Origin of the sequence: Halomicrobium zhouii (assembly GCF_900114435.1) — an archaeon.
Classification (GTDB): domain Archaea; phylum Halobacteriota; class Halobacteria; order Halobacteriales; family Haloarculaceae; genus Halomicrobium; species Halomicrobium zhouii.
The window spans coordinates 1,242,454-1,296,388 of sequence record NZ_FOZK01000002.1; the positions used below are offsets into that span (position 1 = coordinate 1,242,454).

Genomic DNA, 53,935 nt, shown 5'->3' on the forward strand with positions numbered 1-53,935 from the left:
GTGCTGCCGCGAGGTCGGTCGTGCTGCCTTCATCCTCTCGACGCCCGAGACGCGCATCCTCATCGACTGCGGCGACAAGCCCGGCGCCGAGGGCGAGGTGCCGTACCTCCAGGCGCCCGAGGCGCTCGCCGCCGGCCCGCAGTCCATCGACGCGGTCGTGCTCACCCACGCCCACCTCGACCACTCCGCGCTGCTGCCCATCCTGTTCAAGTACGGCTACGACGGTCCCATCTACACGACCGAACCGACCCGGGACCTGATGGGCCTGCTCCAGCTCGACTACCTCGACGTCGCCTCGAAGGAGGGCCGCACTCCGCCCTACGAGAGCCAGATGGTCCGCGAGACGCTCAAACACACCATCCCGGTGGAGTACGGCAACGTCACCGACATCGCCCCGGACGTGAAGCTGACGATGCACAACGCCGGCCACATCCTCGGCTCCGCCGTCTGTCACTTCCACGTCGGCGAGGGCCACTACAACGTCGCCTTCTCCGGCGACATCCACTACGAGGACACCCGCCTCCTCGACGGTGCGGTCAACGACTTCCCGCGCGTCGAGACGCTCGTCCTCGAATCCACCTACGGCGGCCGCAACGACTACCAGACCGACCAGGCGGACTCCGAGCGGAACCTGGAGGCGGTCATCAACGAGGTCCACGAGCAGGACGGCAAGGTCCTCATTCCCGCCTTCGCCGTCGGTCGCTCCCAGGAACTCATGCTCGTGCTCGAAGAGGCGATGCGCGAGGGCCGCATCCCGACGATGCCGGTGTACCTCGACGGGATGATCCGCGAGGCGACCGCCATCCACGCGGCGTACCCGGAACACCTCCGAGAGCGCCTGCGCGACCGGATCCTCTACGAGGACGACAACCCGTTCCTCGCCGACCAGTTCCAGCAGGTCGACGGCGGCGACGAAATGCGCCGCGACGTCGTCGACGGCGAGCCCGCCATCATCCTGACGACGTCGGGGATGATCACCGGCGGCCCCATCATGTCCTGGCTCCGCCTCCTCGGTGGCGACCCGAACAGCACGCTGACGTTCGTCGGTTATCAGGCCGAGGGGACGCTCGGTCGTCAGATCCAGCAGGGCCGCGACGAAATCTCGATGAACGACACTGCCGGCAACGGTGCCGAGCGCGTCGCCCTGAACATGGGCGTCGAGACGGTCGACGGCTTCTCCGGCCACGCCGACCGCGCGGGCCTGGAGAGCTTCGTCGAGACGATGAACCCCCGTCCCGAGCGCATCCTCTGTGTCCACGGCGACGAGTCCTCGACCGACCAGCTCTCCTCCGCCCTCTACCAGAAGTTCAACATGCGCACCGTCGCGCCAAAGAACCTGGAGACGTTCCGCCTGGCCTGAACGGGGTCGCCCAGTCGAGGAAGGCGGTACTCTCGCTCGAACTCTCGTTCAGCCGGACTCCGCACCGGTCGACAGTTTCTCGTCGAGCACCTTCGCGACGCCCAGCACCGGGTCCCAGACCGGCCCGAACGGTGGCGCGTACCCGAAGTCGAGCATCCCCGCGTCGGTGACGGTCATACCGGCCGTGACGGCGGCGGCCACGGAGTTGATGCGGTGGGCGGCCCCTTCCTCGCCGACCATGTTGGCCCCGAGCAGCCGGCCGGACTCGGCGTCGGCGGTCGCGTGGACGACCATGCGCGACCATCCCGGGTAGTAGTGAGCGCGCGTGATCGTCGTAACGAGGGCCGAGACGGGGTCGTATCCTGCGCCACGGGCCTCTTCGTGGTCGACGATGCCGGTCCGGGCCACCTGGAGGCCCATCGCTTTCATCACGAGCGTACCGACGACGCCGCCGACGGGCGTCGGTCGACCGGCGATGGTGCGGCCGACGGCACGGCCGGCGCGGTTGGCCGCGAGCGCGAAGGGCCAGTGGACGGGGTCGCCGGTGAGCAGGTGGCGCTTCTCCGCGCAGTCGCCCGCGGCGTACACCCTGGAATCCTGCGTCCGTCCGTACTCGTCGGTCGCGATCGCCCCGGTCGGGCCCAGGTCGATCCCCGCGTCGGTGGCGAGTTCGACGGCCGGTTCGACGCCGACGTCGGCGACCACCGCGTCGACCGGAACCACGCCGTCGGCCGTCTCCACGCCGGCGACGCGCCCGTCCTCGCCCGGGAACCCCTGGACGGCGGTTTCGAGATGGAGTTCGAGACCCCCTTCCCGGAGGCGCTCTTCGACCGTGCCCGCGACGTCGGCCCCGAACGAGGGGAGGACGCGTGCGGACTCGTCGAAGAGGTGGACCTGCAGGCCGCGGCCGAGGAACGCCTCCGCGAGTTCGATACCGATCTTGTTCGCGCCGACGACGCCGACAGTTCGGGGGTCACGGTCCTCGAAGTGCTCGAGCAAGGCCGTTGCTTCGTCGGTCGGCGTCTGCCGCGGCGGCGGCGCGTCGTGCGGTGCGAGGTAGTGTTTGAGCGCGCGACCGGCCTCGAGGCTGCGGATCGAGAACACGCCGGCCAGGTCTGCGCCGGGGACGTCCGGGACCGTCGCGGTCCCACCGGTCGCGAGCAGTAGCACGTCGTAGGACTCCTCGTACTCGCCGTCGTCGCCGTCGACGGTGACGGTCCGGGCGTCCGGGTCGACGGCGGTCACCTCGTGGTGACGGCGGAGGTCGATCCCCCGGTCCTCGATTATCCGGCGCGGTTCGAGTACCTGCAGGTCAGACAGGGCCGCGATCCGCCCCTCGACGTAGTAGGGGAGGCCACAGGCGCCGTAGGACACCCAGTCTCCCCGCTCGAACACGACGACGTCGGTGTCCGGCGCGTCCCGTTTCGCCTTTCCCGCAGCGCTGAGCCCAGCGGCGTCGCCGCCGACGACGACGAACGTCGTTCCCATAGTTGATGTACCACTGACAGGTACTTAGGCAGCCACCACGCAGTTGCGGGGGTGCCCGCGGCGGGCGGCCTGGCCGCGCGCGAGCGCCGGACCGATGCGCAGATCAGTGCGGCGGTGATTCGTACCGCACGATCGTCGCCAGGCAGTCGAGTTCCTCCACCAGCAACAGCAACAGGTCGTCCGCGGAGACGAACCCGACGAGCGCGTCGTCGTCGACGACGGGAAGGCGCCGCACCCTGTGGCGCTTCATCTTCCGGCAGGCCTCGGCGACGCCCGCGTCGGCGTCGGCGGTGACGACGTCGTGTTCCATCACCTTCCTGACGGGCGTGTCCAAGGGCATATCGCGGTTGATGGCCGAGAGCGTCAGGTCCCGGTCGGTCACGATACCGACCGGTTCGTCCTCGTCGACGACGACCACGGACCCGACTGCCTGTTCCTCCATGTAGCGCGCGATCTCTCGTACCGGGGTGTCTCGCGACGCGGTGACGACCTGGTCGAGCGGCCGGGCGATAGATCTGAGTGTCATGGTGCTCTGGGGCGGCGAGTGCGTCCCGGTGTCCGTTCGTCACCGAGTCGCAAAACTGTTCAGTACGGTGACGATAACGTGGGGAGTATCCGGGAACGGGGGACCGAAACGCCGCGGCGTCAGACGATCGGGTCGCCTCAGAACGCTCGCTGACGACCCTTGGGAACCTGTGAGCGGAGTTCGCCGTAGAGGTAGAGACCGACGCCCATCGGCTCGGACTCGCCGACCAGGTCGTGGGTGACGATGAGGTACCCCCAGTCGCCGTCCCAGTCGGCTATCTCCTGGTCCTCGCCGTCGACGAACGTCGCCGCCTGGTCTTCGTCGAGGTGGACGACGCACTGGTCGGCGTGGTCGCCGAACCGCTGGACCGCCTCCGTGGTGGGCTTCCAGTGTTCCTGGCGCGTCCGGAGGAACGTCATCCCCAGCCCTTCGACGTCGACCGGCGACGGCGCGTCCCCGCGGAAGATCCAGATCTTGCCGGCGCCGCGCTCCCAGAAGGTGTGGTCGTCGAAGACGGTGGGCGAGACGCCGTAGCGGTCCTCCCAGAAGTCGAGTATCTCCTCGCGCGTGACCTGCTCCGGGTCGTCGTCGTCGCGCTCGGCCTCTGTGGCCGGTACTCGATCGAATCTGGTGCTCTCGCGGCTCATCCCTCTACCTCCAGTTTCGCACAGAAGAACCCGCCAGTGTCGTTGTGGTGGGGGTAGATGCGCTTTGCCTTCTCGACGCTGGGGTCGAACTCGCGGGAGCGGTCGTCGGAGTCGTCTGACCCAGCCACGTCCGCATCGCCAGCCCCGTCCTCGCCGCCGGGCCACTCCGTGATCCCCGGCACGGAGTCGAGCGGTATCTCGAAGTCGATGAGACGGCAGGGCTCCTCCTCGAGTACGTAGTCGAGGACGGCCTCGTTCTCCTCGGGCGCGAACGTACACGTCGAGTAGACGACGGTGCCGCCCGCGCGGGTGGCCTGCATGGCCCGCCGGAGGACGCCCTTCTGGACGCCCGAGATGCCCTTCACGTGGTCGTACTCCCAGTCGTCCAGCGCGTCGGGGTTCTTCCTGATCGTCCCCTCGCAGGAACAGGGGACGTCGACGAGTGCGCGGTCGTACTCGTCGAAGCCGAAGGGCTTGAGCGAGTGGTTGCGCGCGTCTTCGTGCGTGACGGCGACGTTCGTGACGCCGAGGCGCTCGGCGTTGGACCGGAGCGCGGAGAGCCGGCCGAGGTTCGAGTCCGTCGCCACGACGACCCCCTCGTCGTCCATCAGCGCGGCGAGTTGCGAAGTCTTGGACCCCGGCGCGGCGCAGGCGTCCCAGACGCGCTCGCCTGGCTCCGGATCCAGCACCTCTGCCGGGACGGCGGAGACCTCCTCCTGGCCGTAGATCCAGCCGTGGAAGTACGGCCAGTTGGTCCCGGGCTGGTCGTCGGGAAGTTTCAGCAGTCCGGGATACCAGTCGACGGGGTCGTACGCGATGCCCTCGGCGTCGAGCGCGGCGCGGGCCCGTTCGACAGTCGTCTTGATCGTGTTGACGCGGACGGCGGCGGGGAGCGGGCGCTCACACGCCGCGGTGAACGCCTCGAAGTCGTCCACGATGGACTCGTAGCGGTCCAGGACTTCCATTGGCGTTCACTCTCTCCGGGACTCGCTTGTGGGTTTCGAACTTCCCGCTGGTTGGTTTCCGCGACGTGCGTGCGTGCGCGTGCTACCGAGTGGTCCCCGAAGATTAACCCCGCCAGGCGTCAAAACCACCGCCATGGCACACGTAACGGTCCACCGAGACGACGTCGCGCTCGAGGAGCCGATGCTGGTCGAGGGGCTGCCGGGCATCGGCCTCGTCGGCAAGATAGCCGCGGACCACCTGGTATCGGCTTTCGAGATGACGCACTACGCGTCGGTGCACTGCGACGGGTTGCCCCGCGTCGCCGTGTACCAGAAAGGGGAGACCGGCGTCCGGTCACCGGTCCGGATCTACGCCGACGAGGACCGGGACCTGCTCGTCCTCAGCAGCGACGTCCCCGTCTCTCCGAAGAGTGCGGAACACTTCGTCGACTGCGTTACGGAGTGGTTCCAGGACCACGACGTGACGCCCATCTACCTGAGCGGTCTCCCCGCGGAGAAGGGTGACGTTCCCGACCTCGCCGGGATCGCGACGGGCGGTGCAGCGGACTTGCTGGCCGAGGCGGGGATCGAGGCGCCCGGCCAGGACGGCGCGGTGACGGGACCGACCGGCGCGCTCATCTACGAGGCGGAACGACGCGACCTCGACTCGGTGGGCCTGGTCGTCGAGTCGAACAGGCAGTTCCCCGACCCCGAGGCGGCGCGGATCATCCTCCTGAACGGCGTCGAACCGCTGACCGGCGTCGAGGTCGAGACCGACAGCCTGGTCGAACAGGCCGAGGAGATCAGCGAGGCCAAGTCACAACTCGCCCAGCAGATGCAGCAGGCCAGCGACGAGAGCACGAGCGCCGAACCGCTCGGGATGTACCAATGAGCGACGCCCAGCGGCGGGCGGCACAGCTCGTGATCGTCGCGCTGGCCGCCCTGCTCGCCGCCATCGTCGGCTGGATCGTGTTCGTCGTCGTCCCCCAGAACCTGGCGCAACTGCTCGGCGTCCTCCTCCTGATCGGGCTCGTCGTGGTCGCGGTCCGCGTGGGTGGCAACATCGCGAATTCCATCTTCCCCTCGCACAACGCGGCCGAGGTCGCCGTCGAGGGGCCGATCACCCGCGACGGCGGCGGAAGCCTGACCAGCCCGCCGGTCGGAGCTGAGGCCGACGAGGTCGTCGACCAGATCGAACGCGCCGACGAGGACGACGGCGTCCAGGCGCTCCTGGTGAAGCTCAACACGCCCGGCGGCGAGATCGTCCCGAGCGAGGACATCCGCATCGCCGCCGAGCGATTCGACGGCCCCACTATCGCGTACGCTACGGACGTCTGCGCCAGCGGCGGCTACGACATCGCCGCCGGCTGTGACGAACTCTGGGCCCGCGAGGGGAGCATCGTCGGCTCCATCGGCGTCATCGGTTCGCGAGTCAACGCCGCCGACCTGGCCGACCGCCTCGGCCTCTCCTACGAGCGCCTGGCCGCCGGCGAGTACAAGGACGCGGGGACGCCGCTGAAGGAGTTCGAACCCGACGAGCGGGCCTACCTCCAGGGGCTCATCGACGACTACTACGACCAGTTCGTCGAGACCGTCGCCGATGGTCGCGAACTCGACGAAGAGACCGTCCGCGATACCGAAGCAAGGGTCTACCTCGGCGACCAGGCGGCCGAACTCGGCCTCGTGGACGAGCTCGGGACGCGCGAGGACGTCGAGGCCCACGTCGAGGAACTGATCGACGAGCCAGTGGCCGTCGAGGAGTTCGAACCGAGCCGCGGCATCATGCGACGGCTCCGCGGCGGCGCCCAGTCGGTGGCGTTCGCCCTGGGTGCCGGCGTCGCGAGCGTCTTCAGCGGCGACGTCGACGGACTGACCTTCCGCCGGTAGTCGCCGTCGGCCACTCCACAGCGCCCCTCCAGTGGGTGCGAACCCGGACCACGGTAGTGGGGATTTTTATTCTCTGATACACTCTCACTCACCGTGACAACGCTGGTGGTCTGTATCGACCGGGGCGGGGAGTTTCCCGCCGACGCCTCCCTGCCGATCGACGGTCGGGATGCCGTCGAATCCCTCGTCACCGAGGTCGGCGTCGACGACCCGGAAGACAGTCGCGTCAACACGATGCTCGAGGGGCTTCGTGTGGCCCGCGACCTCGAAGCCGACGGCGACGACCCGGTGGTCGCGGTGCTCGGCGACCGCGGCGACGGCGTCAGCGCCGACCGGAGCGTCGCTCGCCAGGCCGACGAGCTCATCGAGCAGTACGAGCCGGATTCGGCCGTCGTCGTCGTCGACAGCGCCGAGGACGAGCGACTCGTCCCTATCATCGAGAGCCGCCTCCGCGTCGACGCCGTCGACCGCGTCGTCGTCCGCCAGGCCCGGGACCTCGAATCGACGTACTACCTGCTCAAGCAGTTCCTCGCCGACGAGGAGCTCCGAAAGACGGTGCTGGTCCCCCTCGGCGTCGCCCTCATCGCGTTCCCCATCCTGTTGCTCATCGGTGACAACCCCGCTTTCGCCATCGGCGCCATCACGGCCGCCGTCGGCGGCTTCCTCATCTACAAGGGGCTCGGTATCGACGAGTACCTCTCGCGGCTCCCCGGCGAAATCCAGGAGGCGCTGTACTCCGGCCAGGTGTCGCTGGTCACCTACGTCGTCGCGGTGGGGCTCACCCTCGTCGGCGCCTTCGTCGGCTTCCTCGCCGTCTCGGACGTCGACCACGCGAACACGTTCCTGCTCGTCAACCACTTCGTGTTCAGCGCCGTCCCGTGGCTCACCGCGGCCGCGCTGGCCGCCTCGACCGGTCGACTGCTCGACGAACTCATCCAGCGCGAGGGTGTCCGGTCGGCCTACGTCAACCTCCCCTTCGGTGCGGTCGCTGTCGGCCTGCTGGCCCGTGGCTTCTCGGCGTACTTCCTCGAACGCGGCGGCGTCTTCGAGCGGTTCCGCGTCGGCCGCATCGACTACGCGATGGTGGAGATCGAGCCCTTCGCGCTGGAACCGGGGACCCGCCTCGCGCTGTTCATCCTAGCGAGCATCCTCATCAGCCTCGTCGGCGTCCGCTTCTCGACGTACTTCAACCAGACGACCATCGAGGAAGAACTGGTAGATTGAACTCCGAATCCACATCGATTTATCCGTCGAAGCGGAAGCACTCCTCATGACCGGCGCGTGGGTGAGCCTGTTCTCCGGCGGCAAGGACTCCTCGTGGGCGCTCTACCGCGCTCTCGAACGTGACCTCCCCGTCGAGCGACTCGTCACCGTCCATCCAGAGGGCGACTCGTACATGTATCACGTCCCCGCCACGGACCTGGCGACGCTCGCCGCGGAGAGCATCGGAATCCCGCTCCTCGAGGTCGAACCGGACGACTTCGGCGCCGACGACGTCCCCGACTCCGGCGTGCAGGGCGACAGCGAACTCGAACCCCTAGAGGCGGCGCTCGAAGCCCTCGACGACGAACTGGACGGCGGCGTCGCCGGCCTCACCGCCGGCGCCGTCGAGAGCGAGTACCAGACCTCCCGCATCGAGGGGATGGCCGACCGCCTCGACGCCGAACTGTTCGCCCCGCTCTGGCAGCGCGACCCGCGCGAACTCGCCGACGAGATGCTCGACGCCGGCTTCGAGATCAAGATAATCCAGGTCGCGGCCCACGGACTGGACGAGTCCTGGCTCGGCCGTACGCTCGACGCCGACGCGCTGGACGAACTGGAGACCCTCAACGACGACTACGGGGTCCACATTCTGGGCGAAGGCGGCGAGTTCGAGACGCTCGTGACCGACGGGCCGCACATGGACCGACCGATCCGGCTGGAGTACGAGACGGAGTGGGACGGCACTCGAGGATCTATCCGAATCGAGGACGCCTGGCTGGACTGACGCAACAGCCTACCGATTACTCTCCCGTTCGGCTATCCAGTCGAGCACCGGCCGGAGTCGCTCGCCCAGTTCGCGCCCGTCGTCGGTGAGTTCGTACTCGACGCGTGGCGGAATCTCGTCGTACCGTTCGCGAGTCAGCAGTCCCTCCGTCTCGAGTTCGTCGAGCCTGGTCGACAGCGTCGAGGTGCTGGCGTCCGGGAGATGCTCTTCCAGCAGTCCGAACCGGACCGGTTCGTGGTGCGCGACGACGCAGACGAGGTCCAGAGCGTACTTCCGCCCGAGGACGTCGATCAGGTCAGTCGCGAGGCAGTGGCAGGGCGGTTCGTCGGCGTCACAGCAGATCTGGCTCATGAGTTCGTCTCCGTGGAGTTCCTTCGGTACTTCGGAGTTCACAGCTTAATAACTTCGCATTTCAAAGTAAAGGCGCATGTCGACAGAACGCTTCGACGGCGATAGCATCGGACCGCGACTGGATCTGGCGACCCTGACCATCCCGGCTCACGTCGGCGACCGCCTCGCCGCGCTCCACGACGCCGACGGCCGTATCGACACCGGTGCCGAGTGGGTCGAGGCCATCCGGGCCGCGAGCGAGCGGACGCGCGGCGAACCGCCCACGGAAGACGACCTCTGCTACGTCGACGACGGCGACCACAGCGTCGAGATTGCGGACGAGACCGAATCGTTCGTCTGCGTCCTCGACCCGCTCGCCGTCCCGTTCCTTCGTGGGGAGCCGGGGACCATCCGGTCGAAGACGCCCGAAGACGGCGAATCGATCACCATCGACGTCGAGAACGACGGCGTGACCGTCGATACGGCGGCCGCCGTCCTCTCGATCGGCGTCTCACGCGACGCCAGTGGAGAGGGGGCATCGCGCCAGGAGGATATATACACGGAGACGTGCCCGTACATCCACGCGTTCGCGTCGGTCGAGGAGTACGAGCGGTGGGCGGACGGCGTCGATGCCGCCACGACGAGCGTCCCGGTGGAGACGGGCGTCGCTATCGCTCGCGAGCTTTCGAGAGAACTGTTCGAGTCCAACTAGTCGACGAGAGAAGACCGGGGGCTACGCTCCGTTCGTGATCTGCGTGTGTGCCCCGATGAGCGCGCCCGAGAGGTCGAGACTCTCGACGCGCGTCTCGCGGTCGATGATGGACTCGCGGATGTCGCAGTCGCGGATGGTCGTCTCGGGGAAGATGACTGCCCGGTCGAGGTTCGAGTTGACGACTTCGGCGCCGTCCAGGACGTGGACGTTGTCGCCGAGCGTGGTATCCTCGATGGTCGCCGAGTCGGCGACGAAGTTGTCGCCCTGGAGCTGCCACGAGACGGCCTCGAGGTAGCTGTCCGGTGTGCCGATGTCGAACCAGGCCTCGTCGAAGGTGAAGGCGTCGACCTCGCCGTCGTCGACGAGCCACTGGATGAACCAGCCGGGTTCGTCCGGGTTGTTGCCCCCCTGGAGGTACTCGTCGAACCGGACTTCCTCGGCGGGGAAGGCGTAGCAGGCGATGGAGACCAGCGTGCTGTTGGGCTCGTCGGGCTTCTCCTGGAAGTCGACCACCTCGTCGCCGTCGAGTTCGACCAGTCCGTAGGACTTGGCTTTCTCGCGCGATCCGACGTCGTAGGCGGCCAGCGTGGTCGCGCCCTTCTCCTCGAAGAAGTCCAGAAAGTCCGTGACGTCGAAGCTGATGAGGTTGTCGCCGGCGATGACGAGGAGGTCCTCGTCCTCGATGCCCTCGCGCTCGACGAGCTGGGCGAGCGCGCCGACGACGCCGAACTTCTCGTCTTCCTCGGTCGTGTCCTCGACGCTGATGGTCGGTTTCTCGAACGCCGACTCGGCGAGGTGGGTCTCGAAGTCCTCGGCGAAGCGCTCGTTCGTGCTCAGGTACACCTCGTCGATACGCTCGTCCGCTTCCAGCTCCCCGAGGATCCGGTCGATGACCGTCGATTCGCCGACCGGAAGCAACATCTTCGGTCGGTTCTTCGTGACGGGCCACAGCCGCGTCGCGTACCCCCCGGCGAGGACGACAGCTTCCATATCTACACCGACTAGCGTCGGATGTAAGTCCTTTTCCGTTGCAGGTGCGGCTTTCCGGTGCTCGCGGGCGGTCAGTCCAGATTGCGAGCGGAATTTCGGTGGCTAAAACTCCTCGACGTGTGGCCGCAGGTCCAGTTCCAGCGTCCACGCCGAGCGGTCCTGCTCGACGAGGTGCCAGTACTCCTCGGCGATCGCGTCCGGGTCGAGGAAGGCCTCCTCGGGCCGGTCGCCCGCCCGTTCCGCCGCGCCGGGCGTCAGAATCTGGCCGTCGACGACGACGTGTGCGACGTGAATCCCGTCGGGGCCCAGTTCGCGAGCCATGGACTCGGCCATCCCGCGGACGGCGAACTTCGCCGCGGAGAAGCCGATGGCGCCGTCCTTTCCGCGAACCGACGACGTGGCGCCGGTGAAGATAATCGTCCCGCCCTCCGCCGCGAGCATGTCCTCGACGGCTTCCTGGGAGCAGTGGAGAGCGCCGCGTGGCCCGACGTCGAGCGCCGTCTCGAACTCCGCGTCGCCGACCGCCCGGAGCCCCTTCCAGGGCGCGGCGCTGGCGTTGTAAACGAGCACGTCGACGGCGCCGAACGCGTCCCTGACGCGGTCGAAGCCCGCGGCGATCTGGTTCGGGTCGGCGAGGTCGGTCGGGACCGCGAGGCCGTCCCCCGCAGTCTCACCGAGTTCGTCCGCGAGACCCTCGATGTACTCCGATGAGCGGGCGAACAGCCCGACCTCGCACCCCTCCGCCGCGAACGTTCGCGCGACCGACTCACCGAGTCCCGGACCGACGCCGGCGACGACAGCAGTACGTACCATGGGGCGTACTCCGCGTTCGGGTCCGAAAAACCTGCGTAGTCGGTCACGCTGTCCCGGATGGTCCCGACGGGGACGGCGCGGACGGCGTCAGTGCTCGACGTACTCGACGAGGACGCCGCCGGTCGAAGAGGGGTGGAGGAAGGCGACGTCGTGGCCCCAGGCGCCCTGGCGCGGTTCATCGTCGATGCGGTCGACGCCGGCCTCGCGAGCGACGTCCAGTGCCGCCTCGATATCGTCCGTCTCCAGGGCCACGTGGTGGATGCCGGGGCCGCTCCGTTCGAGGTACGCTGAGACTGGGCCGTCGGCGTCCGCGACTGGTTCCAGCAACTCGAAGTAGCCGTTCCCGAGGTCGAGGAATGTCACCGATAGCTCGCCGAACGTCTCCTCGTGGGCGACCGGCGCGTCGAACAGGCCGCCGTACAGGTCGACGAGGGCGGCCGCGTCGTCCGTCGCGATGCCCGCGTGGTCGAATCTCATAGGGCCGACCCCGGCTGGTACTCGCCGAACACGTCGCGGAGGACGTCACAGCACTCGCCCGTCGTCGCGTACACCTTGACGGCATCGACGAGGTACGGCATGAGGTTCTCGTCGCTCTCTGCCGCTTCCCGGAGCGCGTCGAGTTTCGCCTCCACGGCCTCGTCGTCCCGTTCCTCGCGTATCGACGCGAGCCGCTCGCGCTGGCGTTCCTCCTGGCTCTGGTCGACCTCGTCGATGTCGACGGCTTCCTCCTCGTCGACGGTGTACTCGTTGACGCCGACGATGATGCGCTCGCCCTCCTCCTGTTCGCGCTGGCGCTCGAAGGCGACGTCCTGGATCTGGCGCTGGACCCACTGGTCCTGGATGGCCTGGGTCATCCCGCCGCGCTCGTCCACCTCGGCCATTATCTCTCTGGCCTCGGCCTCCACGTCGTCGGTGAGCGACTCGACGTAGTAGCTCCCGCCGAGCGGGTCGACGGTGTCGGCGACGCCGGACTCGTGGGCGAGGATCTGCTGGGTGCGGAGGGCCGTCCGGACACTCTGCTCGGTGGGGAGCCCCACGGCCTCGTCCTTCCCGTTGGTGTGGAGGCTCTGGGTCCCCCCGAGGACCGCCGCCAGCGCCTGGTAAGCCACGCGAACGACGTTGTTCTCGACCTGCTGGGCGGTCAGCGTCGACCCGGCGGTCTGTGTGTGAAACTTGAGTTGCTTGCTCTTGGGGTCCTCGGCGTCGAAGCGCTCGTCCATCAGGTCGGCCCACAGGCGGCGGGCGGCCCGGAACTTCGCCACTTCCTCCAGGATGTTGTTGTACGACGCGAAGAAGAAGGAGAGCTGTGGCGCGAACTCGTCGACGTCGAGGCCCGCGTCGATGGCCGCCTCGACGTACTCGATGCCGTCGGCGAGGGTGAACGCTATCTCCTGGGCTGCCGTCGACCCGGCCTCGCGGATGTGGTAGCCCGAGATGGAGATAGTGTTGAAGTTCGGCACCTCCGCGGCGCAGAACTCGAAGATGTCCGTGATGATCCGCATCGACGGCTCCGGCGGGTAGATGTACGTGTTCCGGGCGATGTACTCCTTGAGCACGTCGTTCTGGATGGTGCCCCGGAGTTCCTCGCGGGGGACGCCCTGCTGGTCGCCGATGGCGACGTACATCGCCAGCAGGACGCTCGCCGGCGCGTTGATCGTCATCGACGTCGAGACGTCGTCGAGCGGGATGCCCTCGAACACGGTCTCCATGTCCCGCAGCGAGTCGATGGCGACCCCCGTTTTCCCCACCTCGCCGACCGCCAGCGCGTCGTCGGAGTCGTGTCCCATCTGCGTCGGCAGGTCGAACGCCATCGAGAGCCCGGTCTGGCCCTCGTCGAGCAGGTAGTTGAATCGCTCGTTGGTCTCCCCGGCGGTCCCCATCCCGGCGTACTGGCGCATCGTCCAGAGGCGCCCGCGGTACCCCGTCGGGTAGACGCCACGCGTGTACGGTTCCTCGCCGGGGAAGCCCAGGTCGTCCTCGTAGTCCACGTTTGCAACGTCTTTGGGCGTATACAGCCGATCGACCTCCCGGCCTCTCGTGTCCGTCTCGAACGTCTCGCGGCGCTCCCCGAACCGGTCTACCGTCGGCTGGACCTGCTCGGCCTCCCACTCCTCCCTGGCAGAGCGAATCTCGTCCAGCTCCTCCGGGTCGAACATACCGTGAGGTGCGTACGCAGTCCTTTAACCGTTACCGAAACTTGACGATTATTCACTAGCGTTTTGCTCGTCGGTCGCCGGCCGGGTCGTCCAGCAGGTACCTGAACGCCCGGAGCGTATTCTCGCCCGCGTCGGTCAACTCGACGAGCTTCGACCGGCCGCGCTCCCGGACGGTGACGTAGCCGTTCTCCCGGAGCGGGTCGAGGACGTGGCTGTCGAGCAGCCGGTACTCGCTCTTCCGGTTGGCGGCGTCGTGGTCCGCGACGAACGACAGCCCGGCCTCCTTGCCGTACGTGATCAGGTCCCGCTTGCGCGCGCCGTCCTCCCGGGCGACGTAGTCCATCACGGCGACGTGCTGTGGGTCGGGACTCTCCATCGGATAGGTGGGAAGCTCGGTGACCGCCCGGATGCCCTCCGCCGTGTCGCTCTCGCTCTCGGCGGCGTACCGTTCGGCGCGGACGTAGTACGGCGTCGCGCCAGTGGCCATGCAGGCTATCATCCCGCCGATGGCAGTGACCTTGCTGCCCGACGCGAGGTTGACGTAGACGTCGTGGTCGGAAAAGCGCGTAGCTAGTTCCGCCACTGTCCCGATCGAATCGTAGAAGTCGAAGACGTCGCAGGCCACCGACTCGTGGTCGACGCCGCGCTGGTCCAGACGCTCGCGAACAGTCTCCGCGTAGGAGGGGTGGTCCGTCTCGTCGTCGTACTCGAGCAACACGACGCGGTCGGCCCGGAACCGCTCGGCGGCGAGGACGATGCGGTCGTTCTCGTAGCCCACCGGCATCAGGTGCACGCGCTCGGTGACGTCCATGGCGGGATGCTCCCGGGCCGACCTCAAAACTGTTGTGTCGACACGGTCGACACAGTGCCCGCGACCGATCACCGGCGCGTGACGATGGACCGACAGCTTCTTCGAACGGACGCGACTCCGTGTGGATCCGATGCCCGAGGAGGTCAACCGCGAGACGGTCGAGCGCAGGCGGGACCGGCTTCTCGACGAGTACGGTGAGGTCCGCATCACCGAGGAGCGCGAGATCGTCGACGCCGAGAAGTTCCCCCAGCTCCGCGCGCTCTCACGTGATGGCTATACTGGCGGGGCGTACGCCTGGGTCGTCAGGCGGCCCGAACAGGCCGCAGCCCTGACCGAATCGATGCCCGACGAGGTGAACGAGGGCGCCGCCGTCCTGATGATCCTCGGTCGCGGCGGCGAACGGTGGGGGCTCGCTGGTGGCGGACGCGAGGACTGTGAGACGTACGAGGAGGCGGCGGTCCGTGAGGTCCACGAGGAGACCGGCGTCGACTGTGACCTGACGGATCTGTTCCTGATCCGCCACCGCGTCGCCACCTCCGACGGCGACCACGGGGAACGACTGCACACGCTCTCGGTGTTCTTCGACGCCGAGTACAGCGGCGGACACGTCGAGATTCAGCCGGGCGAACTCAACGGCGCGGCGTGGTTCGAGAGACCGCCGGCGCGACTGTACCCGGAGAACGCCTATCGCGCGGCGGCGTTCTGGGACGACTTCGAGACCGACGGGGACCCACTGGCCGAGTACGGAGAGTGATCGCCCTGTGTTGACTGCGTCGACTGTGTCGTCTGTGTTGAGAGAGTAGCTTTGAGGCCCCCAGACGGCGTTGCTCACATGCCGACTGACCTCTCACCGGTCGACGACGAACTGGCGCGAGCGCTGACGGACGAACGCGAGCGCCAGCGCGAGACGCTCTCGCTCGTCGCGAGCGAGAACTACGCCAGCGAGGCCGTGCTGGCGGCCCAGGGGTCGGTCCTGACGAACAAGTACGCCGAAGGGACGCCCGGCGCACGCTACTACGCCGGCTGCGAACACGCCGACGAGGTGGAAGAACTGGCGGCCGACCGCGCCCGGGACCTGTTCGGTGCGGACCACGTCAACGTCCAGCCTCACTCGGGGACGCAAGCGAATCTGGCGGCGTTCCTGGCCCTGCTCGACGCCGGCGATTCCGTCCTCTCGCTAGACCTCACGAGCGGCGGGCACCTCAGCCACGGCTTCGAACACTCCCTCGTGGGCCGCCACTACGACGTCGACCACTACGGCGTCGACCCGGAGACGGGCCGTCTCGACTACGACGCCATCGAGGCGCAGGCCCGCGACGTCGAGCCGGACCTGCTCGTCTCTGGCTACTCGGCGTATCCCCGGCAGGTCGACTGGGAGCAGATGCAGGCTATCGCCGACTCGGTCGGCGCGTACCACGTCGCCGACATCGGCCACCTCACGGGACTCGTCGCCGCGGGCGTCCACCCCTCGCCCGTCGGCGTCGCCGACGTCGTCACCTGCTCGACGCACAAGTCGATCCGGTCCGGTCGCGGCGGGATGGTCATGTGCGACGAGGAGTACGCCGACGCCATCGACAGGGCCGTGATGCCGGGGTGCCAGGGCGGCCCGCTGATGCACAGCGTCGCCGGCAAGGCGGCGGGATTCTACGAGGCGCTCCAGCCCGGGTTCGACGAGTACGCTCGACGGGTGCTGGACAACGCGGCCGTCCTGGCCGACCACCTCCGGAAACGCGGGTTCGACCTCGTCTCGGGCGGCACCGACGTCCACTTCGCGCTCGTCGACTTCCGCGAGAGTCACCCCGACCTGACGGGAGCGACGGCCGAAGACGTCCTCGCCGACGTCGGCCTGGTCTGTAACAAGCAGACCGTCCCCGGCGAACCCCGCTCACCGACGGTCGGTAGCGGCCTCCGCATCGGGACGCCCGCCGTCACGACGAGGGGCTTCGGCGAAGACGCCACACGTCGACTGGCCGAGGTAGTCGCGGACCTCCTCGACGCGCCCGACGACGCCGGCGTCCGGGAGAACGCCCGCGACGTGGTGACCGACCTCTGCCGCGAGTTCCCGCTGTACGAAGACGGCGCGCGGGTCGTCGACCCGTGACCACGCTCGACGTCCGCCGGTTCCGCGACGGCGACGGCCCACGCGTGCGGGAACTCAACGAGGCGGCGCTCCGGAGCGCGGGCGACTACATCGATGACGTGCCCGAACCGGACCTCGACGACGTCCCTGGCCACTACCTCGACCGGAACGGGGAGTTCCTGGTCGGTCGCCACGGCGACGAGCTCGTCGCGACCGGTGCCTACCACCACGTCGACGAGTGGTCACTCGCCGAGCGATTCGACTTCGACCGCCGGACCGCCGAACTCACGAGGGTGCGCGTCGACCCCGACCACCAGCGACGGGGATTCGGACGGGCGCTGTATCAGGAGCTGGAGTACCGCGCTCGCGGCGACGGCTACCACCAGATCGTCCTCGACACGGGCGCCGGGAACGCCGCCGCGCGATCGTTCTACGAGTCGCTGGGGTTCCGCTTCATCGGCGAGGAGCGATTCCACGGATTCGGCGAGACGTTCGACCTGGCCGTCTACCGGAAGTCACTGATCGGGTGACTGGGGAGCGTTCCAACTACTTGCAGTAATTTCCACCTCGACAATTATTATCGTGGGTCGTAACGTCAGTGTTCGCGAGAGCGATGGCGAGCGACTTGCACGTACGCGAGTATCAGAAATCCGACGCCGAGCGGATCCTGTCCGTCCACGAAGCCGCGTTTCGGGCATCGGGAATCGAGTTCGTCCCGGAGGCCGCCGTTGACGAGGAACTGCGGGACGTCACCGAGTCCTACCTCGATAGCGGTGGGACGTTTCTCGTCGGTGTCGTCGACGGCGAGATCGTCGCAACGGGAGGGTATCGGCCCCGGGTGGATGAAGTCGCCGAGGTCGGCCACCTCCGCGTCCATCCTGACCACCAGCGGTGCGGGCACGCGACGACCCTGATGGATGCCATTGAAGGGCGTGCGATGGATGAGGGATTCGCGGCGCTTGCTCTGTGGACCCACGAAGCCCTGGTTGCAGCACAGGCCCTCTACGAGGGCCGGGGGTACGAAGAACGAGCACGGACCGCCCACCCGGCAACTGGCGACGAGATGATTCATTATCGCAAAAATTTCTGAGAGACCGACTGCGACGACTCAGGGGAATCGGATCGTCTCTGTCTCCGGATCGATCTCGACGCGGCCGCCGATGGGGATCGGAACGGTCGGATTCGTGTGTCCGAACTCGAGGTCGAAGACGGCCGTCGCCTCGGGGTTGTACCGGTCGAGCATGGAGCGGATCGCGTCGCGCTGGTCACGCCGATACGCCAGTCGCTCGTCGTCACTCCGGTCGCCGAACCGGTGGCGGGTCTGCGGCCGGCCGACGAGGACGCCGTCGAACCGTTCGAGGAGGCCGCGTTCGCCCATCGCCTGGAGCGTCCAGCGAACGCGGTCGGCGCTGGGGAGCACCTCCGAGGTTTCGAGGGCGAGAATCTCGCCGTCGAGGGCAGCGGGGTCGGGGAGGTACCTGTCCGCGGCGAGTTGCCAGCGAAGGATGGCGAGACAGCCGCCCCAGAGCCGCCCTGCGACGGGTCGGTCGCCGTGCCAGTGCCAGCCGTCGGTGTCCTCGTACTCAGGCTCCTGTTCGACGTAGTCCTCGGCGCCCCAGTCGACGACGTCGTCGGTCCACTGCTCGGCGGGTTCTATCTCGCCGATGGACTCTTCGAACAGCGCCTCGCGGAGGTAGCGCTCCGTGTACTCGGGCAGGAATCCGGGCGTCGCGACCTGGTTGAGGATCTGACCGCCGTAGAACGAGACGATCCCCTGGTTCCAGAGGAAGAGCGCGAGGTTGGTGTTGTCGCTCATTCCGAAGCATCGCGTCGGGTTCTCCCGGAGGACGTCGGGATCGAGGTGTTTCAGGACCCGGAGCTGGTCGTCGCCGCCGATGGTGGCGAAGACCGACGATATCTCGGGATCACGGAACGCCGCGTGGACGTCGGCGGCCCTGGCCTCGGGGTGGTCCCGGAGGTAGCGATCAGACTGGCGGGCCGTCGGGTAGACCACTGGTTCGAGGTCGAAGACGTCACGCAGCCTGTCCAGCCCGAGCGTGAGGACGTTTCTGGCGGCCGCGGCGGCGCCGCTCGACGGCGCGATAACTGCGACGCGGTCGCCGGGTGAGGCAGCCGGTGGGACCGTGAACTCGTCGGCCATACGACGGAATCCGGGCGAACCCGGGAAAAGCGTGTCCCAGGGGTGAGACCCACTGGCAACTGTTCTCGCGATCTCGAACACTCCCTGTGACTGTTCGAAACCTGATGGGGGAGACTGAACCCGGTCCCTCGTGCCTTACCGCCCGGTGTCGTACTTGTAGGTCGCTTCTTCGGGGTCGATACCGAAGTCTTCGGGGCCCTCGACGGGTTCGCCCTCGCCCGCTTCCTCCGCAGTCGCACCCTTGAATCGCTCGCGGAACTCGTCGGGCATCCGGAAGTCCTCCGTGTCGATTCGGGTCGGGACGGCGTCGGGTTCGAGGGTCTCGCGTTTCGATTCGAGGCGTTCCCGTAGTTTCTCGGGCAGCTGTGCCTCGTCGATGCGCTCGAAGCCGAACTGCTGGAGGTAGTCGGGGTAGCCGGTCAGCGAGTAGACGGTGTCGAACCCCTCGTCGCTGGCGTACTCGACGAGGCGTTCGACGACGTGGGCGCCGACGCCCTGGCCGCGCCACGCGTCGAGCACGCCGATGCTCGTTAGCTCGCACACCTCTGCGCCGTCGTCGGGCTTGTGGATGCGGATCCGGCCGAAGCCGGCCTTCTCGTGGCTCTCCTCGTCGATGGCCACCACGTAGTCCCGCGACCGGAACGCCGTCTCGTCGAGCCCCATCTCCTCGATGTGGTCGAGCAGCCAGACCTCCTCGCGGTTTTTCGCGTCCCGGACGTACATATCGGATCCTTGGTAAGCTGTCGACAAAAGGGTTTTCGACCTATCAGATCCCGTAACGAACCGCAGAGCCCCGTCTCGGGTGGAGTGACACCGACCAGCCGCGAGTTCCCTCGGCGCACAATCCCTTTGTCCCCTGTCACCGAATGTCCTGGTATGGGATCCGAATCGCTCGACGGGCTCGACCGGTTCGCCTACGAGCCCAGCCGGGAGTTCGTCGAGTCGACCAACGTCTGGGAGTTCATGCAGGAGTACGGCATGGCGGACTACGACGAACTGATCGAGCGGACCACGGGCGACGTGGAGGGCGAGCCCGCCTCCGGCGTCGACTGGTTCTGGAACTTACTCCCCGAGTACCTGGGTATCGAGTTCTACGCGGACTCCGAGACCGTACGAGACGACAGCGACGGACCGCAGTTCAGCGACTGGTACCCCGGCGGCGAGATCAACGTCGCCCACAACGTCCTCGACCGGCACGCCGCCGTCGACAGCGCGACGCGGAACAAGAGTGCCATCGTCTGGGAGGGCGAGCCCGGCGACACGCGCGACGTCACGTTCCACGAACTCCACCGGCAGGCGAACCAGGTCGCCAACGCGCTCGAACAGCGGAACGTCGGAACGGGGGACACCGTCGGCCTCTACATGCCGATGGTCCCTGAAGTCGCGTCGATTCTCTACGGCTGCTTCAAAGTCGGGGCCATCGCCGTCCCCATCTTCTCCGGGTTCGGCGTCGACGCCACCGCGACCCGCATCGCGGATTCGGAGTGCTCGGTGCTGTTCACCGCGGACGGCTTCTACCGACGGGGCAACGAGGTCACGCTGAAGGACACCGCCGACGCAGCCATCGCGGAGGCCGGCCACGTCGACCACACTATCGTCTACAGTCGCCTCGATGTGGAGGAAGCGGACCTCGACTGGCACGACGACCGCGACCAGTGGTGGAGCGAAGCGGTCTCGCTCCAGTCCGACGAGTACGAGACGAAGCACCTCCCCTCTGATCAGGAGGCGATGCTGCTGTACTCCTCGGGGACGACGGGGGAGCCGAAGGGCATCGTCCAGACGCACGCGGGCGTCCAGCTACAGTGTGCGAAAGAGATCTACTTCGGCTTCGACCACAAGCCCCACGACCGCTTCTTCTGGGTCTCCGACGTCGGCTGGATGATGGGCCCGTGGACGCTGATCGGCAATCACACATTCGGCGGAACTATCTTCGTGTACGAGGGCGCGCCAGACTACCCGCAGCCCGACCGGTTCTGGGAGATGATAGACCGGCACAAGCTGACCGTGTTCGGCGTCTCCCCGACGGCCGTGCGTGCGCTCCGGAAAGAAGGGGATCAGTGGCTGGAGGGCCACGACCTCTCGTCGCTTCGCCTGCTCGGGTCTACCGGCGAGCCCTGGGACCCCGAGTCCTGGCAGTGGTTCCTCGACGAGGTCGGCGGCGGCGACGCGCCGATAGTCAACATCTCCGGTGGGACCGAGATCTGCGGCTGTTTCCTCATGCCGATGCCGGTTCAGTCGCTCAAGCCCTGCACGCTCGGTGGTCCGGGGCTCGGGATGGCAGTCGACGTCGTGGACGAGGAGGGAAACTCCGTCACCGACGACCACGAACGGGGCTACCTCGTCGCCCGCGACTCCTGTCCATCGATGACGAAGTCGCTGTGGTCCGGCGACGAGCGCTACCTCGATGAGTACTGGTCGACCTGGGAGGACCTCTGGGACCACGGCGACTGGGCACAGGTCGACGAGGACGGGCTGTGGTTTCTCCACGGCCGCGCCGACGACGCGCTCAACGTCGCCGGACGGAAGGTCGGCCCCGCCGAGGTCGAGGGGGCGGCCATCGAACACCCTGCCGTGACCCAGGCGTCGGCCGTCGGTGTGCCGGACGAGACGACGGGGACTGCGGTCGTCCTCTACGCGGTTCTGGTGGACGGCACGGCCGAGTCCGACGACCTCCGCGAGGAGATTCGGGGTCTCGTTGGCGAGGAACTCGGCAAGCCGTTCCGCCCCCGCGAGGTGCTGTTCGTCGACGAATTTCCCAAGACGCAGAGCGGGAAGATCGTCCGCCGGGCCATCGCCGCCACCTACGAAGGCGAGGATCCGGGCGACCTGAGCAGCATCGAGAATCCGGAGTCGCTCGAAGAAGTGGCGGCGGCGAGGTGAGCAATTGAATTACAGCGAGAAGAGATATCCTCGCCCTCGTCGGTCCTCGTCACCGGTCGGTGCACCGACGAGTGCTTCCGACTCCGCGAGCGCGATGGAGTAGCCAAAGTCGTTCTTCTGGCCCGGGTCGTCGGGAACGAGGGCGGCGGTCCGCTGCCACCCCTCCTCGGTCCGGTCGAAACGGTTGACGCGTCCGGAACCGGAGTCGCCGGGGTCGCCGACGAGCATCGTGTCGCCGCGGAGCGCGACGCCGGAGGGGCCGTCGTCGTAGTCGAACTGACCGAGGCTGGAGACACGAGTCAGGTACCGCCACTCGTCGCTGGCGCGTTCGAAGACGTACGCGACGCCGGCCTCATCGTCGTCGCCCCCCGGTGCACCCACCACGGCCGTATCACCGTCGAGCGCGAGCGTCTGGCCGAACCCGCCGTCGTATCGGACGTCAGGTGCAGTCAGCACCGCCGCCTCGACCCACGCACCGGACGAACTCTCGTACACGTACGTGGCACCAGCCGACGACTCATCGTTCACCGACGTCTCTGGTGCGCCGACGAGGACGGTATTCCCGGACAGAGCGACGCGTCGCCCGTACAGGTCCGATATGTCGTCAGGATCGCTCTCGAAGGTGGTCTGGCGCGTCCAGTCCGTTCCGGAAACCTCGAACACGGTCACCGTTCCGCTGAACCCCAGCATCGTCGACGGCTGCCTGACGGCGCCCACGACGAGCGTCTCGCCGTCGCAGGCGACCGCTGCGCCGAACTCGTAAGACTCGTCGTCGGTCGGAGAGATCCGTGTGCGGCGGTGCCATCCGTTACCGTCGCGTTCGAAGACGTAGACGGCACCGGCGTCGCCGGTCGCCGGTGCGCCCACGTAGGCCGTCGTCCCCGACAGCGCCATCGACGTCGGGTAGTAGGCGAACCGATCCTCCTCGCTGGGCGCCAGGACCGCCGTCTGGTGCCAGCCGTCGTCGCCGGTCTCGAACACGTGGATCCGTTCGCCGTCGACGTCCACGAGCGCGACGTCATCGGACAGGACGACAGAGGTCCCGAAGAACATCTCGTCTTCGCCACCCGTCGGGGTCAACGCCGATCGCTCGCCAACCGCCGTCACGGTCGACGGCGGTTCTTCGGTGGATGCGGGCGTCGACGTCTGGGTCGCCGACTCGGTCGGTTGCGACGTCGTTGCCGGTGCGAGGGTGGTGTTCGGCGTCGTGGTCGGCGTCCGTGACCCGTCGTCTGGCGTCGATCCTTCGCCGGGCAACGAAATCCGGCTACACCCCGCAAGCGTCGCGGACGCCGCCAGTCCGAGGGAACGGAGGAAGGCGCGTCTGGAGACCATGTGGTCACGGTGAAAGGGTAGCTACCAATAAATTACGGACACTTCGTCTCCGATACCTACTCGGACGGCGTCTGCTCTCGCCCGCTGACCAGCACCGCCTTCTCCGTCCCCAGGATGACGCTCTGGGTGACGCTGCCGAACAGCACCTTGCCCGCCGGCGTCCGTTTCCGTCCCGCCAGACAGATGAGGTCCACGTCGGCCTCGTCGGCGTAGTCGAGAATCTCCGCGGCCGGGTCGCCGCTCTGTTCTGCCAGATCCACCTCGATGCCAGCTTCCGCCATGCGTTCCTGTGCCTCGCGGACGGAGCCGACCTGGTTGACGGAGGCACCCTCCTCGTTGTTCGTGAACACGTGGAGCAGGGTCACGTGGACCTCTTCGGCCGAATGTGGTAGTTCGCTCACGGTCTCGGCCTGTGAGAGCGCGCGCGGTTCGTCACGATCCACCGGAACGAGGATCTCGTACATACGGCCACCTTTCGTGGCCTGTACCAAAAGCGTGTGCCTCGTTGTCGTCACTGAAACACGGTCGGGAGTGAGGGTGGAGGACGGGGACCACCGGGGGGCGAGGAGCGACGGGAAGGACGAGGAGCGACGGGAAGGACGAGGAGCGACGCCAGGTCAGTTCGTGCTGACGATCTTGATCACGTCGCCCTCTCCGAGTTCGGTATCGTCGGAGATGCGGCGCTTCTCGCGGGCGTCGACGGCGTGGAGATACCCCTCGCCGATGTCGGAGTGGACGGCGTAGGCCAGGTCCTTCGGCGTCGAGCCCTCGGGCAGCAGGAACGCGTCGGGGAGGACGGTGCCGGTGCCGTCGGTCCACTTGCTCTCGTTCTGGACGGGGAACGCGGTGAAGTGGTCGAGCAGCCCGTAGACGGCCTCGTCGAGGGCCTGCTGGACGCCTGTACCGCCCCACTCCTCCATGACGTCGCGGATGCGTTCGAGGCCCTCGCGCTGGTCGTCGCTGACGTCACCCGTTATCTCGAAGTCCGGGTCGCCGGGGTCGTACTCGACGATGCCGGCGTCGGCCGCCCGCCGGAGCCCCAGTTCGCCGTCGGCGGTGGCCGGAATCGCGTACTCCGCGGCCTCCTGTAGTCGCTCCACGGTCCCCTCCGGCGCGATATCGGCCTTGTTGGCCACGACGACGATGGGTTTCGTCCGCTGGCGGATCTCCCGGGCCAGCGCCTCGCGGTGCTCGTCCTCCCAGGCGATCGGGTCGGCGGGGTAGTCGATGTCGCGCAGGGTGCGCGCCACGTCGGCCTCCGTCGCCCCGACACCGGTGAGCATGTCCGTCAGTTCCTCGTCGAGGTCGAAGTCCGGCGAGCGCGAGGCCCGTTCGACGCCCTCCCAGTTGCGCTCGACGATGCTCGCGAGCCAGAGGTCCATCTCCTCCTCGACGAAGTCGACGTCTTCGACGGGGTCGTGGCTCCCGATTTCGACGGGCTCGCCCTCCTCGTTCGTCCCGCCGGAGGCGTCGACGACGTTGAGGATGACGTCGGCGTTGGTGAGTTCGTCGAGGAACTGGTTGCCCAGCCCACGACCCTCGTGGGCGCCCGGGACAAGGCCGGCGACGTCGAGCAGTTCGACCGGGACGTAGCGCTTGCCGTCCCGGCAATTCTCCCCGCCGCAGCGCTCCTCACGGTCCAGGCAGGGGCAGTCGGTGCGGACGTAGCTCACGCCGCGGTTCGGGTCGATGGTCGTGAACGGGTAGTTCCCGACGTCGACGTCGGACTCCGTGGCCGCCCTGTAGAAGGTAGACTTGCCGGCGTTGGGTTTCCCCGCCAGCGCGATAGAGAGCATGTCACTACGTACCGGTGACGCCGAAAAGGGGGTTTCGGTTCACTCACCCGCTGAGCCGACGGTGAGTCCGACGGCAGAGTCTTTATTATCGAATGCCTGCCATCTGGGTCCATGTCTCTCCGTCGAAGCGTCGCCCCCTCCCTTCGTGCGACCCATCCCGCCCTGTTCCTGGTCGGCTTCGCCGTGGTCGCCCTCCAGAGCGCGCTCTCGTTCGCGCTCGCCGCAGTCGAGGCGCCCCTCTCACCGGTGTACAGTCCCCTCTTCGCGCTCGGTGGCCCACTTGTCGTCGCCGTCCTCACCCTCCCGCTTGCGGTCGGCCTCTACGAACCGATCCGCGAGGGAACCGACGGGGCGCGCGAGACGCTCCGCGCGGCGGTCCGGGCGATACGGCGCCGCTACTGGACCGTCCTGGCGGCGAACCTGACCGCCCTCGCCGTCGCGGCCGGCGTCGCCCTCGCCGGGACGGCGCTCGCGTTCGTCCTCGGCACAGCTTTGCGCTACGCTCAGTACGCGACGGGCGATCCCGGACAACCCGTCGCCGTCCTCACCGTCTGGGGGTTCCCAATCCTGTTCGCGGTGTTCCTCGCCGCCGGTCTGCCCGTGACGCGCTTCGCGGACGTCTTCGCCACGTACGAGGGCGAGGGTCCGCGCGCGGCGTGGCGACCGAGCGCCGTGTTCGCCCGTCGCAAGCCCCTCTCTTTTCTCGGCTACGCGCTCGCCACGGTCGTCCTCCTCGGCACGGCCCAGACGCTCCAGTACGCCTTCGCACAGGTCGACGATGTCGCTTCGCTAGCTGCCGGAATCGGTGCCATCCTGGCCGTCGGCACCGTCGGGTTCACGCTGGCGTCCGCGCTCCACGTGACGTACTTCGAGCGAACCGTCGCGCCGGCGGTCCAGGCTGTCCCCCGCGTCACCACCCGGTGGACCCGCCTCGCGGCAGTCGCCGTCGTCCTGCTGGCCGCCGTCGCGGGTGCTGGCTACGTCCGCGCGGTCGATGCCGGTGCCGGTCAGGCCGAGTTGCAGGAACTTCCAGACGACCACGAAGCGGCATACGCCGTCGCGGCGACCAACACCCGCGAGGCGAACCACCGTCGGACGGTCCTGGCCAGGAACGCTACCGAACCGGACAGCGAGTGGCGGAAGACGTCGGAGTCGGCTATCGACTACGACGACCGACGGGCGTCGATCTTCTTCTACGGCGAGGACCCGGATGTCCGCGTCGGGAGCTACCACGGCGAGGGGACAATCGCGATGCCGAGCGGCGGCGGGTCGTGGCGGGGAACCTTCGGCCCGGTCACGCGCGAGCGAAACGACTGGACCGTGATTGCCATGCCCGGCTATGCCGTATCGGACCCGACAGACGTCGCGCCCGTACCGAAGCGGGGCGCTGCTTGGTCGGTGGCCCACAGCAATGCGTCGGTGCTCGTGTACCAGTCGACGACCGCGGACGACATCCGGACGGCCTTCTCCACGTCGTACGCCGGAATGAACGGTGAACTTGCAAACGATAGCTATCTCAGGGTCGTCGTCGACCGCGAGCGAGGAGTCGTCGACACGGTCCGGATCCGGGCCCACTCACTGGACTCGGGGAACGCCTACGAGTACGAGATGCGCTACGGCGCGGGCGAAACAGTCGACGTCGAGCGGCCCGAAGCGATCGGGTCGCGGTCACCGCTGGAGTGGGCCTGGGACGTACTGTACTACTGAACAGCGAAAAACCGAGCTGAAAACTCAGCCCGACGGTTCCGGCGCGTCGGCGTCGGATCCGACTTCGTCGCCCGCGTCTCCGGCCACCTCGTGGGATTCGTCGGCTTCGGTGTTTTCGGCGGCTTCGTCGTCTTCGTCGACAGCCGCCTCGACGTCGTCGTCCGCGTCACCGTCCACGTCTGCGTCGTCGTCCGCTTCCAGTTCTTCCGCCGCTTCGGCCATCGCCTCGGCCGTTTCGTCGGGGCGTTCGATGACCTCGTCGGTGTGCATCACCATCTCGCCGCGGGCGCGGATGGTCCCGTCGACGGTGGCGTTCTCGTGGAGTTCGACGTCTTCGGCGACGACGTCGCCCCATATCTTCACGCCGGGGCCGATGCGGACAACGCCGTTGCGGGTCGTCACGTCGCCCTTGACGTCGCTGCCGCGGCCGATTGCGATGTCGTCCTTGGCGCGGAGGCTGCCGAAGAGGGTGTTGTCCCGGCCCATCTCGATGTCCTCGGCGCGGACGTTGCCGTGGAGGCGGCAGTCGTCGCCGATGGCGGCCGGTGCGGAGACGCGCCAGACGTCGTCGCTGACGTGGGAGCCGCGGGGGATCAGGACGGGGTCACTGTCGACGTCGTCACCGGTGACGGAGGAGAGCACGTCCTCGGCGGCCTCCTCCTCGCCGATGCGGAGGAGGTGCGAGAGGTAGACGAAGAGGAAGACGATGGTCGGCATGGGGTTGCGGATGACGATCCAGCCGTTGGCCTCGAAGCCGTCCTCGATGTCGACGTCGTCGCCGATGTCGAGGTCGCCCGCGACCTTCAACTCGCCGTCGATGTGGACCCGCTCGCCCAGGTAGGCGTCCTCGCCGACGAGGACGTTGTCGCCGACGGTACACCACATGTCGAGGCGGCAGTCGCCCTCGGCCTCGATGTGGCCGTCGAAGCGCACCCGCTCGTCGGCGATGACCGAGTGGCCGCGCACGCCGAACTCGACGGTGGTCTGGCCGCCGACGATGACGTTGCCCTCCGTCACGAGGTCGTGCTCCTCGACTGTGGTCCCGTCCGGGATCGCGAGACGGTCGAGGGGATCTGAACCGATAGGCACACCGTCGTTACTCGGTTCCGTCGCCTTAAACCCCAACGCCGCCGATGACGCCCGTCTGACGCACGTCAGACGAACGCCGTCGTCGACGACGGGCTGGCCAGTGGATTCAACTCTCCGCAGGTGATACGACGTGCCGATGAAAGGGCCGGGGCTGTTCTCGATGCTACAGATCGTCGCCGGGATGTCGATGGCCGGGCCGATGTACGTCCTCGGTTTCCAGATGGTGATGAACGGCAATGCCCCCGGCGGACTCGCCTTCTTCGCGCTCGGACTGGTCGCGATGTTCGCCCCGACCTATCTCGTCAGGAAGATCGGCGGGCCGCGGACGTGGATCAGGCGCCGGCTCGGACGGACTGGTTCGGGTTCGGACGGCGAGGAGCGATTCGACCCGCTGAAGGACCGGTGACCGCCGGCCGTCCCCGATCTTCAGATATTTACCCGTTCTCGTCCAATCTCCGGACATGACCGTGCTTTCCTTCGACGAGCAGGGCGTCGACGTCATCTACGAGGGGACGGAGTTCCGTCTCGAGAAGGCGCTCATCGAGGACGCCACCGAGAAGTCTTACCCCGACGTCACCGACCACGAGGTGTTGCGCCTCGTCGAACCGGACCCGACGCTCTCCGGGGAGCCCCAGCGGATCGCCGAGATCGTCGACTGAATCGGCACGGTATGGTTCCCTCGTGTGTAATTGGCCGCAAGCAGCCTGGTATCTCTGTTTCGGACGGAGACGGGCGCAGTGATGCGGTATTCCGGGAAGGATCGGATGGAATACCCGCCATCGGCGGCAAGCATTTAAGTACCGAGTGCCCAGTGTGAGGTAATGTCAGATCCACGCGTCGCCGGTGCCGGAGTGACGGACTTCGGGGAGCATCCGGAGCGGACCGGCCGCGACCTGTTCGCCGAGGCCGGCCTGGCCGCGCTCGACGACGCCGGCGTCCCCGCCGACGACGTCGAGGCGCTGTACTTCGGCAACTTCATGGGTGAACTGGCCGAGCACCAGGGCCACCAGGGGCCGCTGATGGCCGAGGCCGTCGGCGTCAACGCGCCCGCCACTCGCTTCGAGGCGGCCTGCGCCTCCGCCGGCGCGGGCGTCCGCCAGGCGGTGAAGAACCTCCGGAGCGGCGAGGACGACGTGATTCTCGTCGGCGGCGCCGAGCGGATGACCAACATCGGGACCGCCGCCGCGACGGACGCGCTCGCCATCGCCGCCGACGACCTCTACGAGGTCCGTGCGGGGATGACGTTCCCCGGCGCGTACGGCCTGATGGCCCGCTCGTACTTCGCCGAGTACGGCGGGAACAGGGAGGACCTCGCCCACGTCGCGGTCAAGAACCACGAACACGCGCTCGTCAACGAGCACGCCCAGTTGCGCAAGGAGATCACCGTCGAGGACGCGCTGGAGGCGCCGATGGTCGCCGACCCGCTGGGCCTCTACGACGCCTGTCCGATCACAGACGGCGCGGCCGCTGCCGTCCTCGTGAGCGAGGAGTACGCCGAAGATCACGGCCTCGACGCGCCGGTCAGTATCACTGGTACCGGCCAGGGCGGGGACAACCTCGCGCTCCAGGACAGGCCCCACTTCGACCAGACGCCCGCCGCGGACGAGGCGACCGACGAGGCCTACGCCGACGCCGGCGTCGGCCCGGACGACGTCGACGTCGCCGAGGTCCACGACTGCTTCACCATCGCCGAGGTGCTCGCCGTCGAATCGCTGGGCCTGTTCGAACGCGGCGAGGGAATCACCGCCGCGCGCGAGGGGGTCACGACGCGCCACGGGGCGATGCCCGTCAACCTCTCGGGCGGCCTGAAGGCCAAGGGGCACCCGGTCGGCGCGACGGGCGTCGCCCAGATAGCCACGCTCACCTGGCTCCTCGACGGGTCGCATCAACGTGCCGGCGACGTCCCCGAGGCCGACGTCGCCGTCGCGCACAACGCCGGGGGGACGGCAGCGAGCGCGACCGTTCACGTTCTGGAGGTAAAATCATGAGCGCGCGAGACGGCGGCTACGACGACTGGCTCGACGCCGTCGCCGAGTCTGAGGGATACTACCTCGTCTGCGCGAACGGCCACGGCTGGCTTCCCCCGCGGCGGGTCTGTCCCGACTGCGGGTCGCGCGACCTGGTCGAGGAACCGCTGCCAGACGCGGGCGAGATAGCGACCCACACCACCGTCTACGTCGCGACGCCCGCCTTCGAGGAGGACGCCCCGTACGTCACCGCCGTCGCCCACTTCGGTCCTGTCTCCATCACTGGGATGGTCCGGGACGTCGACCCCGAAGCGGTCGAGATGGGCGACGTCGTCGGTATCGACGTCGGCGAACGGGAGACCACCGGCGACCGGGCCGTCGTCTTCCGGCCGCGATAACGCACTCAGGTCTCGAACACCTTCTCGCCGGCTTCGACGGGGACGTCCAGCCAGTTCTCCGTCGGTGGGAGCGGGCACTCGTACTCGTCGGAGTACGCACAGGTCGGATTGTAGGCCTCGTTGAAGTCGAGGATCCACTCGTCCTCGTCCGTTCGGTGGCTATCGGCCTCTAGATCCAGGTAGCGACCGGCACCGTAGGTCGCCTCGCCACTGGTCTCGTCGCGGAACGGAACCCACAGGCGGTCGTCGGCCGGGTCGCTCTTGTACGCCTGTAACGTGACGCGCTCTCCCGCGACGTCGAACCGGAACTCGCCCCAGCGGAGGTATTCGGACTCGCCACCCGTGCTCGTGCCGACGGTGACGGTCTCGGTTTCGTCGTGTTCGTGGAGCGGCAGCTCGAACCGGTAGGCCTCCTCGGGCGGGTAGTACGCGAGGCCGTCGAAGTCGTTCCGTTCCGCCGATGGGACGGGCGAGTGGGGGTGTGACGCGAAGAACTCGTCTTTCGCGTCGCGCTGCTCCCGCAGTTCGCGCTTCCAGTCAGAGCTCATACTGTCTACTACGGTGGCGCGCGCTTCGAACCTTCCGGTGCGTTAACAGGAGATCGATTCCGCGACCCCAGTCGGTTCTCGACGGCGCTTCCGGGTTCTCGATGCCGCCTCCAGGTTCTCGACGCCGCTTTCGGGTTCTCGACGCCGGCCGTCGGCCGCTCACTCGACGACGACGGCGCCTTTCATCCCGAGCGCGAGGTGCGGTTCGCAGTGATACAGCGCGACGCCCGCTTCGTCGAACGTGTACGTGTACTCGGTGCCGGCCTCGGCCACCGGGTCGCCGGAACTGAACTCGTAGTCCGACTCGCCGATCTGTTCCTCGGGTTCCGCCTCGACGTTGTGTGTCTCCCCTTCGCCGGTCCACTCCCATCGGACTTCCGTCCCGGCGGACACGGCTATCGCCGACGGACCGAAGGCGTAGTAGCCGTCGTTCCCTTCTGCCCCCACGTCGACGGTGGGTTCGCTCTCCTCGCGCCAGTCGACGATGGACCCGTCGTACGTGTCGTCGGCGCCGCCGACGTCGGTCTCGGTGAGCCACTCGTCGACCGCCGGATAGTCGCTCCCGGCGATAGTCTCGGTCCCGCCCGAACCGCCACCTCCGTCCCCGTCGCCGCCGTCGCCGCCGTCGCCGCCCTCGGCGCAGCCCGCCATTCCGACCAGGCCCCCCAGGCCGACCGCTCCAGTCGCTCTCAGTACTGTTCGTCGGTCGATGGACAGTCGCGCCCGCTCTCGTGTCATCACAATTACTAGTCAGTGACGCACTCACTTAGTTGTATACTCGGGATCGTCCGCCGTCGTGTGGTTTCGGAGTCTCGGCGAGTGGAGACCAGCCCCATCAGGCTCGCCACACCGTCACCGTCGCGAGCGCGAGCGTCCCGAGGAGCCAGCCGAGCAGCCCGACGACGCCGGGGAGTGCCGCGGGGGCCGGGGCCGAGGCGCCCGCGACGGGCGTCGCCGCGAACGCCAGGACGAGTCCCCTGAACGCACTCGCCGGGCTCAGAGCCAGGGTTGCACTCAGGTCGCCCGGACCGACCACGCCGGTGGTCAGTCCGCCGACGACGGCCAGGTCGAGGCCGACCACCACGACCAGGAGCGTGCTGACGGCCAGTGCGAGTCCTTCCCGCCTGGTGCGGGCGACCGTGGACACGGCGACCGCGATGCCGAGCGCGACGAGGGCGTACGTGCCTGCGATGGCGACGAACCGGACGTAGTATATCGGGTCGTCGACGGTGGCCGCGGAGGCGAGGAACGAGGGTGCGGGCTGGCTGGTGAGCGGGACGAACACCGCTGCCAGCGCGAGCGGGACCAGTACCGCCGCGAGTACCGCCGTCGCGCGACCGAGGAACACGCCCAGAACGTAGGTGGCCCGGCGGACGGGATACGTCCGTATCACGTCGAGTTCGCCGCGTTCCGCGTCGGCCCGAATCGCCTGGTACCCGAAGGCGAACGCGAGGACGGGGACCAGTACCTCGACCGGCGTCACCAGGTTCAGGACGAGTGGGAGGTAGCCGCCCGCGCCGCCGAGGGCCGGCACGGCCGCGACGGTGAGGCCGAACAGCGCGACGAGGACGAGGTACGTCCGCGTCCTGACAACGGCGTCGAGTTCCCGCTGGGCGAGTGCGCGGACTTGCCGCAGGCGGCCGTCGCTCACTCTCCCTCACCTCGCTTACCAACGCTGACGGAAGCGGTCTCGTCGCGTTCGATGACGTCTGCCAGCGCGCCGGTGAGCGTGTCGGCGCCAGTCCGTTCCCGGAGCGCCGCCGGAGCCTCGGCAGCGACGATGGTGCCGCCGTCGAGCACCAGCACCGTGTCGGCCATCTGTTCGACGGCGTCGATGTTGTGCGTGGCCAGCAGCACGGTCGTCCCCTCGCCCGCGAGGTCGTCCACGACAGCGGAGACGTGTTCGACCATCACCGGGTCGAGGCCGCTCGATGGCTCGTCGAGGACGAGCAGCGGCGGGTCGCCGATCGTCGCCTGCGCGATGCCGAGCAGTCGCGTCATGCCGCCCGAGAGCGCGTCGACGCGCCTGTCGGGGACGTTCTGGAGACCGACGCGCCGCAGTCGATCGTCCACGTCGACGTCGACTTCGGCCAGGTCACCGTAGAACGAGAGCGTCTCCGCGAGCGAGAACTGGGGCCGGAAGGCGGGCGTCTGCGGGAGGTAGCCGACCGGGCGGTTCGCCGACGCCGCGACCGTCACCTCGCCCGCCGTCTGTTCGATCAGGCCGGCGACGATGCGGAGCAGCGTCGACTTCCCCGAGCCGTTCGGGCCGACGAGACTCACGACGGACCCACGGTCTGCGCTGAAGGAGACGTCTTCCAGGACGGTCAGGTCGCCAAACGCGTGGCGGACGCCGTCGACCGTCAGTACAGGCTCCTCGGCGTCCGTCACGTCGCGTTCACCTCTTCCAGGACGTCGGGCCGCGAGGGCTCGACGAGCGGGCCCGTGTCGATCACGTCACTTCTGCGGAGCCCCGGTGCGACGGCCTGCGCCCGACGCAGGATACCCAGCGCTGGCGAGCGTGCGACGGTCGGGCCGGCAGGCGACTCGGCGAGCGACCGGTCGACCTCGTCTGCCGGTCTGTACGGTCGGTCGAGAACGCCGTCGCCGTCGCGGTCGAGGCCGGGCGCGCCGGCCCAGTAGTTGCCCCGCCCGCCGCTGGTCCAGACGGCGACCGGGCCGCTACTGGCCGTCGCCGGCGCGTCGTTGCCCGCGACGTCGTTCTCGACGACCCTGTTCGAGGGGAGGATGGTGTCCGACCGCAGGCCGACGTCGTTGTCGACGACGGTGTTGTTCGCGTACATCGAACGGGTCCCCGCGATGGTCATGCCCGTCCCGCCGCCGACGAGGACGTTGCCGGTGACGTAGGACGCGTCGCCGGCCAGCGACACGCCGACGTCGCTGTCGCGGACGTCGTTACCGATGACGACGTTCTCGCGCGGCCGGGTCATCACCATCACGCCGGCGTCGGTGTCCCTGACCGCGTTGTCGCTGACGAGCGCGCCGGAGGTGTACATCTCGTGGACGCCGTAGCGCATCCCCCGCATCTCGTTGGCCCGGACGACCAGGTCGTCAGACCGGTGGGTGTAGACGCCGTCACGACCTCCCTCGAAGGTCGACTCCTGGATCACCGCGCGGGAGTACATCGTCAGCACGCCCATCGACCCGTCCTGCCACTGGTCGGTGCCGTTCACCACGAGGCCGTCGACCACGGTCCCGTCGCTGTAGCGGGCGATCACGCCGTTCGCGTCCGTGTCGACCGTGACGTCACTGACCAGCGACCGGTTCGCCCGGGACAGGAGGATCGCCGCGTCGCCCCGACCGTAGACGAGCTGGATCTTGGCGTCCCAGCCGCTGGCGTTGCCCTCGCCGGTCCCGAGGTCGCGGGGACCGACGCCCCGGACGGCGAGGTCGGCGAGCGCCACGCCGGAGGCGTTCGCCCGGATCACCGTCCCGTTGCCGCCGCCGTCGACGACGGTCCGCTCGCCCGCGCCGCGGAGCGTGAGGGGCTTCGTGATCGTCACGTTCTCCTCGTAGGTTCCCGGCGGGACGTAGACGGTGGTGTTCGGTGGCGCCCGTTCGACCGCGGCCTGCACCGTCGGGGCGTCGCGACCGACGACCACCGACCGGGGTCGGTCGAGGAGCGACGCGCTCGCGGCGACGCGGCGGTCCGCCCACGCGGTCCGGTTCTCGACCAGGTCCGCCTGGCGGTCCCGCGCGACCGCCGGTCGCTCGCCGTATCGCTCGCGGACGGCGGCCCAGTCGACCACGCGCCCGCCGTACTCGTCCGTGAATCGCTCCGCGTCTGCGCGTCGCTCGAACGGGACCGCTGTGGGTCCGGCCGTCGTCTGCGCGTCGCTGTCCACCGCGTATACCGCGCGCTCGGCGCGTATCCAGTCGACGCCGGGGTCGTTGTCCAGGTCCAGGTACCCCTCTTCGGTCAGGGACGGCTGTGCGCCGCTGAACTCGGTGACGAACAGAGCGACTGGCTCCCCGAACTGCCGGACTGCGTGGCCGCTCTCCAGTTGCTCGACCATCGCCTCGACGCCGTAGTAGCCGATGACGTACTGGTACTGGGCGTAGAACGCCTGGCCGCGGGGAATCTCGTATCCCGCCGCCTCCGCGTCCCGCACGTCGACGCCGGTCATCCCCATCGAGAGCGTCTCGTCGAACGACACCGGGCTGACGGCCGCGCCCCCGGCGGGCTGGACGGTGAAGGCGAGGGCACAGAGGCCGAACGCGAGGACGACGGCCCCGAGTACGTATCGGACGTCCATCTCAGGCCTGGCGGAGGCTCTCGATCGTCTCGGGCGTCACCTCGTCGAGCGTCGCCAGCGACCCGCCGTGTTCGTCGCTGAACGACGTCGCGTCCGACTCTTCCGAGAACGCGACGAGGTCCGCCCCCATCGCGCCCTTCACCTCGGAGCCCACCACGAAGGTGACCGATTCGGCGTCGACGAACGCGTCGGCTTCCGGGTGGGTCGATATCAGGACGTCGCCACCGTCGTCCGTCAGTTCGTAGTCTACCGCGGAGTAGTCCGTGACGTACATCACCTGCCGGGTCCAGCCCCGGTCCTGTCGCTCGAAGTCGTACTGGAACGCCTCCCAGGTGCTGTCGAACCGGGCGGGGTTGTCGTGCCCCGAGGGGCGCTGGTCCGCGTAGAATATCTCCGTCGTCGGTCCCGGGTGGTTGGGGATGACCATCCCGCAGACGTCACAGCTGTCGGACTGTGTCATGGTCACCGGCTCGGGGACGTCCGCCTCTTGCGAGGCACAACCGGCGAGCGGTGCGAGGACGGCTCCCCCCACCACACCGAGCAGGGCTCGCTTCGACAGCCGGTGCGGTGAGGACGTTTCGCTGGGACACCGGGTGTGCCGGTGGTGAGAGCGACTGGCTGGGGACCGGTCGGGGTTCGAGTGTTCTGGTTCCATGGACTGAAATGCTCCGTCTGACTCGGATGTCGAGGTTCTCTCGCAACCGGTTTGAATAGACGGGGTCGCTCCCGGTTACCGGGACTCTGTCGCGGAGGGGATGTCGTACGCCTCGCGGACGACGTCGACGAACTGGTCGGGGTGTTCGACGTGCGGGAGCAACAGCGACTCGTCGAAGACGACGAGGCGCGCGTCGGCCTCGTCCGCGAGTTCTCGTCCGTTCTCCAGCGGCGAGATGTCCGCGTCGCGTCCCCAGACCAGCGTTATCGGGACGTCGAGCTCGCCCAGCACGACGCCGAGGTCTTCTTCTGGGTCGAGGAAACCGGTGACGAACGACGCGGGGGCGAATCGGGCGCCCGGCTGGTGGCCGGTGGTCCACTCGTAATCGAGCACCGCTGGCGTCAGGTTGTCCAGGTCGTAGTAGCCGTGGTCGCGGTGGAAGTGCTTCAGCGAGTACTTGCTGACGATGGCGTTGTAGATGCCCTGGCCGAGCAGTGGCGTCCGCAACAGCGTGCGTCGCCACCCCCGGCGACTCCCCATCGTGCTATCCGTCGGCGCGACGAGGACGAGCCGTTCGACCGGGACGTCCCGCGCGGCGAGGGCGGCGTAGGACCCGGTCAGCGACGACGCGACGACGGTCGGGTCCTCGCTCTCGTCGGCGAGGAAGTCCCGCACGAAGTTCGTGAGCAGCGACGCCGAGTACAGCAGCGGCGGCCGGTCCGAGTGGCCGAAGCCGGGCAGGTCCGGCGCGACGACGTGGTAGTCCTCGGCGAGTCGGCTAAACACCGCGTGGAACTCGTGGTTCGACGCCGCGGCGTTGACGCCGTGGAGGAGAACCAGGTCCGGGTCCTCGGGGTCGCCCGCCTCGACGTAACTGACGTCGAACCCTCGCCACCGATACGAGCGCTCGTCACCGGCGAGGAACGGTTCGAAGGGGTCGCTCTGGCGCCGCAACAGGCGGTTGGCCAGCGCGGTCAACCCGACCGTTCCGGCGGCGACGCCGAGGAGGTTCCGGAGCTTCATACCTTTCTGTCGGGCCCTGAAGGACTTATACGTGGTGGGACAGCGGTCTCCGGGTCGGGTCGGATGCGCCGCGTCCGCCCGTTACCCCTGCCGTCGCTCTCCCAGGCACGATTCGAGCGGCTCGATCAGGTCCGCCACGACGGTGTAGGGGTCCGTCTCGTGTGCGAGGATGCGGTCGACGGCCCGGTCGACGCCGCCCCTTGCTTCGAGTTCCTCGGCCAGGAGCGCGTTGGCGTCTTCGCGGAGCAGGGTCCGTACCTCGGCGGCGTACCGCGACCGTACTTTCTCCTCCCGCCGACCCGATTCGTCGAGGTAGTCTAGGTGGTCCTGGACGGCGCCGACGAAATCGTCGACGCCCTCGCCGGCGTTGGCCACCGTCTCGACGATTGGCGGCGTCCAGCCGTCGTCGTCGGTGCCGTGGCCGTCGGGCCCGCTCGCGTCCGTCCGGTGGTGTATCATTTCCTTGAGCTGGCCCACCGTCCTGTCGGCCCCGTCGAGGTCGGCCTTGTTCACGACGAAGAGGTCGGCGATCTCGAGGATGCCGGCCTTGAGCATCTGGACGTCGTCGCCCGAGTCCGGCGGGACGAGGACGGCGACGGTGTCGGCCGTCCGGACGACGTCGATCTCGTTCTGGCCGGCGCCGACCGTCTCCACGATTATCTTGTCCTTGCCGAAGGCGTCCAGGGCGGTGACGGCGTCCGTGGTCGCCGTCGAGAGGCCGCCCAGCGACCCGCGCGTCGACATCGACCGGAAGAACACGTCCATGTCGCCGGCGTTGGAGGCCATGCGGATCCGATCGCCCAGCACCGCGCCGCCAGTAAAGGGCGAGGACGGGTCGATGGCGATGACGCCGACGGTCTCTCCCCGGTCCCGGTAGGTCGCCGCCACCTTGTCGACCAGCGTGGACTTGCCCGCGCCCGGCGAACCAGTCACCCCTATCACGTCGGCGGTACCGGTGTGGCGGTGCAACTCCGAGACGATATCCCTGTACCCCGGCGAGCGGTCCTCTATCATCGAGATGACGCGGGCCAGCGCGCGGTGCTCGCCCGCCAGCAAGTCGGCGACGAGTTCACTCATCCATCGCCCTCGCGTTCGTCCGGATCACGTCAGTTTCGCTCCGGCGCGTGCTCGTGGACGTAGTCGATCATCTCGTCCATCGACGCGCCGGGGCCGAATATCTCCGCGACCCCGAGCGAGCGCAACTCCTCCTTGTCGTCGTCGGGGACGATGCCGCCGACGAGGACGAGGGTGTCCTCGAAGGCGCCGTACTCCTTCAGTCCCTCCAGGATCTTCGGGACGAGGGTGTTGTGTGCGCCCGAGAGGATCGAGATTCCCAGCACGTCGACGTCCTCCTGGACCGCTGCCTGGACGACTTCCTCCGGCGCCCGGTGGAGGCCGGAGTAGACGACCTCGAACCCGGCGTCGCGGAACGCTCTGGCGATGACGTGTGCCCCGCGGTCGTGACCGTCGAGGCCCACCTTCGCCACGAGACACCGGATCGTTCGCTCGGCCTGCTCCTGGTCCGCGCTCATGTACCGGTGTACCACGCCCCTCCGTTTGACTCTAACGGAGTTGATGAATAATGATTAACGACTATCCGGGACGGGCCCGCTTCTCGGAGCTGATCCGAAAGGCGAAACACGTGGCACGCCGAACCTCGGCCAAGAATGGCCGCCGTAGACCGGATACACTCGCGCGCGAAGGCGAAACCCCTTCTCGTCACGACAGTCCTCTCGCTGATCGGCTACGCGCTCGTCGTCGGGACGTTCGCCCGGATCTTCCCCTTCCCGGAGCTGTCCAACGAGACGGTGATCGTCCTGAGCGACGCCATCGCGGTGGTCAACGCCACGGCGCTGATTACCATCCTCGCCGGCGTCCGCTACATCCGCCGGGACGCGGTCCGCAAGCACCGCACCGCGATGCTGACGGCGTTCGGGCTCATCCTCCTCTTCCTCGTCATGTACCTGCTCAAGGTCGGCGGCGGGTTCGAGAAGGCCATCCTCGTCGAGGGACCGGTTCGGTGGGCCTACCTCGTCATGCTGGCTATTCACATCCTGCTGTCGGCCATCTCTGTCCCCGTCGTCATCCACGCCGTCGTGCTGGGGCTCACGCACACCCCGTCGGAACTCAGGGACACCTCGCACGCCCGTGTCGGCCGTATCGCCGTCGTCGCCTGGACGCTCAGCCTCTTCCTTGGCCTCGTGACCTACGTCATGCTCAACCACGTGTACATGTGGGAGCCCCGGGGCGCTGCCCTGGTTCTGTTCGCCGCCGCGCGCTCTCCCCTCGAGTGGTGACGCTCGGCCGCCGGAGAGCACGCGTCAACAGACCGGTTTCGGGTCGATCCCCATCTCCTCCAGTGAAGCGGCGTACTCGTCGTAAGCCAGGTCGACGACCGCGCCCGCGGCGGCCACCGCCCGGTCACGGTCGCCGTCGCTCTCGCAGACGGTCGCGACAACCTCGCCGCCGCGCTCGACCTGTTCGTCGGTCTCGGCGCGCAGTTCGCGAAACAGGGCGGCCCCGCGCTCGTCGCCCTCGTTGACGAAGAAGTTGATCACCTGGAGGAGGCTCCGGGAGGCGACCAGCGGGCGGGCGACGAGGCCCGCGGCGACCCTGTCGACGGTCTCGTCGAGGTCGCGGAGGTGCTCGTGAAGCGGGTCGGGCTCGGCCTCGACGGACGACCGGTCCGCGAGTTCGAGGACGCGCTCGCGGTGCTCCTGTTCGCGCGCCCGTTCCGCCTCGAACGCGCTGCGGGCGTCGTCGTCCGTCTCGTCGTCGACCCACCGGTCGAAGGTCTCCACTGCCCGGGTCTCCGCCGCGGCGGCGGTTTCGAGGACCGACTCCCTGTCGAGACTGCCCGCCGTCGTCGCGACGAGCGCCTTCTCCGACCCGAGGCGGGCCAGGTTCCGTTCGTTGGCCGATCGCACGTGCTCGACGAACTCCGATACGTCCATGCCACTTCTTCGCACGACGGCCACATATACTGTTTCCCGCCCGACTCGACGGGGCCGTTTTACCGCTGCCGGGCCTACGGGAGGACATGGCCGAAGACGCCCCGGCGGGCGACGGATCCGCGGTGCGCGAGATCGATCCGGAGGCGCTCGCCAGTCGGATCGAGAACGGTGAACGGGTCGCGCTCCTGGACGTCCGTAACCGCGACGAGGTCGACGCCTGGCGAATCGACGGACCCGGGGTCGAATTGACGCACGTCCCCTACATGCGGTTCGTGAGCGCGAGGGCGACCGGGAACCCGGCGGACCTGGTCGACCCCGACGAGTCCTACGTCGCCGTCTGTCCCCGCGGGGCCGAGAGCGCGGAGGTCGCGGCCGCGCTCACCGGGGAAGGCGCCGAGGCGGTGAACCTCGCGGGCGGGATGGCGGGGTGGGCGCGCGTCTACCGGCGGACGCAGATCGCACGCGCCGCCACGGACGCGACCGTCTACCAGTACCGTCGCCCCGCCACCGGCTGTCTCGCGTACGTCGTCGTCTCCGACGGTGCGGCCCTCGTCGTCGACCCGCTGCTGGCGTTCGCCGACCGGTACCGCGACGAGGTCGCGGAGCTGGACGCCGCCGTCGAGACGGTCCTCGACACGCACGTCCACGCGGACCACTTCAGCGGCCTCCGGGCAGTGGCTGGGGCCACCGGTGCGACGCCGGTGGTGTCGACCGGTGCCGCGGACCGCGGCGTCGCCGGCGGCGTGCGGACGGTCGACGACGGCGACGCTCTGCGCGTCGGCGACCACGAACTCGACGTGCTCGCGACCCCCGGCCACACGACGGGGTCGATCTCGCTGGTCCTCGACGACGTCGCGTTCACCGGCGACGCGCTGTTCCTCGACGGCGCTCCGCGGCCCGACCTCGAACGCGGGGAGGACGGAGCCCGGGAACTCGCCGGCACGCTCCACGAGACGCTCACCGAGCGGTTGGCGCCGCTTCCCGACGACGCTCTCGTCGCGCCCGGCCACTACGTCCCGGGCCGCTCGCCCGCCACGGACGGCTCGTACACGGCGACGCTGGGCGAACTCCGCGACCGACTGGCCGCGTTCTCCGAGTCGCGAGAGACGTTCGTCGATCGCGTCCTGGGTTCCATGGGCGACCGGCCCGCGAACTTCGAACGCATCGTCGCGGTGAACCTCGGCCGCGAGGCGGTGTCCGCGGAGGAGGCGTTCGAACTGGAACTCGGCCCGAACAACTGCGCCGTCGCGACGGAGTGACGCTGACGCGCCGGGGTCCACCGCGCTCCGCGACGAGGGCCCTCGCGCTAGTCCGTCCGGGGCAGCGCCACCGCTCCGGCGACGAACGCGACCAGCCCGGCGACTGTGAGAATCGCGAGGGGAGTGACCGCGTCGCCCGCCTGCCCCGACGTCGTGACGGTCCGCACGCCCCGCGAGAAGAACGTCAGCGGTGACAGCCAGGTTGGAAGCCACGCCGGCAGGAGCGCCGGCGGGACGAACGTCTCCGAGAGGAAGAGCAGCGGGAGCGCGATAGAGTTCGACGCGGCGATGACGCCGTCCTGTGAGTCGGCGAAACTGCCGATCAGTGCACCGACGCCGCAGAACAGCGCGACGCCGACGACGACGAAGGCGACCAGCGCGGCGACCGAAGGCACTGTCAGGACCACGTCCGCCCCGGTGAGGGCGACGACGAGTCCGAGCAGCAGGAGCCCAGCGAGCCCGATGACGACGACGTTGACGAGCGTCTGGGCGGCGAGCCACTCCAGCCTGGTCAGCGGCGTCGTCGCCAGCTTCTCGAACCGGTTGCCCTCGCGGTGGCGGGCCACTTCGCTCCCGACCCGCGACAGCGGCGTGAACAGCACGACGACGGCCAGGTAGCCCGCGACGTAGTAGCGGGGCGGCTCGGTGAACAGCCCGCCGCCGCCCGGTCTGGTCTGGACCAGCGCGCCGAAGATGATGACGATGATCAGCGGGAAGAAGAACGTGAAGAACACGGCGGTGCGACGGCGGAGGAACGCCTTCCGGGCTGCCCTGAACTCCGCGCCGACGCGACGAATCGCGCTCATCGCTCGCCTCCGGCCGGGGCGGCCGTCGGTTCCCGCTCACTCGCTCGGTCTCCTCGCCCGACGCGGTTTCCCGTCAGTTCCATGTACACCGCCTCCAGGTCCGGTTCGCTCCAGCTGAGGCCGTCGTAGTCGACGCCGGCCTCCTCGAGTTCCCGCACGACCGCGCCGATGTCCTCCGGGGCGACCCCGGACACGGTCATCCCGTCTCCGTCGACGACCGTCTGATACCGTAGCGCCGCCGCGACGGACTCGTCGACGTCGCCGGAGACGGTGAGTCGGCTCTCGCCGCCGTAGTTCGCGATCAGCGCGTCTGGAGCGTCCATCGCGACGAGTTGACCGTCGGCCAGGAGACCCACGCGGTCGGCGAGTCGGTGCGCCTCTTCCATGTCGTGGGTGGTCACGAGAATCGTGACGCCCGCGTCGGCGAGTCCTTCGAGCAGTTCCCACAGGTCGTGACGGCCGGCGGGGTCGATGCCGGTCGTGGGCTCGTCGAGTAACAGGAGGTCCGGATCGTTGACGAGCGTCGCGCCGACGCAGGTCCGGCGCTGCTGGCCGCCCGAGAGGTTCTCGTACCACGTCCCGGCGTCGTCGGCGAGGCCCACGTCCGCGAGGACGCGGTCCACGTCCCGCGACTCGTCGTAGAGACCGGCGTAGTACGCCAGCAGTTCCCGGGCGGTGAGCCGGTCGTGTGGCGAGAAGTCCTGGGGCAACAGTCCGATCCGGTCCCGGTCGACGTCGCGGGGCGACGTCCCGAACAGTTCGACGCGGCCCTCGGCGTCGGTCGTGCCCGTGAGCGCGCGGACGAGCGTGGTCTTGCCGGCCCCGTTCGGCCCGACGAGTGCCACGACCTCTCCCTCCCCGAGCGTCAGTGAGACGTCGTCGAGGGCGACGGTGTCGCCGTACGCACGACGGACGTTCTCGGCGACGAGTACCTCTTCCATGGCTGGTGGTCGGTCACCGCGACCGAAAATCGCTCCGATCGGTCGATACCCGTGCCACGCGGGCTACAGTTCGTTTCGAACGTTCCGCGCGATCTCGTCGGGGTCGTAGGCGTCTTCCTCCTTGTCGTAGACGGTCTGGCCGTCCACGCTGACGGTGAACACGCCGTGGTCGCCCATCACGAGTTCGAGTGAATCGAGTTCGCCCTCGACGGCGCCGAGGACGACTTGCTGGACTTCGAACGCTCGTTCGCGAAAGCCGCAGGGAACGCAGTATTCGATCGTTACGTCGGACATACGTGGACGGTCACCGGCCACGAACAAAAAGGCGCGTCCCGATACGTTTTTGACGGTGCTGTTAGCGTATAGACACATGAGCGTTCGTGCGCATCCGGCGGCTCGGGTCCCCGGACCGGTTCGGTGGTTCGTCGGCGTCCTCTCGCGGCGACAGACGTACCGGAACCTGGTCTACCTGGCGCTGACCTTCCCGCTCGGACTCGGCTACTTCGTCCTGCTGACGACGGGGCTGTCCGTGGGGTTCAGTCTCCTGGTCTTCCTCGTCGGCCTCCCGATCCTCGTGGGCGTGCTCCTCCTCTCGGACCGCATCCTCGTCTTCGAGCGGTGGCTCGCGGCCCGACTCCTCGGCGTCGACGTTCCGCTGGACCGGGAGACCGAACACGACGAGGTGTGGGACTACCTGCGGTCGCCCCTGGCAGATCTGGGGACGTGGGTTGGCCTGGTCTATCTGGCCTCGAAGTTCGTCGTCGGCCTGTTCACCTTCCTCCTGATGACGCTCCTCGGTACGCTCGCCGGGTCGTTCGTCCTCGCACCGCTGTACTACCGGCAGGCGACGATTCAGGTCTCCATCCCGGAGCCCATCCACCTCACCCTCTCCTACGCCGTCCAGCAGTGGGGCGGCGTCGAGGTGGTCTCTTACCCCCTCACGATAACGTCCTGGCAGGTAACGACGCTCTCCGAGGCGGTCGGCGTCGCGGTCGTCGGCGTGTTACTGTTCGTCGTCTCGCTCCACCTCCTGAACCTGCTCGCGAGAGTCCAGGGCTGGTACACGCGAGTGCTGATCACGCCGCGGCCGCTGACGTAGCGACGACGAGTTTCGACGAGCTGCCAGGAATTACTTAGCGCCAGCCGGGACGCCAGTACAGCAGCGCCACCGTCGCGACGAAGACGACGGTCGAGAGGAGGTACGACTGGTCGTAGACGGCGCCGGCGACGGCCGCGCTCCCCCCGAACACGCTCGTCGCGATCGTCGCGATGACCGGCCAGGTACACGAGACGCAGGACAGCAGGCCGACGATGCCGGAGATGGCCGACCCCGCGGCGTCGACGACGGCGGCGTAGACGAGGTACGCCAGCGCGACGTACCCGACGACCTGCCACGGGATCAGGTTGATCCGGACGCCCTGGAACGGGAACTGGAGCGAGCCGAGTGCGAACCCGTTCGCAGGCAGGTTGACGAACACCCGGGGCGCCCAGCCCGGCGGCGCCGACGCAACCGCGAGGTCGATTCCGGCCGGGAGCATGTCGGCACCGGGTCCCCAGACGCCGCCGAAGTAGCCCAGGATGCCGAAGTACGCCGCCGCGACCGCCACGCCGACGGTCCGCTGGCGCTGTGACGCGGTCGGTCGCTCCGTCCTGACCAGCGCCCAGGCACCGACGGTTATCCACACGAGCGGGACGGCGACGGGTGTCACCCCGGTGATGTCGTTGGGGCTGAGGAGGTGGTACGCCAGGAACAGGAGGAGCTGGGTGTTGACGAGCAGCGCGCTCAGCAGGAGCGTGTCGCGGTGCAGTTCGAATCGGTCGATCTTGTATGTCGTGCTCATAGCGCGATGGAGTCGACGACGATGGCGACCAGGAGCGCCCCGAGGTAGGCGTTCGAGGCGTGGAACGCCCGGAAGGCCGCCTGCTCGGTCCGTTCGCGGTGGAGTCGAACCACGGCCCAGAGGAACACCGCGCCCAGGACCGCGGTTGTCGCGGCGTACAGCGGCCCCAGCGGCGTCAGGGCGGCCATCCCGCCGGCCGCGACGAGCGTCGCGCCGAGGTAGAAGACGATGTGTTTGCGGGTCACCGTCTCGCCGTGGACGACGGGCATCATCGGGAAGCCGCCGCGGGCGTAGTCCTCCTTGTACGCCAGCGCGAGGTTGTAGAAGTGCGCGGGCGTCCAGAGGAAGATGACGCCGGCCAGCGCGAGTCCGGGCAGCCCGATCTCGCCAGTGACGGCCGCCCAGCCGATGAGGGCAGGCAGCGAACCAGCGAAGCCACCGATGACCGTGTTCTGGACCGTGTTCGGCTTCAGGACGACCGTGTAGACGACGCTGTAGAACAGGATGGCTGCGAAGCCCAGCGCCGCGGCGAGGGCGTTGACCTGCCAGAACAGCCACACCGACGTGACCGAGAGGAACCCGCCGAACGCGAGCGCGTTCTTGACTGGTATCTGGTGGGTCGCGACGGGTCGGTCAGACGTCCGCTCCATACGCTGGTCGACGTCGCGTTCGATGACGTGGTTGAACGTCCCCGAGGCCCCGATGGCGAGCACGCCGCCAGTCAGTGTGAAGAGGACTGTCGGCGTCGTGAGGTCGGGGCCGGCGGCGAGAGCCATCCCGGCCGCGGCGACGAGACAGAGCAGCCACATCAGGCGGGGCTTCGTGAGCCGGAAGTAGGCGCCAGCGGTCGCGGTGATCCGCTCGCGCGTCGACAGCGACGCGACGCCCGGTGCCGGCCCCTCGGCCGCCGAATCGCCGGCGTCCAGGTCGACGGGATCGACGACGGGCGCGTCGTCCGGCGTCCGCGTCTCTGACTCCAGTTGCCAGGCGAGTGCGAGGACGAGTGTCGTGAAGATGGCCATGCCCGTTGCGAGGTGAGCGCCCGGGAACGGCCCCGCGCCGCCCGACGTCGCGACGAGCGCGCCGAGCCCGATCTGGACGGGGTAGAGGAGCAGTGCCGTGATCGCCAGCGCAGTGACGCGGCGCCTGGCGGCGGACCGGACGCCGACGACCGCCGTCGCGAGGACGAACAGTCCGACGACGGCGGCGGTGAGACGGTGGCTCCACGCGACGAGGAGACCGGTGTCTTCGAGTACTGGCCCCTGGCAGACCGGCCAGGTGGAACAGGAGTTGACGGCGTGAGCGACGTCGGCCGTCGCACCGAGGACGACCAGCAGGTACACACCGACAGCGCTCGCGGCGAGCAGCGTCGTGAACCGTGGGCGACGTGAGTTCATCCCGGGAGGCCTCTTTCCTAGACCCTTCGTTCCATCGCACTTAGACCCCGCGCTTCGGACGGCTCGGCTCCTCGCGATTCGGACGGAGTTGCTCCTGGCCGTGTTCGACCACTCCCTGAATCTGCCGCCGAACATGGTCGGGTAAACGTCCCACGCCGTCGCACGCCCCTGAGGGCAAGACAGCAGCTATTTATTCCCGACTTCCGAACCCCCGAACACGCATGAATGGGAAACGCGTCGGGCTCCTCACGGTCTTCACTGGAGCTCTTCTCGCGCTCGCCGTCGAGCCGGCAGCAGCCCAGGTGTCGACGTCGGAGACGGCGGAACTGATCTGGGACCTCAACATGAACCTGCTGTACATCGCCGTCCCCATCACGGTGCTCGTGGAGGGCATCCTCATCTACACCGTCTGGAAGTTCCGTAACAACGAGGATCCTCTGCCGACGATGGAGAACCGGCGTCTCGAGATAACCTGGACCATCGCGACGGCGATCATCCTCCTCGTGGTCGGTATCGCCTCCTACCAGGTGATGGCCGAACCGTACGTCACGGCCACCGCGGACCAGCAGATCGAGTCCGACCAGGAGCCCGCCGAGGTCGAGGTCGTCGGTCAGCGCTACAGCTGGACGTTCAACTACAACAACACCGGCCAGGGAGACGACCGCGTCAGTTCCAGTAACACGCTCGTGCTCCCGGCCGACCGGCCCGTCGTGTTACACATCACCTCCACGGACTGGATCCACGCGTTCCACGCACCCGGACTCGGACTGAAGGCCGACGCCATCCCGGGGAACCACAACGTCATCAAGACCGAGATAACCGAGACGGGAACCTACCAGCTCTACTGTGCGGAGTACTGTGGCACTGGCCACTCCGACATGCTCGGCCAGATAGAGGTCGTCCCCGAGGACGAGTACGAGAGCTGGCTCGACGAACAGCAGTCCGAGTGACCGAACGCCACGCTCACTGACCTCGCCCCGTCCTTTTTGCACTCGCCCGTCGCAGGGAGCGACATGTCCGACTACTTCGAGGAGATCGAGATCGGCGAGACCGACGCCTTCGGCACGTACGAGGTCACCGAGGAGGACGTCGTCTCCTTCGGTGAGCAGTTCGACCCCCAGCCGTTCCACGTCGACGAGGACGCCGCGCGGGAGTCGATGTTCGGTGGCCTCGTCGCCAGCGGCTGGCACACCGCCTCGATGACCATGCGACTACTCGTGGACAACTTCCTCGCAGACTCCCGTGCGCTCGGCGCAGTCGGCATCGACGACCTGCGGTTCCCCAGTCCGGTCAGACCCGGTGACGCGTTGCGCGTCGAGACGGAGGTCGTCGACAAGGAGGTGTGGGACGAGGACCGCGGGCTCGTCCACTGCGCCATCGAGACGTCGAACGCTGAGGGGGTCGTGTTGACCATGGTCGGTCTCGTCCTCTGGGAGCGCGAGTAACCCCTCCGAACGGCGGCACCGAACCGCAAGGGGAAGAAAGGAAGGGGCCGCGAGAACTGTCGCTCAGGCGCAGACGTCGACCGTCGCGTACGCCTTCCCGGTGCTGGTCACTTCGACGCCGACGCCCATCCGGGTCGGCCCGCCGACGAGGAGTCGCTCGCTGTAGGTGGAACTCTCGTTCCAGCTGTCGACGATGGCGCGGGCGACCGCTCGTTCGTCGCCGTTGAACCGTTCCTGCCCGTCGGCCTGGTAGTGCGTTCCGGCGTAGGTCGTGCCGACGAGTTCGAACTTCTCGTCGGGCGTGTCGATGTAGCTCCCCTCGTGGGATTTGAACTTGCAGCGCTCGTAGAGGTCGTGATTCCGGTACCGATTGGTGGTCGAGACGCCGTCCACCTTGTGGGCGGCGCTGCCGTGGTTCGCCATCGCCACGCTGTGGTTGCTCGCCATTCGCGAGACGCTCGTCGCCGTGGCGCCGCCGGTGGACAGTCGCGTTCGATTCTGCGCCTCGCGCTCCTGGTTGACGAACCTGGCGATGTGATTCGCGATCTCGGCTTCGTCGAACTGCCGGGCCGGAATCGTCGTCTGGCGCTCACTCGTCGACTCCGAAGGGGTCGATCCCCCGTCGTCGCCGTCGCTCGTCTGGTCGCTCGTCGGCGTCGCCGTTTCGCCGTCGGCTGCCGGACTCGTCGTGACCGGCGCGTTCGTTCCACCACCCAGTTGCATTCCGATCAGGACGCCGACGCCGAGGGACGCCATGACGACGACCCCCAGTATCCCGATCGCGGTCTTGTTTACCATCTTGATCCCACGGTTGCGATCGAATCAGTTGAACCTTCCGCATGTCAGTCGTCCGCCAAAACCTTGCCAGCGTCCGGTTTTTCGTCGAGAACGGCCGGGACTCGGTCGGCGTCGACGACACTCGCTCGCCGCCGCAGCGCTTCGTAGCGCTCGCGCCCTCGCTCACCCGCGTAGTTGCGCTCGGCGAGGGGTCGCGATTCGACGAGGACCAGCCGTTCGGCGTCGTCGGCGAGCTCGCAGACGGTCGCCGCCGGGTCGATGACCGGATCCGCGAGCACCGTCACGTCGGCGGCCGCGATTTGCTCGCTGACCGCCTCGACCGTGGCTCGACCGATAGCCGCGAACGGCGGCGTCGTCTCGACCGGGACCTCGAGCGTCCGCGCGACGGACCGGGCGGCGTCGTCGTGGGAGAAGGGGCCCGCGCTCACCTGGTGGCCCGCCGCCCAGCACGACCCGACGACGCTGGCACCGGTCTCGCCGCCGCCGAGGACGTGGACTCGACTCCCCCCGCCGGTCGTCGACGGGAGCGTGGTCACCGCAGGCGAGTCCGTCACCGGATTCGTCGTCACCACGCCGCGCGCGTCGAAGGCCGTCTCCAGGGCCTCGGTGGTCAACACGTCCGCCGGCTCCCCCTGGTCGACGATTCGCCCGTCGTGGACGAGCGCGAGCCGGTCACAGAAGCGGGCGGCCGATTCGAGGTCGTGGATGGCCGCGAGCACCGCCCGGCTCTCGTCGGCGAGTTCGCGGACGAGGGCGAGGGTCTGTGTCGCGTGGTTCACGTCGAGACTCGCCGTCGGTTCGTCGAGCACGAGCGTGGGGGCGTCCTGTGCGAGTGCGCGGGCGACGAACACGCGCTGGCGCTCGCCGCCGCTCAGCGTGTCGACCCGCCGGTCGCGCAGGTGCGTGGTCTCCGTCCGTTCGAGCGCCGCGTCGACGTGCGCCCCCCGGTCTGGATGACTCGAAAAACGTGAACGGTGGGGCGTCCGGCCCATCGCGACGACGTCAGCGACGTCGAAGGCGAACCGGACGCTCGTGTCCTGGGGAACGGTCGCGACGCGGCGACTCGCCGCGCGGGAGGACAGGTCGTGGATCCGCTCCTCGCCCACGAACACCTCGCCCGAACCGGGGGTCAGCGCGCCGTTGACCGTGCGCAGTAGCGTCGTCTTGCCGGCGCCGTTGGGGCCGACGAGGCCCACGAACTCACCTGCCTCGACCGTCAGGTCGACGCCGTCGAGCACCTCGACGTCGCCGAACGCGACGTGGACGTCGTCGACGCGGATCACACCGTGTGCACCTCCTTGCGCCGCAGCAGGTAGAGGAAGAAGGGCGCGCCCACCGCCGCGGTGACGATGCCGACCGGCACCTCCGCGGGTCCGGAGCGAGCGAGCGTGTCTGCGGCGACCAGGAAGGTCGCCCCCGCGAGCGCGCTGGCGGGGAGGAGGATCCGGTGGTCCGGGCCGACGATCAGGCGGAGGACGTGGGGGACGACCAGGCCGACGAAGCCGATGACGCCGGCGACGGCGACGGCCGCGGCGGTGATGACGCTCGCGACGGCGAGCAGGATTCGCTTCGTCCGCTCGACCTCGATGCCGAGCGCGTGGGCGTCCTCCTCGCCCATCAGGAGGACGTTCAGGTCGTGGGCGTAGACGTGCAGGACGGCGAATGCGAGAAACGCGGCGGGGAGGGTCACCTCCACCTCACCCCAGGTGCTGTTCTGGAGGTGCCCCATCAGCCAGTAGATGGCCTGTTCGAGGCTCTCGCCGGCGTGGACGAGCATGTAGGAGATGACTGCGCCGAGGAACGTCTGGATGGCCACGCCGGCCAGCAACAACGTGGCGACGGGCGTCTCCCCGTCGCGGGTCGCGATGAGGTAGACGGCGAAGGCCGCCAGTATCGCGCCGGCGAAGGCCATCGCCTGGAGCGGGAGGCCGACGGCGAAGACGATGGCCGCCACCGCGCCGACCGCGGCGCCCGACGAGACGCCGATGATCGACGGGTCCGCCAGCGGGTTCCGGAAGAACCCCTGCATGACGGTCCCCGCCGCCGCGAGCGCGAAGCCGACGATGGCGCCGAGGACGATGCGGGGAAGCCGAATCTGGCGGACGATAGTCTCACTCGAATCGGCGACGGCGAAGGAGAACGGGTAGGCGTACCGGAGCGAGACGCCGGGGAGAGGCACCGAGGCCCCGAGGAGCCGCGTCGTCCCGACGCCGACTGAGAGGCCGGCCGGGACGCCGACGGCGTTCAGCGCCGCCTTCGACACCGTGAGCAGGTCGATGCTCACCGGACCGACCGTCGCACTCGCCAGTACCGTCGCGACGAGCGCTGCCCCCAGGCCCAGCAGTACGGGCGCGCGTGGCGGTGAGTCCACTGTATCAACTACGCTTACTCTAGCCCAATACTTATTGTATACGGTCGCTCGGCGACAGGTCTGGGCGAGGGGTAGGGAGGCCGTGCCCGCGGAGCGGCGGATAGGGCACGTCCCCCTCGCCATCATAAAGGCGTATAAGCCAGGGGCGGCCACTCACGGTATGGTCGAGAACGTCATCTGGCCGGCGTTTCTGGACGCCGAGCGCTCGCGCAACGAGGGACGCCGGGTCTCACTGGACCAGGCCATCCCCGACCCCACGGTCGACGAGATAGCCACGGCGGTCCAGCAGGTGGGCTACGACGCGGTCATCGAACGCGACAAGACGTACCCCCGCGAGTACGAACAGCGCGGGCGCGTGCTCGTGAAGAACGCCGACGACGCGACGAAGTCGGACCTCCTTGGCGCCGTCGCGGCGTACCTCCAGGCTCTCCGGGCATGAAACGCGTCGGCGACGTCGTCCGCGTGGCCCAGGGCCTGGCCGTCGCCCGCTGCCCGGACCGCGACCACCCCGATATCGGCCGCGCAGTCCTCACGGACGACCTGGAAGACGCCGGTCGCGTCGTCGACGTGTTCGGCCCCGTCGAGCGACCCTACGTCGCCGTGACGCCCGACGACGACGTCCGACTCGCGACGCTCGTCGGGAAACCGCTGTACGCTCGTTGACTCGCTCGGCTGACCTCGACGCTTCAGTTTTCTGCGGTTCTCGTCACCGGATCGCCGCCCGCCTCCCGTAACGCTCAAACCCTTCCCACGGGACCACCGGACAATGACAGAGCGAAGGCGCGTCGCGTTCGGCGTCGGCATCATCGTCGCCATCTTCCTGTTCATCCAGTTGTCCGCGATAGCGCTCGTGGAGCCGTTCGAGGCGGCGGGGTACCAGCCCGTCGAGAACCCCGAGGACCCGGCGAACAGCCTGGTCTACGTCGGTGCTATCCTCGTCGCGACGGCGTTCATGCTCGCCGCGTTCAAGCTGAACGTCGACGCGCTGATCCGGCTGATCATCGTCGCCTCCGGGGCGTGGCTCTCGCTGTACGTCTTCCGCGTACTGATGCGGTTCGTCGCGCCGGCTCCCCTCGCCGACGTCGTCGCCATCCCGTTCGCCATCGCGCTGGGCGTCGCGCTGTACGTCCATCCGGAGTGGTACGTCATCGACATCGCGGGGGCCTTCATGGGCGCCGCCGCCGCTGGCCTGTTCGGCATCGGCTTCGGCGTCCTCCCGGCGCTGATACTGCTGACCGTCCTGGCCGTCTACGACGCCATCAGCGTGTACGGCACCGAGCACATGCTGACCCTGGCGTCCGGTGTGATGGACCTCAAAGTACCGGTCGTACTCGTCATCCCGATGACGGCGGACTACTCGTTCCTCGACGCCGACATGCCGGACCCGATGGCGGACGACGCGGACTCGGACGAGCAGTCGGCGATTTCCGAGTCGTCGGTCGACGCGGAGTCCGGCGCGGACGCCGAACCGACCACCGACTTCACGCGCGGCGGCAGTGAGGGCCAGGTCGACGAGACGGAGGCCGCAGACCCGCTCGAACGGGAAGCGATGTTCATCGGCCTGGGGGACGCCGTCATCCCGACGGTGCTGGTCGCCAGCGCCGCCTTCTTCGCGCCAGCGAGCGTGCCGACGCTGGCCGGCGTCGCCCTGCCCGCGCTCACGGCGATGGTCGGCACCTTCGCCGGACTAGCCGTCCTGCTGTGGATGGTGATGAAGGGACGCGCCCACGCGGGGCTCCCGTTGCTCAACGGTGGGACGATAGCGGGTTACGTCCTGGGAGCGCTCGTGAGCGGCCTGACGCTCGTCCAGGCGCTCGGACTCGACGCGTACCTGTAGAACCCTGTCAGTTCACCTGCCCGTGAGCGCCTGACTTGCTGGCGAGAACTCGATTTCCGTCCCCAGCCCCTGGTCTCTCGCCCGCTCGTACAGCATGTAGGCCGCCGCGACTGTTTCTATGGCCGTCCCACCGCTGTCGAAGACGGTGATCTCGTCCTCGTCCGTGCGCCCGTCTGCCTCGCCAGCGACGACATCGCCGAGTTCGGCGTGCACGTGGTCCTCGTCGATAGCTCCCTCCTCGAGGGCTCCGATGAAGGACCCGGCGTCCTGGGCGACGCGCTCGCGCAGGTCCGGGACGTACGTCGACCGACGTATCGTCGCGGCGTCGAGTTCGCGCTTCTCGGGATTGTACTGGCCCATCGCGGTGACGTGGGTCCCCTGCTCGAGGAGATCCCCGTCGAACACCGGATCGTCTGCGTTCGTCGCCGTGACGACGACGTCGGCGCCCTCGATAGCGGCGTCAGGCGTCGCGACGGCGGCGACGCTTGCGTCGAGTTCGTCGTTCATCTCTGCAGCGAAAGACTCCCGGTGGTCCTTGGTGGGCGAGTACACCTCGACGCGCTCCAGGTCCCTGACCGTCGCCGTCGCCCGGAGCTGTCCGCGGGCTTGCGGGCCGCTCCCGAACAGCGCGAGGTCTGAGGCGTTCCGCCGGGCGAGCGCGTCGACGCCGACGGCGCCGACCGCGCCGGTCTTGAAGGGGTTGAGTGATGCCCCGTCGAACACGGCCAGTGGTTCCCCGCTGTCGGCGTCGAACAGCGGCAGGGAGAAGTAGGCGTCGCGCTCGTCGAAGCCGGCGGCGTAGACGTAGCCGCCCATCGCGCCGGTCTCCGGAAGGATGGCCGTGTAACTGGTCAACATACCCGCCGGGACGTCGTTGAAGAGGGCGGTCCGGGGAGCGGCCGGCGCACCTCGCCCACGTTCCCGGTATCCCTCGCGAACCGCGTCGACGTACTCCGCCGGCGTCGCGAGTCCGGTCACGTTCTCACTCGTCAGAAACAGTGCCGTCGAATCGGCGTCGCTCATACCGGACGTTCGATTCGCCGTCCCTTAGGCGTACTCCTGGGAGCACCGGTCGACGAAGGGAGCGGACGCCAAAATAGCACTACGCGGTGACGGACTGGACGTGGCTCAGTCGGCTGTCTTGCCCGGTTCGCGGCGAGCGGGCGGCGAGTCGACGGGAGTTCGGACGAACATCGCGTGTCCGATGAGGCCGACGGCGACGACGGAAGCCAGTGGGATGGCGGTGGTCAGCGCGAATCCGGCGAGGACCAGGACACCGGTGATACCTGCGAGTGCGAGCGGAATGAGTCCAAGGACGATGTCGTAGTAGCCCGTCATGAATATACTCGTAATTACGATAAATACCCATATAAGTGTTTCCCGTAAATCTCTCGTATGGTTGGACATTGGTCCTGTGTACTCACGGCGTGGGTGATTAGAAATGAACCCATAAGTTATGAGCGGCGTATTTATCCGGAATATATCTCGCGCGCGCTCTGACGACGGCGCCAGCGTGCGCTATCGCTCAGATCGCTTCAGCGCTCCCGAACTGATCGAACTATGGGCACTCGCGAACTACTCACAGAACACGCGGACGATACATTTCCGAAATATGTCGATTGATAACGAGTGGAGTGCTACTTACTGTCCATCTAAGGCCGATTATGCTGGTTGATAATCGAGGGAGAGCGCTTATTGGGGGGAACTTGGATATCACGT

General features: G+C 68.2%; 60 protein-coding genes (1 of these 60 cut by a window edge). 24 read left to right on the top strand and 36 right to left on the bottom strand.

Annotated features, from left to right (window positions below):
- A protein-coding gene (locus tag BM337_RS13305) for a beta-CASP ribonuclease aCPSF1 (RefSeq protein WP_089817074.1) crosses the window boundary here: on the top strand, positions 1 to 1,360 show its 3' portion. It extends 563 nt beyond the left edge of the window; the window shows 1,360 of its 1,923 coding nt (coding positions 564–1,923); its start codon lies beyond the left edge, outside the window; its stop codon occupies positions 1,358 to 1,360.
- A gap of 48 nt (positions 1,361 to 1,408) precedes the next feature.
- Here BM337_RS13305 and BM337_RS13310 read toward each other — a convergent pair whose 3' ends face one another.
- The 4 genes from BM337_RS13310 to BM337_RS13325 form a co-directional block, all read right to left on the bottom strand.
- A complete protein-coding gene (locus tag BM337_RS13310) occupies positions 1,409 to 2,848 on the bottom strand; it encodes an FAD-dependent oxidoreductase (RefSeq protein ID WP_089817075.1) in 1,440 nt (479 codons plus the stop codon).
- A 103-nt stretch (positions 2,849 to 2,951) separates the two neighbouring features.
- Positions 2,952 to 3,374, bottom strand: a complete 423-nt coding sequence (locus tag BM337_RS13315; protein WP_089817076.1) for a CBS domain-containing protein — start codon at positions 3,372 to 3,374, stop codon at positions 2,952 to 2,954.
- A 137-nt stretch (positions 3,375 to 3,511) separates the two neighbouring features.
- Entirely contained in the window at positions 3,512 to 4,021 is a 510-nt protein-coding gene (locus tag BM337_RS13320; protein WP_089817077.1) for a DUF7122 family protein, read from the bottom strand.
- On the bottom strand, positions 4,018 to 4,986 hold the full coding sequence (locus tag BM337_RS13325; protein WP_089817078.1) for an RsmB/NOP family class I SAM-dependent RNA methyltransferase: 969 nt from the start codon (positions 4,984 to 4,986) through the stop codon (positions 4,018 to 4,020). The genes BM337_RS13320 and BM337_RS13325 overlap by 4 nt, the downstream gene beginning before the upstream one ends.
- A gap of 133 nt (positions 4,987 to 5,119) precedes the next feature.
- On the opposite strand from BM337_RS13325, the gene BM337_RS13330 reads away from it, so the two are divergent.
- From BM337_RS13330 to BM337_RS13345, 4 genes are all read left to right on the top strand, one after another.
- Positions 5,120 to 5,857 carry a proteasome assembly chaperone family protein gene (locus BM337_RS13330; protein WP_089817079.1) on the top strand — a complete coding sequence of 246 codons (738 nt, stop codon included), beginning with the start codon at positions 5,120 to 5,122 and terminating at the stop codon, positions 5,855 to 5,857.
- Positions 5,854 to 6,852, top strand: coding sequence for a signal peptide peptidase SppA (gene sppA, locus BM337_RS13335; protein WP_089817080.1), 999 nt, complete (start codon positions 5,854 to 5,856; stop codon positions 6,850 to 6,852). The genes BM337_RS13330 and sppA overlap by 4 nt, the downstream gene beginning before the upstream one ends.
- Positions 6,853 to 6,945: 93 nt before the next feature.
- Positions 6,946 to 8,076, top strand: coding sequence for a DUF373 family protein (locus BM337_RS13340; protein WP_089817081.1), 1,131 nt, complete (start codon positions 6,946 to 6,948; stop codon positions 8,074 to 8,076).
- 46 nt (positions 8,077 to 8,122) lie between these two features.
- Positions 8,123 to 8,839 (top strand): diphthine--ammonia ligase, encoded by a 717-nt coding sequence (locus BM337_RS13345; protein WP_089817082.1) that lies wholly within the window; start codon positions 8,123 to 8,125, stop codon positions 8,837 to 8,839.
- A 9-nt stretch (positions 8,840 to 8,848) separates the two neighbouring features.
- Here the strand turns inward: BM337_RS13345 and BM337_RS13350 are convergent, their stop codons facing one another.
- Positions 8,849 to 9,232: a winged helix-turn-helix transcriptional regulator gene (locus tag BM337_RS13350; protein ID WP_245778664.1), complete on the bottom strand. Its 384-nt coding sequence runs from the start codon at positions 9,230 to 9,232 to the stop codon at positions 8,849 to 8,851.
- A gap of 34 nt (positions 9,233 to 9,266) precedes the next feature.
- Between BM337_RS13350 and merB the strand changes: the two genes are divergently transcribed.
- A complete protein-coding gene (gene merB, locus BM337_RS13355) occupies positions 9,267 to 9,881 on the top strand; it encodes an organomercurial lyase (protein ID WP_089817083.1) in 615 nt (204 codons plus the stop codon).
- A gap of 21 nt (positions 9,882 to 9,902) precedes the next feature.
- On the opposite strand, the gene BM337_RS13360 is transcribed toward merB, so the two are convergent.
- The 5 genes from BM337_RS13360 to BM337_RS13380 form a co-directional block, all read right to left on the bottom strand.
- A complete protein-coding gene (locus BM337_RS13360) occupies positions 9,903 to 10,871 on the bottom strand; it encodes a nucleotidyltransferase family protein (RefSeq protein WP_089817084.1) in 969 nt (322 codons plus the stop codon).
- A 102-nt stretch (positions 10,872 to 10,973) separates the two neighbouring features.
- Positions 10,974 to 11,684, bottom strand: coding sequence for an SDR family NAD(P)-dependent oxidoreductase (locus BM337_RS13365; protein WP_089817085.1), 711 nt, complete (start codon positions 11,682 to 11,684; stop codon positions 10,974 to 10,976).
- Between the two features lie 87 nt (positions 11,685 to 11,771).
- Positions 11,772 to 12,161: a methylmalonyl-CoA epimerase gene (gene mce, locus BM337_RS13370; RefSeq protein WP_089817086.1), complete on the bottom strand. Its 390-nt coding sequence runs from the start codon at positions 12,159 to 12,161 to the stop codon at positions 11,772 to 11,774.
- On the bottom strand, positions 12,158 to 13,840 hold the full coding sequence (locus BM337_RS13375; RefSeq protein ID WP_089817087.1) for an acyl-CoA mutase large subunit family protein: 1,683 nt from the start codon (positions 13,838 to 13,840) through the stop codon (positions 12,158 to 12,160). Before BM337_RS13375 ends, mce begins: the two co-directional genes overlap by 4 nt.
- A gap of 55 nt (positions 13,841 to 13,895) precedes the next feature.
- A complete protein-coding gene (locus tag BM337_RS13380; protein ID WP_089817088.1) occupies positions 13,896 to 14,651 on the bottom strand; it encodes an HFX_2341 family transcriptional regulator domain-containing protein in 756 nt (251 codons plus the stop codon).
- Between the two features lie 130 nt (positions 14,652 to 14,781).
- Between BM337_RS13380 and BM337_RS13385 the strand changes: the two genes are divergently transcribed.
- The 4 genes from BM337_RS13385 to BM337_RS13400 all read left to right on the top strand — a co-directional run bounded on the left by BM337_RS13385 (position 14,782) and on the right by BM337_RS13400 (position 17,821).
- Positions 14,782 to 15,405 carry an NUDIX hydrolase gene (locus BM337_RS13385; protein WP_089817089.1) on the top strand — a complete coding sequence of 208 codons (624 nt, stop codon included), beginning with the start codon at positions 14,782 to 14,784 and terminating at the stop codon, positions 15,403 to 15,405.
- A gap of 78 nt (positions 15,406 to 15,483) precedes the next feature.
- Positions 15,484 to 16,752, top strand: coding sequence for a serine hydroxymethyltransferase (locus tag BM337_RS13390; protein ID WP_089817090.1), 1,269 nt, complete (start codon positions 15,484 to 15,486; stop codon positions 16,750 to 16,752).
- Positions 16,749 to 17,261 (top strand): GNAT family N-acetyltransferase, encoded by a 513-nt coding sequence (locus BM337_RS13395; RefSeq protein ID WP_177227487.1) that lies wholly within the window; start codon positions 16,749 to 16,751, stop codon positions 17,259 to 17,261. The genes BM337_RS13390 and BM337_RS13395 overlap by 4 nt, the downstream gene beginning before the upstream one ends.
- A 95-nt stretch (positions 17,262 to 17,356) precedes the next feature.
- Positions 17,357 to 17,821, top strand: a complete 465-nt coding sequence (locus BM337_RS13400; protein WP_177227489.1) for a GNAT family N-acetyltransferase — start codon at positions 17,357 to 17,359, stop codon at positions 17,819 to 17,821.
- Positions 17,822 to 17,839: 18 nt separating this feature from the next.
- Here the strand turns inward: BM337_RS13400 and BM337_RS13405 are convergent, their stop codons facing one another.
- Together BM337_RS13405 and BM337_RS13410 are read right to left on the bottom strand one after the other, a co-directional pair.
- The gene (locus tag BM337_RS13405; RefSeq protein ID WP_089817093.1) at positions 17,840 to 18,892 is read right to left on the bottom strand and encodes a S66 family peptidase; all 1,053 of its coding nucleotides are present in this window, start codon (positions 18,890 to 18,892) and stop codon (positions 17,840 to 17,842) included.
- Between the two features lie 135 nt (positions 18,893 to 19,027).
- Positions 19,028 to 19,615, bottom strand: coding sequence for a GNAT family N-acetyltransferase (locus BM337_RS13410; RefSeq protein ID WP_089817094.1), 588 nt, complete (start codon positions 19,613 to 19,615; stop codon positions 19,028 to 19,030).
- A gap of 153 nt (positions 19,616 to 19,768) precedes the next feature.
- Here BM337_RS13410 and BM337_RS13415 point away from each other — a divergent pair, with 153 nt between their 5' ends.
- Positions 19,769 to 21,772, top strand: a complete 2,004-nt coding sequence (locus tag BM337_RS13415; protein WP_089817095.1) for an AMP-binding protein — start codon at positions 19,769 to 19,771, stop codon at positions 21,770 to 21,772.
- Between the two features lie 9 nt (positions 21,773 to 21,781).
- On the opposite strand, the gene BM337_RS13420 is transcribed toward BM337_RS13415, so the two are convergent.
- The 3 genes from BM337_RS13420 to BM337_RS13430 form a co-directional block, all read right to left on the bottom strand.
- Positions 21,782 to 23,107 carry an FG-GAP repeat protein gene (locus tag BM337_RS13420; RefSeq protein ID WP_089817096.1) on the bottom strand — a complete coding sequence of 442 codons (1,326 nt, stop codon included), beginning with the start codon at positions 23,105 to 23,107 and terminating at the stop codon, positions 21,782 to 21,784.
- 56 nt (positions 23,108 to 23,163) lie between these two features.
- On the bottom strand, positions 23,164 to 23,571 hold the full coding sequence (locus BM337_RS13425) for a universal stress protein (protein WP_089817097.1): 408 nt from the start codon (positions 23,569 to 23,571) through the stop codon (positions 23,164 to 23,166).
- 153 nt (positions 23,572 to 23,724) lie between these two features.
- Positions 23,725 to 24,903, bottom strand: coding sequence for a redox-regulated ATPase YchF (locus tag BM337_RS13430; RefSeq protein ID WP_089817098.1), 1,179 nt, complete (start codon positions 24,901 to 24,903; stop codon positions 23,725 to 23,727).
- A 111-nt stretch (positions 24,904 to 25,014) separates the two neighbouring features.
- On the opposite strand from BM337_RS13430, the gene BM337_RS13435 reads away from it, so the two are divergent.
- Positions 25,015 to 26,610: a DUF7847 domain-containing protein gene (locus tag BM337_RS13435; protein ID WP_089817099.1), complete on the top strand. Its 1,596-nt coding sequence runs from the start codon at positions 25,015 to 25,017 to the stop codon at positions 26,608 to 26,610.
- A 24-nt stretch (positions 26,611 to 26,634) separates the two neighbouring features.
- Here BM337_RS13435 and BM337_RS13440 read toward each other — a convergent pair whose 3' ends face one another.
- On the bottom strand, positions 26,635 to 27,699 hold the full coding sequence (locus BM337_RS13440; protein ID WP_089817100.1) for a polymer-forming cytoskeletal protein: 1,065 nt from the start codon (positions 27,697 to 27,699) through the stop codon (positions 26,635 to 26,637).
- A 136-nt stretch (positions 27,700 to 27,835) separates the two neighbouring features.
- Here BM337_RS13440 and BM337_RS13445 point away from each other — a divergent pair, with 136 nt between their 5' ends.
- The 4 genes from BM337_RS13445 to BM337_RS13460 all read left to right on the top strand — a co-directional run bounded on the left by BM337_RS13445 (position 27,836) and on the right by BM337_RS13460 (position 30,064).
- The gene (locus tag BM337_RS13445) at positions 27,836 to 28,105 is read left to right on the top strand and encodes a TDT family transporter (RefSeq protein ID WP_089817101.1); all 270 of its coding nucleotides are present in this window, start codon (positions 27,836 to 27,838) and stop codon (positions 28,103 to 28,105) included.
- Positions 28,106 to 28,160: 55 nt separating this feature from the next.
- Complete coding sequence (locus BM337_RS13450) at positions 28,161 to 28,358, top strand: DUF5800 family protein (protein WP_089817102.1); 198 nt, start codon at positions 28,161 to 28,163, stop codon at positions 28,356 to 28,358.
- Between the two features lie 162 nt (positions 28,359 to 28,520).
- Entirely contained in the window at positions 28,521 to 29,687 is a 1,167-nt protein-coding gene (locus tag BM337_RS13455; RefSeq protein ID WP_089817103.1) for a thiolase domain-containing protein, read from the top strand.
- Positions 29,684 to 30,064 carry a Zn-ribbon domain-containing OB-fold protein gene (locus BM337_RS13460; protein ID WP_089817104.1) on the top strand — a complete coding sequence of 127 codons (381 nt, stop codon included), beginning with the start codon at positions 29,684 to 29,686 and terminating at the stop codon, positions 30,062 to 30,064. Before BM337_RS13455 ends, BM337_RS13460 begins: the two co-directional genes overlap by 4 nt.
- Before the next feature lie 5 nt (positions 30,065 to 30,069).
- Here BM337_RS13460 and BM337_RS13465 read toward each other — a convergent pair whose 3' ends face one another.
- From BM337_RS13465 to BM337_RS13505, 9 genes are all read right to left on the bottom strand, one after another.
- Positions 30,070 to 30,612, bottom strand: coding sequence for a DUF1684 domain-containing protein (locus tag BM337_RS13465; RefSeq protein WP_089817105.1), 543 nt, complete (start codon positions 30,610 to 30,612; stop codon positions 30,070 to 30,072).
- A gap of 159 nt (positions 30,613 to 30,771) precedes the next feature.
- A complete protein-coding gene (locus BM337_RS13470) occupies positions 30,772 to 31,350 on the bottom strand; it encodes a halocyanin domain-containing protein (RefSeq protein ID WP_089817106.1) in 579 nt (192 codons plus the stop codon).
- A gap of 97 nt (positions 31,351 to 31,447) precedes the next feature.
- Positions 31,448 to 32,263, bottom strand: coding sequence for an ABC transporter permease (locus tag BM337_RS13475; protein ID WP_089817107.1), 816 nt, complete (start codon positions 32,261 to 32,263; stop codon positions 31,448 to 31,450).
- A complete protein-coding gene (locus BM337_RS13480; protein WP_089817108.1) occupies positions 32,260 to 33,003 on the bottom strand; it encodes an ABC transporter ATP-binding protein in 744 nt (247 codons plus the stop codon). The genes BM337_RS13475 and BM337_RS13480 overlap by 4 nt, the downstream gene beginning before the upstream one ends.
- On the bottom strand, positions 33,000 to 34,889 hold the full coding sequence (locus BM337_RS13485) for a NosD domain-containing protein (protein ID WP_089817109.1): 1,890 nt from the start codon (positions 34,887 to 34,889) through the stop codon (positions 33,000 to 33,002). The genes BM337_RS13480 and BM337_RS13485 overlap by 4 nt, the downstream gene beginning before the upstream one ends.
- A gap of 1 nt (position 34,890) precedes the next feature.
- Entirely contained in the window at positions 34,891 to 35,349 is a 459-nt protein-coding gene (locus BM337_RS13490) for a nitrous oxide reductase accessory protein NosL (protein ID WP_245778665.1), read from the bottom strand.
- Between the two features lie 270 nt (positions 35,350 to 35,619).
- Positions 35,620 to 36,567, bottom strand: coding sequence for an alpha/beta fold hydrolase (locus BM337_RS13495; RefSeq protein WP_089817111.1), 948 nt, complete (start codon positions 36,565 to 36,567; stop codon positions 35,620 to 35,622).
- Between the two features lie 81 nt (positions 36,568 to 36,648).
- Positions 36,649 to 37,644 carry a methylmalonyl Co-A mutase-associated GTPase MeaB gene (meaB, locus tag BM337_RS13500; protein WP_089817112.1) on the bottom strand — a complete coding sequence of 332 codons (996 nt, stop codon included), beginning with the start codon at positions 37,642 to 37,644 and terminating at the stop codon, positions 36,649 to 36,651.
- Positions 37,645 to 37,673: 29 nt separating this feature from the next.
- Entirely contained in the window at positions 37,674 to 38,099 is a 426-nt protein-coding gene (locus BM337_RS13505) for a cobalamin B12-binding domain-containing protein (protein WP_089817113.1), read from the bottom strand.
- 135 nt (positions 38,100 to 38,234) lie between these two features.
- On the opposite strand from BM337_RS13505, the gene BM337_RS13510 reads away from it, so the two are divergent.
- On the top strand, positions 38,235 to 38,864 hold the full coding sequence (locus BM337_RS13510) for a DUF420 domain-containing protein (protein WP_089817114.1): 630 nt from the start codon (positions 38,235 to 38,237) through the stop codon (positions 38,862 to 38,864).
- A 24-nt stretch (positions 38,865 to 38,888) separates the two neighbouring features.
- Here BM337_RS13510 and BM337_RS13515 read toward each other — a convergent pair whose 3' ends face one another.
- On the bottom strand, positions 38,889 to 39,521 hold the full coding sequence (locus tag BM337_RS13515) for a hypothetical protein (RefSeq protein WP_089817115.1): 633 nt from the start codon (positions 39,519 to 39,521) through the stop codon (positions 38,889 to 38,891).
- Positions 39,522 to 39,607: 86 nt separating this feature from the next.
- Here BM337_RS13515 and BM337_RS13520 point away from each other — a divergent pair, with 86 nt between their 5' ends.
- Positions 39,608 to 40,780: an MBL fold metallo-hydrolase gene (locus BM337_RS13520; RefSeq protein ID WP_089817116.1), complete on the top strand. Its 1,173-nt coding sequence runs from the start codon at positions 39,608 to 39,610 to the stop codon at positions 40,778 to 40,780.
- A 47-nt stretch (positions 40,781 to 40,827) separates the two neighbouring features.
- On the opposite strand, the gene BM337_RS13525 is transcribed toward BM337_RS13520, so the two are convergent.
- From BM337_RS13525 to BM337_RS13535, 3 genes are all read right to left on the bottom strand, one after another.
- Complete coding sequence (locus BM337_RS13525) at positions 40,828 to 41,586, bottom strand: ABC transporter permease (protein ID WP_089817117.1); 759 nt, start codon at positions 41,584 to 41,586, stop codon at positions 40,828 to 40,830.
- Positions 41,583 to 42,527, bottom strand: coding sequence for an ABC transporter ATP-binding protein (locus BM337_RS13530; protein ID WP_089817118.1), 945 nt, complete (start codon positions 42,525 to 42,527; stop codon positions 41,583 to 41,585). Before BM337_RS13530 ends, BM337_RS13525 begins: the two co-directional genes overlap by 4 nt.
- 63 nt (positions 42,528 to 42,590) lie before the next feature.
- Positions 42,591 to 42,821 (bottom strand): Rdx family protein, encoded by a 231-nt coding sequence (locus BM337_RS13535; RefSeq protein WP_089817119.1) that lies wholly within the window; start codon positions 42,819 to 42,821, stop codon positions 42,591 to 42,593.
- Between the two features lie 76 nt (positions 42,822 to 42,897).
- On the opposite strand from BM337_RS13535, the gene BM337_RS13540 reads away from it, so the two are divergent.
- The gene (locus tag BM337_RS13540) at positions 42,898 to 43,626 is read left to right on the top strand and encodes a sensor domain-containing protein (RefSeq protein ID WP_089817120.1); all 729 of its coding nucleotides are present in this window, start codon (positions 42,898 to 42,900) and stop codon (positions 43,624 to 43,626) included.
- Between the two features lie 34 nt (positions 43,627 to 43,660).
- Here the strand turns inward: BM337_RS13540 and BM337_RS13545 are convergent, their stop codons facing one another.
- Positions 43,661 to 44,368, bottom strand: coding sequence for a DUF7546 family protein (locus tag BM337_RS13545; protein WP_089817121.1), 708 nt, complete (start codon positions 44,366 to 44,368; stop codon positions 43,661 to 43,663).
- Positions 44,365 to 45,765, bottom strand: coding sequence for a heme o synthase (locus BM337_RS13550; RefSeq protein ID WP_089817122.1), 1,401 nt, complete (start codon positions 45,763 to 45,765; stop codon positions 44,365 to 44,367). Before BM337_RS13550 ends, BM337_RS13545 begins: the two co-directional genes overlap by 4 nt.
- Positions 45,766 to 45,986: 221 nt before the next feature.
- Between BM337_RS13550 and coxB the strand changes: the two genes are divergently transcribed.
- The gene (gene coxB / locus BM337_RS13555) at positions 45,987 to 46,715 is read left to right on the top strand and encodes a cytochrome c oxidase subunit II (protein WP_089817123.1); all 729 of its coding nucleotides are present in this window, start codon (positions 45,987 to 45,989) and stop codon (positions 46,713 to 46,715) included.
- 63 nt (positions 46,716 to 46,778) lie between these two features.
- On the top strand, positions 46,779 to 47,210 hold the full coding sequence (locus BM337_RS13560) for a MaoC family dehydratase (protein WP_089817124.1): 432 nt from the start codon (positions 46,779 to 46,781) through the stop codon (positions 47,208 to 47,210).
- 63 nt (positions 47,211 to 47,273) lie between these two features.
- Here BM337_RS13560 and BM337_RS13565 read toward each other — a convergent pair whose 3' ends face one another.
- The 3 genes from BM337_RS13565 to btuC are packed head-to-tail and all read right to left on the bottom strand — an operon-like array spanning position 47,274 to position 50,379.
- A complete protein-coding gene (locus BM337_RS13565; protein ID WP_089817125.1) occupies positions 47,274 to 48,008 on the bottom strand; it encodes a hypothetical protein in 735 nt (244 codons plus the stop codon).
- Between the two features lie 44 nt (positions 48,009 to 48,052).
- Positions 48,053 to 49,291: an ATP-binding cassette domain-containing protein gene (locus tag BM337_RS13570; RefSeq protein ID WP_089817126.1), complete on the bottom strand. Its 1,239-nt coding sequence runs from the start codon at positions 49,289 to 49,291 to the stop codon at positions 48,053 to 48,055.
- A complete protein-coding gene (gene btuC / locus BM337_RS13575) occupies positions 49,288 to 50,379 on the bottom strand; it encodes a vitamin B12 ABC transporter permease BtuC (protein WP_245778666.1) in 1,092 nt (363 codons plus the stop codon). The genes BM337_RS13570 and btuC overlap by 4 nt, the downstream gene beginning before the upstream one ends.
- Before the next feature lie 160 nt (positions 50,380 to 50,539).
- Here btuC and srp19 point away from each other — a divergent pair, with 160 nt between their 5' ends.
- From srp19 to BM337_RS13590, 3 genes are all read left to right on the top strand, one after another.
- Positions 50,540 to 50,818: a signal recognition particle subunit SRP19 gene (srp19, locus tag BM337_RS13580; RefSeq protein ID WP_089817127.1), complete on the top strand. Its 279-nt coding sequence runs from the start codon at positions 50,540 to 50,542 to the stop codon at positions 50,816 to 50,818.
- On the top strand, positions 50,815 to 51,042 hold the full coding sequence (locus tag BM337_RS13585) for an H/ACA ribonucleoprotein complex subunit GAR1 (protein WP_089817128.1): 228 nt from the start codon (positions 50,815 to 50,817) through the stop codon (positions 51,040 to 51,042). Before srp19 ends, BM337_RS13585 begins: the two co-directional genes overlap by 4 nt.
- Positions 51,043 to 51,145: 103 nt before the next feature.
- Positions 51,146 to 52,216, top strand: coding sequence for a presenilin family intramembrane aspartyl protease PSH (locus tag BM337_RS13590; RefSeq protein ID WP_089817129.1), 1,071 nt, complete (start codon positions 51,146 to 51,148; stop codon positions 52,214 to 52,216).
- Between the two features lie 12 nt (positions 52,217 to 52,228).
- Here BM337_RS13590 and BM337_RS13595 read toward each other — a convergent pair whose 3' ends face one another.
- Together BM337_RS13595 and BM337_RS13600 are read right to left on the bottom strand one after the other, a co-directional pair.
- Positions 52,229 to 53,239, bottom strand: coding sequence for an ornithine cyclodeaminase family protein (locus BM337_RS13595; protein ID WP_089817130.1), 1,011 nt, complete (start codon positions 53,237 to 53,239; stop codon positions 52,229 to 52,231).
- Positions 53,240 to 53,344: 105 nt separating this feature from the next.
- On the bottom strand, positions 53,345 to 53,554 hold the full coding sequence (locus BM337_RS13600) for a DUF8015 family protein (RefSeq protein WP_089817131.1): 210 nt from the start codon (positions 53,552 to 53,554) through the stop codon (positions 53,345 to 53,347).
- Positions 53,555 to 53,935: the final 381 nt, after the last annotated feature.

Excerpts from the sequence above, each read along its gene's own strand:
- BM337_RS13460 (WP_089817104.1), top strand. The coding sequence starts at position 29,684 with ATGAGCGCGCGAGACGGCGGCTACGACGACTGGCTCGACGCCGTCGCC.
- meaB (WP_089817112.1), bottom strand. The coding sequence starts at position 37,644 with ATGAGTGAACTCGTCGCCGACTTGCTGGCGGGCGAGCACCGCGCGCTG.
- BM337_RS13510 (WP_089817114.1), top strand. The coding sequence starts at position 38,235 with ATGGCCGCCGTAGACCGGATACACTCGCGCGCGAAGGCGAAACCCCTT.
- BM337_RS13375 (WP_089817087.1), bottom strand. The coding sequence starts at position 13,840 with ATGTTCGACCCGGAGGAGCTGGACGAGATTCGCTCTGCCAGGGAGGAG.
- BM337_RS13465 (WP_089817105.1), bottom strand. The coding sequence starts at position 30,612 with ATGAGCTCTGACTGGAAGCGCGAACTGCGGGAGCAGCGCGACGCGAAA.
- BM337_RS13585 (WP_089817128.1), top strand. The coding sequence starts at position 50,815 with ATGAAACGCGTCGGCGACGTCGTCCGCGTGGCCCAGGGCCTGGCCGTC.
- BM337_RS13560 (WP_089817124.1), top strand. The coding sequence starts at position 46,779 with ATGTCCGACTACTTCGAGGAGATCGAGATCGGCGAGACCGACGCCTTC.
- BM337_RS13450 (WP_089817102.1), top strand. The coding sequence starts at position 28,161 with ATGACCGTGCTTTCCTTCGACGAGCAGGGCGTCGACGTCATCTACGAG.
- BM337_RS13410 (WP_089817094.1), bottom strand. The coding sequence starts at position 19,615 with ATGTACGTCCGGGACGCGAAAAACCGCGAGGAGGTCTGGCTGCTCGAC.
- BM337_RS13385 (WP_089817089.1), top strand. The coding sequence starts at position 14,782 with ATGCCCGAGGAGGTCAACCGCGAGACGGTCGAGCGCAGGCGGGACCGG.
- BM337_RS13540 (WP_089817120.1), top strand. The coding sequence starts at position 42,898 with ATGAGCGTTCGTGCGCATCCGGCGGCTCGGGTCCCCGGACCGGTTCGG.
- BM337_RS13405 (WP_089817093.1), bottom strand. The coding sequence starts at position 18,892 with ATGGCCGACGAGTTCACGGTCCCACCGGCTGCCTCACCCGGCGACCGC.
- BM337_RS13425 (WP_089817097.1), bottom strand. The coding sequence starts at position 23,571 with ATGTACGAGATCCTCGTTCCGGTGGATCGTGACGAACCGCGCGCGCTC.
- BM337_RS13550 (WP_089817122.1), bottom strand. The coding sequence starts at position 45,765 with ATGAACTCACGTCGCCCACGGTTCACGACGCTGCTCGCCGCGAGCGCT.
- BM337_RS13565 (WP_089817125.1), bottom strand. The coding sequence starts at position 48,008 with ATGGTAAACAAGACCGCGATCGGGATACTGGGGGTCGTCGTCATGGCG.
- sppA (WP_089817080.1), top strand. The coding sequence starts at position 5,854 with ATGAGCGACGCCCAGCGGCGGGCGGCACAGCTCGTGATCGTCGCGCTG.
- BM337_RS13515 (WP_089817115.1), bottom strand. The coding sequence starts at position 39,521 with ATGGACGTATCGGAGTTCGTCGAGCACGTGCGATCGGCCAACGAACGG.
- BM337_RS13330 (WP_089817079.1), top strand. The coding sequence starts at position 5,120 with ATGGCACACGTAACGGTCCACCGAGACGACGTCGCGCTCGAGGAGCCG.
- BM337_RS13345 (WP_089817082.1), top strand. The coding sequence starts at position 8,123 with ATGACCGGCGCGTGGGTGAGCCTGTTCTCCGGCGGCAAGGACTCCTCG.
- merB (WP_089817083.1), top strand. The coding sequence starts at position 9,267 with ATGTCGACAGAACGCTTCGACGGCGATAGCATCGGACCGCGACTGGAT.
- BM337_RS13595 (WP_089817130.1), bottom strand. The coding sequence starts at position 53,239 with ATGAGCGACGCCGATTCGACGGCACTGTTTCTGACGAGTGAGAACGTG.
- BM337_RS13470 (WP_089817106.1), bottom strand. The coding sequence starts at position 31,350 with ATGACACGAGAGCGGGCGCGACTGTCCATCGACCGACGAACAGTACTG.
- coxB (WP_089817123.1), top strand. The coding sequence starts at position 45,987 with ATGAATGGGAAACGCGTCGGGCTCCTCACGGTCTTCACTGGAGCTCTT.
- BM337_RS13485 (WP_089817109.1), bottom strand. The coding sequence starts at position 34,889 with ATGGACGTCCGATACGTACTCGGGGCCGTCGTCCTCGCGTTCGGCCTC.
- BM337_RS13430 (WP_089817098.1), bottom strand. The coding sequence starts at position 24,903 with ATGCTCTCTATCGCGCTGGCGGGGAAACCCAACGCCGGCAAGTCTACC.
- BM337_RS13455 (WP_089817103.1), top strand. The coding sequence starts at position 28,521 with ATGTCAGATCCACGCGTCGCCGGTGCCGGAGTGACGGACTTCGGGGAG.
- BM337_RS13600 (WP_089817131.1), bottom strand. The coding sequence starts at position 53,554 with ATGACGGGCTACTACGACATCGTCCTTGGACTCATTCCGCTCGCACTC.
- BM337_RS13590 (WP_089817129.1), top strand. The coding sequence starts at position 51,146 with ATGACAGAGCGAAGGCGCGTCGCGTTCGGCGTCGGCATCATCGTCGCC.
- BM337_RS13365 (WP_089817085.1), bottom strand. The coding sequence starts at position 11,684 with ATGGTACGTACTGCTGTCGTCGCCGGCGTCGGTCCGGGACTCGGTGAG.
- BM337_RS13315 (WP_089817076.1), bottom strand. The coding sequence starts at position 3,374 with ATGACACTCAGATCTATCGCCCGGCCGCTCGACCAGGTCGTCACCGCG.
- BM337_RS13420 (WP_089817096.1), bottom strand. The coding sequence starts at position 23,107 with ATGGTCTCCAGACGCGCCTTCCTCCGTTCCCTCGGACTGGCGGCGTCC.
- BM337_RS13505 (WP_089817113.1), bottom strand. The coding sequence starts at position 38,099 with ATGAGCGCGGACCAGGAGCAGGCCGAGCGAACGATCCGGTGTCTCGTG.
- BM337_RS13360 (WP_089817084.1), bottom strand. The coding sequence starts at position 10,871 with ATGGAAGCTGTCGTCCTCGCCGGGGGGTACGCGACGCGGCTGTGGCCC.
- mce (WP_089817086.1), bottom strand. The coding sequence starts at position 12,161 with ATGAGATTCGACCACGCGGGCATCGCGACGGACGACGCGGCCGCCCTC.
- BM337_RS13545 (WP_089817121.1), bottom strand. The coding sequence starts at position 44,368 with ATGAGCACGACATACAAGATCGACCGATTCGAACTGCACCGCGACACG.
- BM337_RS13445 (WP_089817101.1), top strand. The coding sequence starts at position 27,836 with ATGAAAGGGCCGGGGCTGTTCTCGATGCTACAGATCGTCGCCGGGATG.
- BM337_RS13380 (WP_089817088.1), bottom strand. The coding sequence starts at position 14,651 with ATGGACGTCACCGAGCGCGTGCACCTGATGCCGGTGGGCTACGAGAAC.
- srp19 (WP_089817127.1), top strand. The coding sequence starts at position 50,540 with ATGGTCGAGAACGTCATCTGGCCGGCGTTTCTGGACGCCGAGCGCTCG.
- BM337_RS13535 (WP_089817119.1), bottom strand. The coding sequence starts at position 42,821 with ATGTCCGACGTAACGATCGAATACTGCGTTCCCTGCGGCTTTCGCGAA.
- BM337_RS13520 (WP_089817116.1), top strand. The coding sequence starts at position 39,608 with ATGGCCGAAGACGCCCCGGCGGGCGACGGATCCGCGGTGCGCGAGATC.
- BM337_RS13495 (WP_089817111.1), bottom strand. The coding sequence starts at position 36,567 with ATGAAGCTCCGGAACCTCCTCGGCGTCGCCGCCGGAACGGTCGGGTTG.
- BM337_RS13530 (WP_089817118.1), bottom strand. The coding sequence starts at position 42,527 with ATGGAAGAGGTACTCGTCGCCGAGAACGTCCGTCGTGCGTACGGCGAC.
- BM337_RS13390 (WP_089817090.1), top strand. The coding sequence starts at position 15,484 with ATGCCGACTGACCTCTCACCGGTCGACGACGAACTGGCGCGAGCGCTG.
- BM337_RS13415 (WP_089817095.1), top strand. The coding sequence starts at position 19,769 with ATGGGATCCGAATCGCTCGACGGGCTCGACCGGTTCGCCTACGAGCCC.
- BM337_RS13525 (WP_089817117.1), bottom strand. The coding sequence starts at position 41,586 with ATGAGCGCGATTCGTCGCGTCGGCGCGGAGTTCAGGGCAGCCCGGAAG.
- BM337_RS13435 (WP_089817099.1), top strand. The coding sequence starts at position 25,015 with ATGTCTCTCCGTCGAAGCGTCGCCCCCTCCCTTCGTGCGACCCATCCC.
- BM337_RS13490 (WP_245778665.1), bottom strand. The coding sequence starts at position 35,349 with ATGACACAGTCCGACAGCTGTGACGTCTGCGGGATGGTCATCCCCAAC.
- BM337_RS13320 (WP_089817077.1), bottom strand. The coding sequence starts at position 4,021 with ATGAGCCGCGAGAGCACCAGATTCGATCGAGTACCGGCCACAGAGGCC.
- BM337_RS13310 (WP_089817075.1), bottom strand. The coding sequence starts at position 2,848 with ATGGGAACGACGTTCGTCGTCGTCGGCGGCGACGCCGCTGGGCTCAGC.
- BM337_RS13325 (WP_089817078.1), bottom strand. The coding sequence starts at position 4,986 with ATGGAAGTCCTGGACCGCTACGAGTCCATCGTGGACGACTTCGAGGCG.